Source organism: Streptomyces sp. ADI95-17 (assembly GCF_003846175.1).
GTDB lineage: Bacteria > Actinomycetota > Actinomycetes > Streptomycetales > Streptomycetaceae > Streptomyces > Streptomyces sanglieri.
Genome location: NZ_ML123049.1, coordinates 484,463 through 540,708, shown reverse-complemented (window position 1 = coordinate 540,708; position 56,246 = coordinate 484,463). Strand labels below are relative to the sequence as shown.

The following is a 56,246-nucleotide window of genomic DNA, read 5'->3' as shown; positions in this document are numbered from 1 at the left end:
CGCCAGCCGCCTCCCAGCTCTCCTTCAGCAGCGGGGCGATGTCCTTGACCCAGCCGGTGTCGGTGGTGAGGACGGTGAAGGAGAGGTTCTCGACGCCCGCGTCGGCGAGCAGCTTCTTGGCCTTCGCCACGTCGTGGGTGTAGACCGTGGCGGCCTTGTGGTAGTCGGGGTGGGTGGCGGGAACGTACCCGGTGGCGGCTGCGGCGTTGCCCACCATCGCCGTCGAGATGATCTTCTCGGTGTCCAGTGCGTAGTGCAGCGCCTGGCGCACGCGCTTGTCGGCGAACCGCTTGTCGGCGGTGTTGAACATCAGGAAGAGCAGGCCGAAGGACTGCACGGACTCGGTCTTCGAGGCGCCGGCGAGGCGCTTGACGTCGATGTAGGGGACGTCCTCGATGGCCTGGACCCGGCCGGACTCCATGGCGCTGACTCGGGCGGACTGGTCGGACATCAGCCGCCAGATCATCTTCTTCGCCTTGGCCGGGTGGGGGCCGTTGTACTTGTCGTACGCCTCGAAGACGATCTTGTCCTCGCGGGTCGCCTCGATGAACCGGTACGGTCCCGAGCCGACCGGCTTGGCGTCGAACGCCTTGGGGTCCGGCTCGACGATCTCCTTCGGGACGATCCGGGCCACGGCGATGCGGGACGGGAAGAGCGCGAAGGGGTACTTCAGCTTGAACTCGACCGTGCCGGCGTCGACGGCCTTCACCGCGTCGATGAAGGGCACGAACTGCGCCATGAGCGAGGCGTTCTTCGGCTCCAGGATGCGTTCGAAGCTGAACACCACGTCGTCGGCGGTGACCGGAGATCCGTCGTGGAAGGTCGCGCCCTTGCGGAGAGTCGCCCGGTAGGTGGTGGCGTTGATCTTCTTCGGCAGCTCGGTGGCAAGTGCGGGACGGGCCACGAGTGTTGCCGGATCGAGATCCACGAGGCCCTCGAAGATGTGCATATTGGCGGCGTACGGGGTGGCGCCCGAGGTGATCATCGGGTCGAAACCGGTGGACAGGGGGTACGAGAGACCGGCCTCGATCAGACCGCTGTCGCTGCCCTTGTCCGCCGAGCCGTCGGCGGTCGACGACGGACCGCCGCAGGCGGAAAGGCTCGCCGTGATGGCGGCTGCGGCACCGATGGTGCCGGTGTATCGCAGGAAGGTGCGGCGCTCGACACCGGCTGGTCTCAGCTCGGGCACGGGTCCTCCAGGGACGTCGAAGGTGGAACGTGAGGGGGATCTGGCGGGGAAACGGGGGGCGGGACGCAGGATCGCGGGGGATCAGGAACCCTGGGCATCAGACGTCAGATGTCTGATGCCTTGATAGCGTGGGAACGTAGCTGGACAATCGAGAGGGGTCAAGAGGTGGGGAGTTCACATATGTCCGGTGCGAAGCCCGGCCGGCAGTTGCTCCGGCAGGAAGTGGTCGAGGGCATCAAGCGCTACATCCTCGAAGAGCGCCTTCGCCCCGGGGATCCGCTGCCCACCGAGCCGGCCCTGTGCGAGGCGCTCGGCGCCAGCCGCTCCAGCGTCCGCGAGGCGGTCAAGATCCTCGCCGCGCTGGACATCGTGGAGGTGCGGCACGGGCACGGCACGTACGTGGGCAGGCTGAGCCTGTCGGCCCTGGTGGAGAGCCTGACCTTCCGCGGACTGCTCTCCCCCGACGACGACTTCCAGGTGATGGCCGACCTCGTCGACGTACGCGAGCTCTTCGAGCGCGGGATGGCCGACCGGATCGTCTCGCTGCTCAGCGAGGAGCAGCTCGACAAGCTGGACGGCCTGGTGACCACGATGCGCCGGACCGGCGCCCAGGACGGGCACGGCTTCGTCGAAGCGGACCGGGCGTTCCACGCGCTGCTGGTGGCACCGCTCGGCAATGAACTGATCGGCCAGCTCTCGATGGCCTTCTGGGACGTGTACACGATCGTCGCGCCGCACCTCGACGGATTCACGCACGCCGACGAGATGGCGACGATCGTGGCCCACCAGAACATCGTGGACGCCGCACGGGCCGGGGACATCACCGGTTTCATGAAGGCGCTGGGCGAGCACTACGCCCCGGTCAGGCGCCGGATCTGCGAGGCCCGCGCCCGCGACAGCGCCCTGGACTGACCCGCGGACCGGTGCCACCGGCCCCGGCCCGTGATCCGCCGGCCGGGCCCTTGACGGCCATCGCGATGACTGCCTAGGGTCCGTGTGCCGCCAGGACATCTGACGTCTTCTGTCTCGATGCCCGGCGTTCACACCCCGGTGTTCACACCCCGGCGCTCCCCAGGAGGGCACCTCCATGCCGTTGACGGACCTCTCGCTCGCGGACTGCCGCGCCTACCGGCCCGAACTGCCGGTTCCGGACGGCTTCGACGCCTTCTGGTCGAGCACCCTGAGCGAGGCGCCCGCCGCCGAAGGTCCGGTGCCGAAGCCGGTGTTCGCGCCCGTGGACACCGGGCTCACCCAGATCCATACGTACGATGTGACATTGCCCGGTTTCGCCGGACGTCCGGTCCACGGCTGGCTGCACCTGCCGGCCGGGGCCGCCGAACCCCTCGGCTGCGTGGTCGAGTTCCTCGGGTACGGGCGTGGGCGCGGCCTGGCGCACGAGAACACGCTCTGGGCGTCCGCCGGTCACGCACACCTGATCATGGACACCCGCGGCCAGGGCTGGTCGGCCGCGGGCGGTTCCACCGCCGATACGGACGCCGGGGCGGCCGGCACCGTACCCGGCTTCCTCACCCGCGGCATCGAGAGCCCCGAAACGTACTACTACCGGCGGGTGTTCACCGACGCGGTGCGCTGTGTCGAGGCGGTGCGCGAGCATCCGGCGATCGATCCGGACCGGATCGTCGTGACCGGGGTCAGCCAGGGCGGCGGGATCGCCCTGGCGGTGTCGGGGCTGGTGCCGGGGCTGGCCGGGGTGATGCCGGATGTGCCGTTCCTCTGCGACTTCCGGCGCGGCGCGGAGATTGCGGGCCGGCCGCCGTACACCGAGATCGCCGAGTATCTGAAGCTCCACCGCGACCGCACCGGGGCGGCGTTCACCACCCTGTCGTACTTCGACGCGGCGCTGCTCGCCACCCGTGCCACCGCTCCCGCGCTGTTCTCGATCGCGATGATGGACGAGATCTGTCCGCCCTCCACGTGCTTCACCGCGTACAACCACTACGCGGGGCCCAAGGACGTACGCGTCTACGAGTTCAACGGGCACGAGGGCGGCACGGCGTATCAGCAGCGGGAGCAACTGGCCTGGGTGCGTTCCCTGTTCGCAGGCCCGCCGTCGGGGCGGGCCGGCCACTCCTGACCGGAGGCACCTTCCGTGCGCAGACGATCCATGCTTCTCGCCGCCGGCGCGGCAGCCCTGAGCGCCCGGTTCGGCGGCCACGCCTTCGCCGCCGCTCCGGGCGGCGATCCGCTCCTGGACCACGACACCCCCGTGGACCTGGACGGCAGCGAGTACGTCGACCTGTCGAACAGGGTCGGCGAACTCGCCCCGCTCACCGCGGGGACCATCCTCGTCACCTTCCGTACCACGAGCCACAACGAGGCGATGACCCTGCTCAGCGCCTCCGATCCGACCGGGCCCTCCTCCGACATCACTCTGAACCTGAGCGGCGGCGCCCTTCGGTTCTCCGTGCGCGAGAAGGGTGCGGTGCTGGTCAATGTCATGACCAGGACACGCTACGACGACGGTCTGCTTCATACCGTCGCCGTCACCGTCGACTCCTCCGGCACCCGGCTCCACGCCGGCGGACGCACCGTGTTCGAGACGTCGAGGCACTTCTTCTTCGCCGATGTCTCCGGGCTGGACTCACTCGCTCTCGGCGGCAATCTCGACAGCGACCACCCAGGGGGCGAATGGTTCTGCACCGGCACCATCGAGCGGGCCGCGGTCTGGGACCGGGTGCTGGGCGAGGCCGAACTGGTCGCGCACAGCCCCCGTCCCGACCTCGCCGATCTGGGCCGGATCTCCACGGTCCTGAACAGCGACACGCCCGCCACCTGGGTCGTCACCGGTGACAGCATCACCCATGGCGCCCTGCACACCAACGGGTGGCGCAGCTATCCGGAGCACTGGACGGAACGGGTCCGCTGGGAGCTGGGCAAGCCGAAGAACCGTGACTTCGTGATCGATTCCGGCGTGAGCGGCGCCACCAGTGCCGAACTCGTCGCCCGGTTCGGGGAGCGGGTCACCGCCTTCTCGCCGCGGGTGGTGTCGATCATGATCGGTACGAACGACATCGCGACGTCCGGCCTCGGCCCGGAGGCCTACCGGGCCAACCTCGTCTCGCTCGTCGGCTCGGTGCGGGCGCTGCCCGGCTCGCCGGTGCCGGTGCTCCAGTCGCCCAACCCGGTCGATCCGGCGAAGTGGCCCGGCCGGGTGGGACTTTCGCGGTACGCGCAGGTGATGGGCGAGGTCGCGGCGGCGCAGAACGTGGTGTTCGTCGACCACTACGACGACTGGCTGAACGGCAACGGCGGCCAGGTCCCGCTGTCGCTGCTCAATGACGGGCTCCACCCGGACGAGCGGGGCCACCACCGCCTCGCACTGAAGATGATCAAGGACTTGCGGGTCTTCGACCCCGGCAGCCGGGTCTGCTCGCTGCGCGTCCCGTAGCGGCGCGCCCGAGTCCGCACCGGCCCGCACCCGGTCCCCGGCCCCGCCGGGCCCGGCCCGGCCTTGCGAGGGGCGCCGCCCCTCGCGAGAAGCACCTTCCCTTCCAAGAAGCACATCCCCCTTCCGAGAAGAGAGATCGTCCATGCAGCGAAAAGTCTCCGTCGCCCTGCTCAGCGCCGCCATGCTGGTGGTCACCGCGACCGGCAGCGCCCAGGCCGCCTCACCCGCCCCCGGTCAGCTGACCTCGCAGGACCTGACCGTCGACGGAGTGGGCTCGCCCCACTACCGCATCCCGGCGCTCACCACCTCGGTCAAGGGCACGGTGCTCGCGGCCTACGACGCCCGTCCCACCCTCGGCGACCTGCCGGGCAACATCTCCATCGTGCTGCGCCGCAGCACGGACAACGGTGTGACATGGCAGCCGCAGCAGGTGGTCCGCAAGGACGCCGCGCCCAAGGGCTACGGCGACCCGAGCCTGCTCGTGGACCGCACCACCGGCCGGATCTTCCTGTTCTACGCGGCCTCGGTGAACCAGGGCTTCTTCGGTTCGGGCACCGGCAACGACGAGAACGACCCCGATGTCCTCCAGGCCGACTACAGCTACTCCGACGACGACGGGGTGACCTGGACCCATCGCCGTATCACCAAGCAGATCAAGAACCCCGCCTGGGCGGGCATGTTCGCGGCCTCCGGCGAGGGCATCCAGCTGCGCCGGGGCCCGTACGAGGGCCGGCTGATCCAGCAGTACGCCGTCCGCGTCAACGGCGCCAACTACGCGGCCAGCGCCTACAGCGACGACCACGGCGAGACGTGGAAGATGGGCAATCCGGTCGGTCCCGGCGGTGACGAGAACAAGACCGTCGAGCTGTCCGACGGCAGGGTCATGCTCAACAACCGTTCGAAGCCGTACCGGACGATCGCGTACTCCACCGACGGCGGGGTCAACTACACCCCGTTCACCAAGGACACCCGGCTCACCGATCCGGCGAACAACGCCTCGGTGATGCGGTACGCACCCGATGCCGCGCCGTCCGACCCGCAGTCGTCCTGGCTGCTGTTCAGCAACACGGAGGACGCCTCCGCGCGGCGCAACCTCACGGTGAAGATGTCCTGCGACAACGGGAGGACCTGGCCGATCCGGAAGGTCGTCGACCCGGGCGCCGCGGCCTACTCGACACTGACCCGGCTCGCGGACGGCCGCCTCGGGCTCCTCTACGAGCGGGCCGACTACCAGCACATCACCTACTCGTCCTTCGACCTGAAGTGGCTCGGCGGCACCTGCGCCGACATCACGATCACCCCGCCCACGACACTGACGGCAGGCAGCGCCGCCGAGGTGACGGTGCGGGTGGTCAACCGGATGGACGTGCGCCGTGACCGGGGCACCATGGATCTCACGGTGCCCGGCGGATGGACGACGCGCCAGGTCGTCGTCCCGGCGCTCAACCCGGGCCAGGGGGCCGATGTGAAGGTCCCGGTGACGGTCGCCGCGGGCGCCTCGGGAGATGTCACGCTCACCGCCACGTACCGGGCGAACGGCAGGCAGGCGTCCGGCAGCGCGACGGTGACCGTGGCTCCGTAGCGCGCCGCACCTCCGGGAGGTGCCGCGTGTCCCCGTCCCGCGCCGGACCGGGTGCGACGATGAGGGCGTTCAGCACCTCCCGGAGCGTCAGAACAGGTGGTAACGCGGTGGCAGTGACAGGCTTACGCATCGGGGTGGTCGGCGGCAGCATCGCCGGCTGCGCGATGGCGATCGCGGGGGCGCGGGCGGGGGCGGACGTCACCGTCCACGAGCGCAGCGACGGCGAGTTGCAGGACCGGGGGTTCGGCATCGTCATCCCGCCGCCGCTCCACCGGGAGCTGGTCGCGGGCGGGTATCTGGGCGCGGACATGCCGACGACCCCGGTCGCCACCCGGGTCTGGCTGGCACGGGCACCGGGGCGGCGGTCGGCGCGTGAACTGGCCCGGCAGCAGGCCCCGGTGGCGCCGTGCAACTGGGGGCTGCTGTGGCGGGCGTTGCGCGCCAACGCCGGGAGCGGCGCCTACCACCGCGGGCGGCCCGTCGCCTCTGTCGGGCATACGGCCTCGGGCGGTGCCGTGATCCGTACCGCGGCCGGCGAGCGGGAGTACGACCTCGTCGTCGGGGCGGACGGGCACCGGTCAGTCACCCGCGAGCTGGTCGCACCCGAGGTGCGGCCGGTTCCCGCCGGGTATCTGGTCTGGCGGGGCACGATCCCGGCCGCCGCCCTGCGTGACCATCCGGCGCAACTGGAACTGCTGGAGAGCTCCTGGGTCACCCTGGGCTTCCCCGGCGGGCACGGTGTCTTCTATCTGATCCCGGGAGCGTCCACGGGTTCCCGGCTGCTGGCGTACGCCGTCTACGCCTCTCCCCCGCACGCCGGAACGGCGCCGGACGCCCCGGTCTCCGCCGCGTACGTGCGGGACATCGCCGAGGAGCACTTCCCCGCCGAGTGGGCCGACATCGTCGCCCGGGGCGAGCACACCTCCCAGGCGCTCCACCCGGTGGCCGACTTCGTGGTGCCCCGGGCGGCGGAACCCCCCTTCCTGCTGGCCGGCGACGCGGCGAGCGTGACCCGGCCGCACACCGCGAGCGGGGCGGTCAAGGCGCTCCAGGACGCGCTGTGTCTGGAGCGGTCGCTGCGCGCCTCCGCCTCGGCGGCCGAGGCCCTGCACCGGTACGCGGACGAGCGTTCCGCCGAGGGGGCCCGCCTGGTCGGCCTCGGCCGCAGGCTGGGGCGTGCGCTGGTCGAGAACGCGCCCGACTGGCCGGCGATGGGGCCCGCCGAGGTGGCGGCGCTGAGCCGTGCCGCGCTGGACGGCGACGACAGCTATCTGTACGGCAGCGTCCGGCGACAGCGGTGACGGCGGGTTCAGCGGCAGCGGCAAGAGGCGGGGTCAGCCGCAGCGGTAGATGGCGGGTTCAGCGGCCGGGCGGTGCGGACCGGGTCGCGTCGGCGGCCAGTTCGGCCATGTCCACGACCCGGTCGGCGGCCTCCGCGACGGCCGGGTCGTGCGTGGCGACGACCGTGACGCAGTCGTCCTGGCGGGTGCGTCCGGCGAGGAGCGCGGCCAGTTCACCGGCCTGCGAGCGGTCGACGGCCGCCGTCGGTTCGTCGATCAGCAGCAGCTTCGGGGAGAGGAAGAGCGCACGGGCCAGGGCGACCCGCTGGCGTTCGCCGCCGGAGAGCTGTTCGGGGCGGTGGCGCAGGCGGTGGCCGAGGCCCACCCGGGTCAGTGCCTCCTCGGCTCGGGTCCGGTGCGTGCGGGGGCGTCGGCCGCCGATGTACACGGCGGCGAGCAGCTGGTCGACGGCAGTCAGTCCGGAGAGCAGGTTGCCGCTCTGGAACATGTAGCCGATCCGCTCCCGGCGGGCCCTGGCGCGCTGGGCGTCGCTGAGCCCGGCGAGGTCCTCGCCGTCCAGCAGTACCTGCCCGGCGGTGGGCCGCAGCAACGCTCCCGCGACGGCGAGCAGCGTCGACTTGCCGGAGCCCGACGGGCCGACGAGGGCCGTCATGCGGCCGGGTTCGAAGGTGGCGTCGAGGCCGTCGAGGACGGTGGTACGGGCGTCGGCACTGCCGAACTCGACGGTGACACCGGTCAGTTCGAGGCTCATCGGTTGGCTCCCAGCATGGTCAGCGGGTCGGCTCGGGTGACCCGGCGCAGGGTCAGGACGGTGCCCGCGAGACCGACGGCGACGACGGTGCACATGGTGCCGGCGAGGGTGGTGGCGGGCAGGCTGAACGGCACCTGTTCACCGACCAGCAGCCCGACCGCTCCGGCGAGCACGGCGCCCGCCGCGGTGCCGAGGACGACTACCAGGGCCGCCTGGAGCACGGTGTGGGCGAGGAGCCGCCGACGGGAGGCGCCCAGTGCGCGCAGCAGGGCGAGTTCGGGCTGCCGCTGCACGGTCCACACGGCGAAGAAGGCGCCGACCACGAGCGGGGCGATCAGGTAGAGGAAGATCTGGATCGAGTTCATGGTGACGCGCTCGCCGGTGTAGCCGGGGGCCGCCTCGTACACCTTCTCCTTGGTGAGGGTGGTGGTGGAGTGCCGCGCGTCGAGGGTGGCGGCCGAGGTCTTGGCCGGCGGGGTGCGCAGGGCCAGGGCGCTGAACTGGTCGGGGATCGTGGCGGCGGCGGACGCCGGGGCGCCCGGGGTGCTGAAGCGGATGCGCTGCCAGGTCTTCAGCGGGACGTAGGCGACGGGCACATGGCCGTAGGCGGAGCGCTCGGTCAGCCCGACGACGCGCAGTTGGATGCCGAGCCGGTCGATGATCAGGGTGTCGCCGACGCGTACGCCCTCGTCGGCGAGTTCGGCGGACATCACGATGCTGTCCGGCTTCCCGTCCGTGAGGCCGTCGCCGTCGGTGACCGAGGGGTTGAGGAAGGAGCCGGGCTCGACGCCGAAGGCGGCGAGGTCGACCTCGGCGCCGCGGTTCGTCGTGCCGCGGGTGATGGCGACACCCAGCGGGGTCGTTTCGGTGTCCGCGTCCGCGCGCCAGGCGGCGGCGGTCTTCTCGTCGAGGAGACTGCGGGCGAACTGGTCGGACCGGGCGTCCGAGGAGAAGACCAGCTGCGCGGCCGGGAGGCGGCGCAGCGCGGAGATGGTGTCGTCACCCAGGCCGGTGGTGAAGCCGGAGACGATGCCGACGAGTGCGGCGACGAGCACCACGACGGACCCCATGAGCAGAAAGCGCCCTCGGGCGGCGCGCAGCTCCAGCAGAGCGAGGAACACGGTGGTTCCCTTCGATGGATCGATGTTAGGGACGGTGCGTCGCCAACATAGATGATGGGGACGCCGCGTCGCCAAGTGGGGTCGGAAGTGCGCCGGGCTTCTAGACTGGGCCGGTGCCCAGGATCAATGCCGCCACCGTCGCCGAGCACCACGCCCAGCAGCGGCTGGCCCTGGTGCGGGCGGCGCGTGAACTGCTGGAGGGCGGCGACGCCGAGGCCGTGACCTTCACCGCGGTCGCCAGGGCGACGGGCCTCGCCCGCAACAGCCTGTACAAGTACTTCCCCGGCCGCCCCGAACTGCTCGCCGCGGTCGTCGAGGACGCGATGCCCCGCTGGACGGACGCCATCCGTGCGGGCATGTCGGCGGCCGGCACGCCCGAGGAGAAGATCGCCGCCTATGTGTCGTCCCAGCTGGAGCTGGTGCGCGGCGGAGAGCACCGGATCGCCCGGGCACTGGCCGGCGTCCGGGACGAGGCGGTGGTGCGGGAGAGCGCGGTGCGGGCGCACCGGGAGCTGCTCACCCCGCTGATCGGCGCGCTGACCGAGCTGGGCGAGGAGGACCCGCGACGCACGGCGCTGCTCCTCCAGGGAATCGTCAACGCGGCGACAACGGCGATCGAGAACGGCGACGACTCCGGGGCAGTGACGGACCGGGCGGTACGGATGGCCGTCACCGCGATCACCGGGGCGACGCCGGGGCGGTGAGAAGCGGGCGGGCACGCCCGCCCACGGGGCCAGGAACGGTTGCGGGTCCGGCGAGGGCTCCCGGCCGGGCGCGCCCGGCTACCCGAGGGGCGACGGTTCGAGGCGGGTGCGGATGCCGTCGAAGTGGGTGCGCATGGCGCGGGCCGCTCGTTCGCCGTCGGCCGCGGCGACCGCCTCGACGATCTCGCGGTGCTGGGCGCAGGTGGCCACCGGGTCCTGATGGCCGTCGTCGAGGTCCTCTCGCACCCGGTCCATGGCCGCCCAGAACGCGTCGAGCACCTCGCTGAGCAGGTGGTTGTCGAGCGAGGCGTAGAGCGCGAGATGGAAGGCGCGGTCGGTGGAGCGTGCGACCCGGCCGCCGTCACGGGCCTCGCGCTCCATCTTCGCGACCAGACCGCGCAGCACGTCGAGGTCCTCGTCGGGGATGCCGGCCGTGACGGCGCCGACCAGACCGGCCTCCAGTGCCTCCCGGACCTTCATCAGCTCGAAGAGGCCCGGTTCGCCCTGCCGGTGACGGACCGCGGCGCGGAAGGCGAGCCCCTCGGCGAAGGGGGACAGCGAGAGCGAGCCGACGAAGGTCCCGAAGCCCCGGCGGATCTCCACGACGTTGACGGCCTGGAGTGCCTTGAGGGCCTCGCGCACCGAGACCCGGCCGGCCCCGAAGAGATCCATCAGCTCGGTCTCGGTGGGCAGTGCGTCGCCGGGGGCGAGCCTGCGTTCCAGGATCAGTTCCTTGACCCGGCGCTCTATGTCCTGAGCCATGGTGGGGCGCGACACAACGACCTCCCGAGGTGCGATTGCCCCTTGACCGTTCGCAGGAGCATCTGTTTAAGGTGAGCCGGACATAGGACATCTTACGTCTCACGTCTCGGTCCATGCAGCCGTTCCGGGCACGGACCGGCGCGTCGACCGAGCCTTCGCCCGAACCCCCGACCGAGCCTCGACCCAACTGGAGCCCGTCACCATGCCCCTGACCTCACCGTTGCACGGCGTCGTCCCGCCGGTCTGCACCCCGCTCGACCCCCGGGGGGAGGTCGACACCGCGTCCCTCGCCCGCCTCGTCGACCACCTCATCGACGGGGGTGTGCACGGGCTGTTCGCGCTCGGGTCCACCAGCGAGGTCGCCTACCTCACCGACGAGCAGCGCGCCACGGCACTGGCGACCGTGGTCGGGGCGACCGACGGCAGGGTTCCGGTGCTGGCCGGTGTCATCGACACCACGACCGCCCGCGTCGTCGAGCACGCCAGGTCGGCCGCCGGGCTCGGCGCGGACGCCCTGGTCGCGACCGCGCCGTTCTACACCCGCACCCACGGCAAGGAGATCGCCCAGCACTTCAGGCGGCTGCGCGCGGCGGTCGACCTGCCGCTGTTCGCGTACGACATCCCGGTCGCCGTGCACAGCAAGCTCTCCCCCGCGCTGGTGCGCGAGCTCGCCGAGGACGGCACGCTGGCCGGCCTCAAGGACAGCAGCGGCGACGAGGGCGGACTGCGCCGGCTGATCGTGGAGCTCGGCGGCCGCGAGGGCCGCGCGGACGGCCCGGCGCCCCGGTTCAGCATCCTCACCGGATCCGAACTCACCGTGGACGCAGCCCTGTTGGCCGGGGCCGACGGTGTGGTGCCCGGCATCGGCAATGTCGACCCGGCCGGATACGTACGGCTCTACGACGCCGCGCGGGCCGGGAACTGGGAGTCGGCCGCCGAGGAGCAGGAGCGGCTGGTGGAGCTGTTCGCCATGGTCGACGTCGGCCCGGAGGCGGACATGGGCCGCAGCTCCTCGGCGCTCGGCTCCTTCAAGGCGGCGCTCCGGCTGCTCGGCGTCATCGCCTGCGGTGACACGGCGTTCCCGCAGATCCAGCTCGGCGCCGAGTCCGTCGCCCTGGTCGCCGAGCGCCTGTGCGCCGCCGGTCTGCCGCCGGTCCGATGAACGACGACCGCTCCCGGCCGTCCGCCGGTGGCACCGGTCGCACGGTGGTCGGGCTCGACCTCGGCGGTACGAAGATCGCCGCCGCCCTGTTCGGCCCGGACGGCGCGGTCCTGGCCCGGCACACCCGGCCCACCCCGGCCCGGAACGGCGCGGCGGCCGTGCTGGACGCGCTCGCCGGGGCGGCCACGGCCGTCGATCCCGGGCGGCTGGCCACGGCGCTCGGCATCGCGGCGGCCGGGGTCGTCGACCCCCGTACCGGCATGGTCACCAGCGCCACCGACTCCATCCTCGGCTGGGCCGGCACCGCACTGGGCGCCGGCCTGGCGGACCGTACCGGATACCCGGTGGCCTGCGACAACGACGTACGCGCCACGGCCGGACCGGAGCTCGCGGCGCTGACCGCGCAGCACCCGGGGCGCGGCTCGCTGCTCTTCGTGGCCGTCGGTACGGGGGTGGGCGGCGCGGTCGCCGTGGACGGGCGGATGCTGCACGGCGCCTCCGGGCTCGCCGGGCACCTCGGCCATCTGTCCAGCCCCGAGGCCGCCGGACTGGCCTGCACCTGCGGCGCGACCGGGCATCTGGAGGTCATCGCCTCCGGGCCCGGCATCGCCGCCCACTACGAGCGGCTGACCGGCGCCCCCGTGGACCGGCTCGAAACCGTCGCCGCCCGCGCCGCCGAGGGCGACGCGGCGGCCGTCCGCGCCATCACCACCGGCGCCGCCGCCACCGGCCGGGTGCTCGGAGGGCTCGCCAACGCGCTGGGGCCCGACCGGGTCGTCGTCGGCGGCGGTGTGCCGCGGATCGGCCCGCTGTACGGGGACGCCCTGGCCGCCGCCCTCACCGCGGAGCTGATGCCGCCGCTGCGCGGGCTCGCGCCCCGGGCGCCGCGGTTCGGCGCCGACGCGGCGGTGCTCGGCGCCGCCGCCCTGACCACCACACTTCCCCTCCACCACCCGGGAGCCCTTCGATGACCGCTCAGGAACTGGCCGACGCCCTGCGGGGCAAGCTGATCGTGTCCTGCCAGGCACCCCCCGGCGACCCGATGCGGGAGACCGGCACGCTCGTCCGGCTCGCCCGGTCGGCCGTCGCCGGAGGCGGCGCCGCGATCCGCGCCAATGAGCCCGAGGTCGTCGCCGCGATCGCCGGGGCCGTGGATCTGCCGGTCATCGGCCTGTGGAAGGACGGCGACGTCGGCGTCTACATCACCCCGACCGTCCGGCACGCCCTGGCATTGGCCGAGGCCGGCGCCGATGTCGTCGCGGCCGACGCCACCGACCGGCCGCGCCCGGACGGCTCCACCTTCGCCGGGCTGGTCGCGGCGGTGCACGGGGCCGGTGCGCTGGTGATGGCCGATGTCTCCACGCTCGCCGAGGGCATCACGGCGGCCGCGCAGGGCGCGGACTTCGTCTCCACCACCCTCTCCGGCTACGTGCCGGGCCCGCCGGATCAGCCCGGCCCCGATCTCGGCCTGGTCACCGCGCTCGCCGCCGCGATCGACGTACCGGTGGTCGCCGAAGGCCGTATCAACACCCCCGAGGACGCCGCCGAAGCCCTGGCACGCGGCGCGCACAGCGTCGTCGTCGGCACCGCCATCACCGCACCCACCGCGCTGACCGCCCGCTTCGTGGCGGCCATCGCCCGGCCCTGACCTGCCCCCACCACGCGGGCCGGCCGCTCAACGACGAGCGCCGTCCCGCACCCTGGAGTCACCGTGCAGACCACATCACCCGCCAAGCTCCGCTGGTACCGAGAAGTGAGCGGCACCCAGTGGAAGTCGTTCCTCGCCGCCTGGATCGGCTATGTCCTCGACGGCTTCGACTTCGTGCTGATCACCCTCGTGCTCACCGAGATCAGTGACGACTTCGGGCTGAGCACGGTGCAGGCCGCCAGCCTGATCTCCGGCGCGTTCATCACCCGCTGGCTGGGCGGTGCGGTGCTCGGCGCCATCGGCGACCGGTACGGCCGCAAGCTCTCCATGGTCCTGAGCATCCTGCTCTACTCGCTGGGCACCTTCGCCTGCGGATTCGCCTGGAACTACCAGAGCCTGTTCGCCGCCCGGCTGGCCATCGGCATGGGCATGGCCGGTGAGTACAGCGCCAGCGCCACGTACGTCATGGAGAGCTGGCCGGCCAGGCTCCGCAGCCGGGCCAGCGGCTTCCTGATCTCCGGGTTCTCGGTCGGTTCGGTGCTCGCCGCACAGGTCTACAACTGGGTGGTGCCCTCGCTCGGCTGGCGGTGGATGTTCTACCTCGGGCTGATACCTATCGCCATCGCGCTGTGGATGCGGCGGGCGCTGCCGGAGGCAGAGGAATGGACGGAGAGCGTCGCGGAGCGGGAGGACAGGCCCAACCCGTTCCGGCCGCTGTTCTCGACCCGGGGCCGGGCCGTGGTCAATACGGTCCTGGTGGTCCTCGCCACCGTCTCGCTCTTCCTGGTCTTCACCCCGGGCGGGGCCGGGACTGTTCCGGTGCTCTCGGTGGTGGCCGGGCTGACGCTCGCCGCGTTCGCCGTGCAGCTGGGCGGGAAGCGCGGCTGGGTGCTCTATCTGTCGATGATCGTGACGCTGTTCTTCGCGTTCCTGTACTCGTGGCCGATCCAGGCGCTGCTGCCCACGTATCTGAAGACCGAACTCGGCTACTCCACCGACCAGGTCACCGACGTCCTGTACTTCGCGGGCTTCGGGACCATGGTCGGCTGCTGGACCGCGGGCTTCCTCGGCGACCGGATCGGGGCGAAGAAGGCGTACGCGCTGACCCTGCTCGCGTCGCTGGCGTTCGTCTACCCGGTCTTCGCCGTGCACGACAACCTGCTGCTGCCCGGCGTCCTGCTGTTCCTGCTCCAGGCGACCAGCTTCGGCATCTCCGGGCTGCTGCCCCGCTACATCGGCGGGCACTTCCCGACCGCGAGCAGGGGTGCCGCGCTCGGCTTCACGTACAACGTGGGGGCGCTGGGCGGTGCGGTGGCCCCGGTGCTGGGGGCGCATCTGGCGTCCGGGATGGATCTGGGGCAGGCGCTGGCCGTGCTGACCTTCGCGGGCACGGTGATCGTGGTGCTGCTGGTCGGGTTCGACGTACCGGCCCGGCTGAACCGGCTCACCGATCCGGACGCCGAGCGGGACCATCTCGCGGTGACGGCGGCGGAGCGGTGACAGTGGCGGGGCGGTGACTGCGGCGAGGCGGTGACAGTGGCGGGGCGGTGACAGTGGCGGGGCGGGACTCGGCCCCGCGTACGACGGCGGCAGGCTGACCTGCCCAGGGACGCGCGTGGGGCGGGCCGGAACAGTGGACGACACTGTTCCGGCCCGCCCGCGCTCACGGCCGTCCTACGGGTAGAAGTGGGTCAGCGACCGGGCCACACAGGCCGGCTTCTCGGACCCTTCGAGCTCGAAGGTGAACGCCCGCGCCATCTCCACACCGCCGCGCGCGACCTCCTTCACCCCGGCGACGGCGGCATGCAGCCGGACCCGGCTGCCGACCGGCACCGGAGCCGGGTAACGGACCCGGTCGAGCCCGTAGTTGAGGGCGCGGCCCACCCCCTCGACCCGGAGCAGCTCGGCGAACATCGGAATACCCCAGCTGAGCACCATGTACCCGTGGGCGATGGTCCGTCCGTACGGGCCGGACGCGGCGCGTTCGACGTCGGTGTGGATCCACTGGTGGTCCCCGGAGACGTCCGCGTAGGCGTCGATGAGTTCCTGGGTGATCTCCTTCCAGTCGGAGTGCCCGAGGTCGCGCCCGTCCAGCGCGAGGATCTCCGGGATGCCGTCAACGGTCAGCGGCATGGCGGCCGTCCTCTCGTCTCTTCTCGTGGGGCGGGGGTCAGACGGCGGCGGTCGCGGTGCGTGCCGCGGCGGCGACGGGCTCGGCGCCCTGCTCGTCGTGGTTGGGGCGCTTGAGCAGCAGGAGCATGCAGCCCAGGGTCAGCGCCACCTGGAAGATGGCGTAGGCGATGACGGCGGTGATCGAGCCGGTGCGGTTGAGCAGGAACTGGCCGATGATCGGGGTCGTGCCGCCGAGCAGCGTCCCGCAGAGCTGGTAGCACAGCGAGATGCCGGTGTAGCGCAGGTGGGCCGGGAAGCGGCTGGCGAGCATGCCGGCCAGGGCCGCGTAGTAGAGGCAGTGCGGGATGGTGGCGACGGCGACGCCGAGCATCGCGAGGCCGTAGTTCTCGGTGCGGATCAGCAGGAACATCACCGGCATCAGGATCAGCTCGGGCACCAGCATCACGGTCACCGCGCGGGACCAGCTCTTCATGCGGGTGGCGATCAGGGCACCGAAGGGCTGGACGATGATCTGGGTGATGTTGGCGACGAGGATGATCGTCAGGAACGAGCTGCGGTCGAAGCTGAGCGCCGAGGTGGCCCAGGACAGGGCGAACGTCGACTTGAAGTAGGTGGCCGACAGCCCGATCGTGCAGGCGCCGATGCCGAGGACGATCAGCATGGGCTGGGTGCGCAGGACCTCGGTCAGCGGAAGCTTGACGACCTCCTTCTTCTCGATGAGCTTCGCCATCGCCGGGGATTCGGCGACCTTCAGCCGGACGAAGAGCCCGACGATGACGAGGGCGGCCGAGAAGAGGAACGGCACCCGCCAGCCCCAGGAGACGAGCGCGGAGTCGGGCAGCCGGCTGATGGCGAGGAAGCTCAGGGTGGAGAGGGTGTTGCCCACCGGCGAGCCCTGCTGGGCGAACGCCCCGTACAGCACCGACTTGCCCTTCGGGGCGTGCTCGGAGGCGATCAGTACGGAACCGCCCCACTCACCGCCCAGGCCGATGCCCTGCACCATGCGGATGGCGACCAGCAGGATCGGCGCGGCTATGCCGATGGAGGCGTAGCTCGGCAGCAGACCGATCGCGGTGGTCGAGATGCCCATCATCAGCAGGGTGATGACCAGGGTCTTCTTGCGGCCCAGGCGGTCGCCGTAGTGGCCGAAGACGATCCCGCCGATGGGCCGGGCGAGGAAGCCGACCCAGAAGGTCGCAAAGGCGACCAGAGTTCCCACCGGGCCGTCCAGCTCGGGGAAGAACACCTTGTCGAAGACGAGCGCGGCCGCCGTCCCGTAGATGTAGAAGTCGAACCATTCGATGGTCGAACCGATGAAAGCACCGAATCCGGCACGGTTTGCGGCTCTTGTGCGCTCTCGTGCGCTGGCGGTGGACGCACTCATGGTGGCTCCCGTGAACGTCATTGATCGAACGGATGGCAGGGGACGAGAAGGCAGGGGACGAGAAGGGGCGTCGCCCGAGACGCCCGTCGCCGCGCGGGGCTGCGTGGAGCTGAGTGGGACCGCGCGGGGCTGTGTAGCGCTGCGCGGGGATGCCTGATGGTGCTCGGGGATGCGTGGGGACGCATCGGTGAAACCGGGGAGGGCCGCGGCGGTGGGGGTGATGGCGTTACGGTGCCAGCCGGGACCTAGAACGGTCCAATACCGAATTACTGGTGCAGTGAGACGTCACGCGTCTCACTGCACCTGTGACATCTCACTGACCGGATCTCAGGCAGCGATCCGCTCGAAGATCGCTGCAAGGCCCTGCCCGCCGCCGATGCACATGGTCTCCAGGCCGTACCGCGCCTCGCGGCGGTGCAGCTCACGGGTGAGCGTGGCGAGGATGCGGGCGCCTGTGGCGCCGACCGGGTGGCCGAGGGAGACGCCGGAGCCGTTGACGTTGATGCGCTGCTCGTGGTCCTTCTCGCCGAGGCCCAGCTCGCGGGTGCAGGCCAGCACCTGGGCGGCGAAGGCCTCGTTGAGCTCGATCAGGTCGAGGTCGGCGAGGGTGAGTCCGGCGCGGTCCAGAGCGGCCCGGGTCGCCGGGACGGGGCCGATGCCCATCGTGGCGGCGGGCACCCCGGCACGGGCGAAGGAGACCAGGCGGACCAGCGGGGTGAGGCCGAGCCGTTCGGCGGTGGCCGCGCTCGTGACCAGGCAGGCGGCGGCCGCGTCGTTCTGGCCGCTGGCGTTGCCCGCGGTGACGGTCGCCTCCGGGTCGGACTTCGCCATGATCGGGCGCAGCGCGGCGAGTTGTTCGGCGGTGGTGTCGGGGCGGGGGTGCTCGTCGGCGGTGACGACCGTCTCGCCCTTGCGGGTGCGTACGGTGACGGGGACGGTCTCGGCGGCGTACCGTCCCTCGGCCGCCGCCCGGCCGGCCCGCTGCTGGGAGCGCAGGGCGAGGGCGTCCTGGTCGGCGCGGCTGATGCCGTATTCGCGCCGGAGGTTCTCGGCGGTCTCGATCATGCCGCCCGGTACGGGGTGGTTGACGCCGCCCGCGGTGACCCTGCCCCGGGCCAGCGAGTCGTGGAGCTGGAGGCCGGGGCCCTTGATGCCCCAGCGGCCGTCGTGGGTGTAGTACGGGGCGGCGCTCATCACGTCGACTCCGCCGGCGATCACGACCTCGCTGAAGCCGGCCCGGATCTGCATCGCCGCGTCGAGCACGGCCTGGAGGCCCGAGCCGCAGCGGCGGTCGACCTGGGAACCGGTGACGGTCTGGGGCAGCCCGGCGTCGAGGGCGGCGACCCGGCCGATGGCGGGGGCCTCGGCGGACGGGTAGGAGTGGCCGAGGATCACCTCGTCGACGGCGGCGGGGTCGATACCGGTACGGGCCACGACCTCGGCGATGACGCGTGCGGCGAGTACGGCCGGCGTCTGCTGCGCGAACACCCCGCCGAACCGGCCGATGGGGGTACGCAGTGGTTCACAGATGACGACATCGAGCTGCTGGTCGGGCACGGCGTGACCTTTCGGTGGCGAGGGCGTTTGCCGCCGACCCTTGCACCCGGCGACTGAGTCGGTCCAATATCCAGTTCGCCCTGGTTCAAGACGTGGCGCGTCTCAATGCGGCGTCGGCCTGCGGTGGTTCACCCCTCGGCCGGGCCCGTCGGCGTGGGCAGGGCGTCCTCCGCCACGGCGAGTACCGCCCGCAGCGCGGCGGAAGGGTTGTCGGCCCGCCAGGCCAGCGCCGCCTGGAGCCGGATCGGCGGGCCGGAAAGGGGCCGGTAGACGAGTCCGTTCTGCTGGATGTGCTGGACGGAGGTGACGGTGAGCGTGACGCCGACGCCCGCGGCGACCAGCGCCAGGATGGTGTACGAGTCGGGCGCCTCCTGGACGACCCGGGGGTTGAATCCGGCGGCCTCGCAGGCCCCGACCATCGCGTCGCGCACCGTGGAGCCGGTGTTGGCGGGGAAGGAGACGAAGGGCTCCTCGGCCAGGACGTCGATGGGGACGCTCTCCAGCCGGGCGAGTCGGTGGTCGAAGGGCAGCGCGCAGACCAGCTCCTCCTCGTCGATCACCCGGTACGCCACTCCCGGCTGGGTCACCGGCAGCCGGACGAAGCCCAGGTCGAGCGAGCCGTCGGCGACCCGGTCCAGGGCGACATTGGCGTAGGTCTGGCCTCTCATGACCAGTTCGAGGGCGGGGTGGGCGGCGCGCACGGCCCTGGTGAGGTGCGGCAGCGTCTCGTGGCTGGAGGCGCCCGCGAAGCCGATGGTGACCCGGCCGTACTCGCCGCGGCCCGCCGCCTTCGCGGCGCGCACCGCGGTGTCCAGGTCGTCCAGGACGGTGCGGACCGGCTGGAGGAAGGACTCCCCCGCGCTGGTGAGCCGCACCGACCGGGTGTTGCGTTCGAAGAGCTGGACGCCCAGCTCCTTCTCCAGCTGGCGGATCTGCTGGCTCAGCGGCGGCTGGGCCATCTGCAGGCGCTTCGCCGCCCGTCCGAAGTGCAGCTCCTCGGCCACGGCGACGAACGCGGACAGATGACGCAGCTCCATGCGCGCTTCCCTTCGGTTTCGATCACCGGCCGTCGCCGGCCGGACCCACTGATCCGATTCATTAGTCAGACGTCTTGATGCGACCTTAATTTGGTATTGGACAGCAATCAATAGCCGCTGACACGGTGGGGCGACGCGTATACCAGGACGCGCAAGCAGAGCCGGAGGAGCACCGTGGCCACGACGGACCGGAAAGACAAGACGATGTCGATGAAGGCGGCGATAGCCGCCTTCGTCCACGACGGCGGCACCGTCTGTCTCGAAGGCTTCACCCATCTCGTCCCGACCGCCGCAGGTCACGAGATCATCCGTCAGGGCCGCCGGGACCTCACCGTGGTCCGGATGACCGCGGACATCGTGGTGGACCAGATGATCGCCGCGGGCTGTGTCTCGCGGCTGGTCTCCTCCTTCGTCGGAAACTCCTCCGCCGGATCGCTCGGCGAGCTGCGCCGCCGCATCGAGACCGGCGAGCCCGCGCCGCTCGCCTTCGAGGAGTACAGCCACTACGGGATGATCTGCCGCTACCTGGCCGGCGCGCAGCGACTGCCGTTCCACCCGTTGCGCAGTTACGGCGGAAGCGACCTGCCGTCCGTCAACAGCGGTCTGCGCAAGGTCACTTCGCCCTACCCCGGTCCGGACGGCGAGCCCGAGCAGATCTACGTCGTACCGCCGGTCAACCCGGACGTGACGATCATCCACGCCCAGCGCGCCGACCGCAGCGGCAACACCCAGATGTGGGGCCTGACCGGCATCCAGGCCGAGGCGGTGTACGCGGCCGAGAAGGCGATCGTCGTCGTGGAGGAGATCGTCGACGACGAGGTGATCCGCTCGGACCCGAACCGTACGCTCGTCCCCGCCCACGCGGTCGACGCGGTCGTCGTCTGCCCGCGCGGCGCCCACCCCTCCTTCGCGCAGGGGTACTACGACCGGGACAACGCCTTCTACCGCGCCTGGTCGCACATCAGCAAGGATCCGCAGCGGCTCCAGGACTGGCTGGCGGAATGGGTGCTGGGGACGGCCGACCACGCGGAGTACGTCGACAGGCTCGGCGAGGAGTTCTGGGCGGGCCTGGCGGTCGGCGAGGCGCTGAGCCTGCCCGTGAACTACGGGCGGCGGCTGTGAACGGGCGGACCGCACGGCCGACGGAAACGGAACGGGAGAGGGAACGCCCCATGACGACGACCACGACGACCACGACCACCACCGCACCGGACGCCATCACCTCCTCGGAGCTGCTCTCCGTCGTCGCCTCCCGCGAACTGGCCGCGCGCCGCACCGTGTTCGCCGGCATCGGACTGCCGACGCTCGCCACCGAGCTGGCCCATCTGACGGTCGCCCCGGAGATCGAGGTCGTATACGAGTCCGGGGTCTGCGGCGCGCACCCCTCGCACCTGCCGGAGACCATCGCCGACGCGGTCCTGATCACCGGCGCCGAGGCGGTGCTGTCGATGCCCGCGCTCTTCGGCTGCGTCCTGCAGGGCGGCCATATCGACGTGGGGTTCCTGGGCGCCGCGCAGATCGACCGGTGGGGCAACCTCAACACCTCCGTGATCGGTGACTGGGACAGCCCCTCGGTCCGGCTGCCCGGCTCCGGCGGCGGCATCGAGGTGATGGCCAACTCCCGCGAGGTCTTCGTGGTGATGCGCCGCCACAACCCACGCTCCTTCACCGGGAACCTGGACTTCTGCACCACGCCCGGCCCCGACCGGGCACTGGCCGAGGGCATCCGGCCACTGGGCGCCGGAGTCACCCGGGTCATCACCGAACTGGGCATCCTGGCCCGCGCGGGCGTCGGCGAGGAGCTCCGCCTGGTCGCCGTCCACCCCGGCGTCACCGTCGAACAGGTACGGGCGGCCACCGGCTGGGACCTGAAGGTGGCCGACACGGTCGACACGGTCCCGCCGCCGACCGCGGCCGAACTCCGGCTGCTGCGTGAGGACGTGGACCCGGGCCGCGTCTATCTTCGCTGAGACGGATCACGTGTCGCACCCGTTCGCTTGGACGGGGCATATGTCACACCCGTCGGCCTGGACAGGTCACATGTCACACCCGCCAACCCGGACGGATCACATGTCACACCCGCCAGCCTGGACAGGTCACATGTCACACCCGCCAGCCTGGACAGGTCACATGTCACACCCGCCAGCCCAGACAGGTCACATGTCACACCGCGAGAGGACCGCAACCGCCATGCGTATCAGGATCGTCGGCGCCGGGGCCATGGGCCGCGGCATCGCCCAGTGGGCGGCGACCGCCGGACACACCGTCGAGCTGTGCGATGTGCGCACGGAGGCCGTGACGGCCGCCGTGGACTTCGTACGGTCGATGCTCGAACGGGCCGTCCAGAAGGGCCGGATGTCCGCCGAGGACAGCGCCGCCACCCTGGAGCGGCTGGTCCCGCTCGACGACCCGTGGGCGCAGGGCCCGGACGTGGAGCTGGTCGTCGAGGCCGTGCGGGAGGACCTCGACACCAAGACGGAGGTGTTCGGCCGGCTGGAGAAGGCGCTGCCCGCGACGGCCGTCTTCGCGACCAACACCTCGTCCCTGTCGGTCACCCGGATCGCCGCGGCGCTGGAGGACCCGACGCGCCTGGCCGGGCTGCACTTCTTCAACCCGGTGCCGCTGATGAAGATCGTCGAGATCGTGCCCGGCGCCGCCACCCGCCCGGAGATCCCGCCGGCCCTCACCGCACTCGTCGAGAGCTGCGGCCATCGCGCGGTCACCGTCGCCGACACCCCCGGCTTCCTCGTCAACCACGCCGGGCGCGGGCTGGTGACCGAGGCGCTCGCGCTGCTGGAGGAGACGGCCGGCGATCCGGCGGACATCGACCGGATCGCCCGTGACGTACTGGGCCTGCGGATGGGCCCGTTCGAGCTGATGGACCTCACCGGCCTGGATGTGACGGCCGCGGTGATCGACTCGATCTGGCTGGGCTTCCGTCACGCGGACCGGCTCCGCCCCTCCTACCTCACCCCGAACCGGGTGGCGGCCGGGCTGCAGGGCCGCAAGACCGGGCGCGGTTGGTACGCGTACGGCCCCGAGGCCCCCGCCCCCGCTCCGGAGCCGCCGGTCACCGGCGACGCGGACCGCCCGGTGTTCGTGCACGGCACGGAGGGGCAGGAGCGGGACGCGGCCGCGCTGCGGACCGCGCTGACCGCCGCGGGCGCCGTCGTCGAGACCGGCGACGGGCCGTCCGCCGACGCCCTGGTGCTGGTTCCGGTCTGGGGCACCACGGTGGCCGCCGCGGTCGCCGGACACGGGCTGCCCGCGGGGCGCGCCTTCGGCGTGGACCCGCTGGCCGCGGCCGGCCGGCGCCGGGTGCTGGCCGTGACCCCGGCGACGGACCCGGCCGCCGCGCGTGACGCCCGCGCGGTGCTGGCCCGCGCGGCACAGGGCGAGGAGCCGTGGGCGGTGTCGGTGGTGCGGGACACGGCGGGCTCGGTCGCCCAGCGGCTGCTCGCCTCGATCGTTTCGGTCGCGGCAGGGATCGCGGAGCGCTCCATCGCCGCTCCCGCCGATATCGACCTGGCCGTCACCGCCGGGCTCGGCTACCCCGTCGGCCCGCTGGCCTGGGGCGACCGGATCGGCGCGGACCGGATGCTGGAGCTGCACCGGGCCCTGCACCGCACGACGGGCGATCCGCGCCATCGCCCGAGCCGCTGGGTCACCGAACGCGCCCAGCTCGGTCTCGCACTGACGGACCCGGGCACGTCGCCCGCCGACTGCGCGGCCGACGCCCCGTAGGCGCGGTGGCGAACGGGTGCTGCCGGGTTCCCCCGGCAGCACCCGCCCCGCGTACCGGCCATGTCCGTTTCGTACAAGACCCGCGCCGGGGTCCGGCATACGGTCGGAGCATGACTCCACGCATGGACGCGATCGGCATCGTCACGGCGGATCTGGCCGGATCGCTCACCTTCTACCGCCGGCTCGGCCTCGACATCCCAGCCGGAGCGGAATCCGCACCCCATGTCGAAGTGACACTCCCGGGCGGACAGCGGCTGCTGTGGGACACCGAGGAGGTCGTGCGCTCGTTCGACCCCGGATGGACCGCGCCGACCGGCGGGGACCGTCTCTCACTGGCCTTCCTGTGCGACAGCCCGGCGGAGGTGGACGCGGTGTACGACGACCTGACCGGCGCGGGGTACCGGGGGCATCTGAAGCCGTGGGACGCGGTGTGGGGGCAGCGTTACGCGACGGTCCTCGACCCGGACGGCTGCGCGGTGTCGTTGTTCGCCGCCAACGGCTGAGGCGACAGACCTCGACGGCTGGAACCTGGCCCCGGGCCTAGCGGGCCAGGTGGGCGGTCAGGGTGGTACCGGCCAGGTCGCGCATCTCCCGGGCGAGATGGGCCTGGTCGGTGCAGCCCGCCTCGACCGCCGCCTCGGCGTACGGCGTCCCGGACCGGGCGAGGGCCAGCGCGCGCTGCAGGCGCAGGACCCGGGCGAGCGTCTTCGGCCCGTAGCCGAAGGCCGCGAGCGAACGGCGGTGCAGCTGGCGGGCGCCCAGACCGGCCCGGTGTGCGGTGTCCGCGACGGACCATCCGGCGTCGAGCCGGCCGGCGACGTACCGCATCAGCGGGTCCGGCGGTGCGGTCCCGGCCGCCCGGCGCAGCGCGATGTCCTCCAGTGCGGCAGCCGGGTCGCGGGCCTCGGCGAGCTGCTCGGTGAGTACCCGCACCCGGTCTCCCGGCCACAGGTCCGAGAGTTCGACGCGGCGGTCGCGCAGTTCGTCCGCCGCCACCCCGAGCAGCGCGGGGGCCGTGCCGGGCGCGAACCGGATGCCGGCGCACCGTCCGCCGGCCGGGGCGGACGGCGTCGCGGCGCGGGTGTCGGGGCCCGCGACGAGCAGCCGTCCACCGATCCAGAGCAGGTCCATGCAGCCGTCGGGCAGCACCGGACGGACCGATCCCTCCGGCATGCTCAGCGTCCAGACGATCGCGCCCTCGAACCGCGACGTCCGCTCTTCGTACCTGTCGCCCATGCCTCACACGCTAATCTCGTCGGCGAACGGAATCAGCTTCCCGGGGACGGTCATGACGGCACTGATGGAGTTCACCACCGAGAGCGGCGCGACGGTCACGGTCGAGGTCGACCGGCACACGCAGGGCGCGCAGCTGGTGGCGCTGGGCGACGACAACACCCTGGCCAGAGCCGGGCGTACGTTCGACAGTGCGCTGACGGGGATCCGGTCGGCGGCGGAGTCCGCCCTGGCGGTGTTCCGGGACGGCGCCCTGAAGCCGGACGGGGTGGAGCTGGAATTCGGGGTGAAGATCACGGCGGAGGCCGGCGCGGTGATCGCCAAGAGCGCGGTCGAGGGGCATCTGACGGTCAAGCTGTCCTGGTCCCCCGGCGCGACACCGGCGGCGCCCGCTACTCCGCCGGTACCTGCGGCTCCGGCGGATCCGACCGTTCCGGCGCCCTCGCCCGCGGCGCCCGCACCTGTGCCCGCACCCGCGCCCGCGCCGTAGGAGCCGCTCAGTCGCCGGACTCCTCGTCCCGTTTCTCCGGGTCCGGCTTCTCCGGGTCCGGCTTTTCCAGCTCCTTGTCGCGGCTCGGTTGGAGCCTGGACTTCACGTCGTCCGGCGGCAGGAACTTCGACCAGCGCTCCGGGAACTCTGAGGGCATGTAGGGGCTGTCGCCGACGTCGCTCCCGTCGTCGTCATCGTCATCGTCGTCGTCCCAGTACTCCTGGTTCTCCGCCTGCGTCCGGGCGACCAGCTCCGCCGCCTGGGCCGCCCGTACCCGGTCGTTCGCCGCACGGGCGGCGGCGGTCGCCAGCGAGGGCCAGACCCGGTCGATGGCCGCGTTCACCGCCGCGCCGACCAGGACCGCGAACGCGGAGATGCCGATCCACAGCAGCACGGCGATCGGGGCCGCCAACGAGCCGTAGATCGTGGGGCCCTCGACCGTACTGGTGAGGTAGATCCGGAGCAGGAAGCTGCCGAGCACCCACATCGCCAGTGCGACCAGCGCGCCCGGCATGTCCTCGATCCACGGCGAACGGACCGGCACCGACACGTGGTAGAGCGTCGTCAGGAACGCGATCGACAGCAGGATCACCAGCGGCCAGTAAAGGACGCTTATGAGCTCGGTGCCCCAGGGTACGAACTCCACGACCCGGTCGGGGCCGACGACCAGCAGCGGGAGCACGACGGCGCCGAGCAGCAGCGCGACGACGTACAGCAGGAAGGCGAGCAGCCGCGTCTTGACGATGCCGCGCTGGCCGTCGAGGCCGTACATCACGGTGATCGTGTCGATGAAGACATTGACCGCGCGGGAGCCCGACCAGAGCGCGATCGCGAAGCCGATCGAGATGACGTCGGGCCGGGCGCCGGTGGAGACGTCCGCCAGCAGCGGCTTGGCGAAGTCGTTGACGCCCCGCTCGCTGAGCACGGTCTGCGCGGCGTTGAGGATGTTGCGCTCGATGGAGGCGACCGTGGTGGTGCTGGTCCACTCGTCGACGTATCCGAGCAGTCCGATCAGGCCGAGGAGCAGGGGTGGCAGGGACAGCAGGGTGAAGAACGCCGCCTCGGCGGCGAGCCCGAGAATGCGGTACTCCATGCACGAGTTGACGGTGTCCTTGAGCAACCGCCAGGCCATCTGCCGCTTGGATACGTTGCGGTAGAGGACTCGGGCCCGGTGGAGCCGGCCCGGTGGCCGCTCGGGTGTTTCATTTGCTGCCTGCACATCCTTACCGTATCGGCATGGCAGCCACCACCCACACCGTGTCCAACCAGGTACCGCCGCTGACCGGCTACGACGTCTTCGGCACCGACCGGGCACTCACCGAGGCCGTGCAACGTCACACGCCACCCGAACTACTGGCCGAAGTCCGGGGCGAACTAGGTGAGCTGGGCCGCGCCGCGGGCTCCGCCCAGGTACAGGAGTGGGGTGCGCAGGCGAACGCGAATCCGCCGGTGCTGCGTTCGCACGACCGGTACGGGCATCGGATCGACGAGGTCGAGTTCCATCCGGCCTGGCACCGGCTGCTCGGCCACGCGGTCGGCGCGGGCCTGACCGGTGCCTGGGGCCGGCCCGCCGGCCATCTGCGGCGGGCGGCCGGTCTTCTGGTGTGGACGCAGCCCGAGGCGGGGCACGGCTGCCCGCTGTCGATGACGCACGCGGCGGTGCCCGCGCTGCGCACCGATCCGGAGCTGGCCGCCGAGTGGGAGCCGCTGCTCACCTCTGCGGTGTACGAGCAGGGGCTGCGGCCCGCCGCGCGGAAGGCCGGTGCGCTCCTCGGGATGGGGATGACGGAGAAGCAGGGCGGCACGGACGTGCAGGCGAACACGACCCGGGCCGAGCCGCTGGCCGCGGCGGGCGAGTATCTGCTCACCGGGCACAAGTGGTTCTGTTCGGCGCCCATGTCCGACGGCTTCCTGGTGCTGGCGCAGGCGCCCGGCGGTCTGACGTGCTTTCTGCTGCCCCGGGTGCTGCCCGACGGCACCCGCAACCCGTTCGCGATCCAGCGGCTCAAGGACAAGCTGGGCAACCGGTCGAACGCCTCGGCCGAGGTCGAGTTCGACGGCAGCTGGGCGCGCCGGGTCGGTGAGGAGGGGCGCGGGGTGCGCACCATCATCGAGATGGTGGCGGCGACCCGGCTGGACTGTGTGGTCGGTTCCGCGGCGCTGATGCGGCAGGCGGTGGCGCAGGCGATCCACCACTGCACGTACCGCAGCGCGTTCGGCGGGGTGCTGGTCGAGAAGCCGCTGATGCGCAATGTGCTGGCCGATCTGGCGCTGGAGTCGGAGGCCGCGACGGTGCTGGCGATGCGGCTGGCGGCGGCGTACGACGACGGGTCGGAGAGCGAGCGGGCCTTCCTGCGGATCGCGGTGCCCGCGGCGAAGTACTGGGTGACCAAGCGGTGTACGCCGGTGGTGGGCGAGGCGCTGGAGTGTCTGGGCGGCAACGGTTACGTCGAGGAGTCCGGGCTGCCCCGGCTGCTGCGCGAGGCGCCGCTCAACTCCATCTGGGAGGGCGCCGGGAACGTACAGGCGCTGGATGTGCTCCGGGCGCTGCAGCGTGAGCCGATGGCGCTGAACGCGTTCCTCCAGGAGGTCGGCAGGGCGCGCGGGGCCGATCACCGGCTGGACCGGGCGATCAGGGACATGCTGACGGAGCTGGCCGATCTGGACGGGATCGAGGCGCGGGCCCGCCGTCTCGCGGAGCGGATGGCGCTGGTGCTCCAGGGGTCGCTGCTGGTGCGGTGGGCGCCGCCGGAGGTGGCCGACGCGTTCTGCGCGTCACGGCTGGGCGGGGATCGGGGCGCGGCCTTCGGGACGCTGCCGCACACGCTCGATCTGGCGTCGGTCGTCGAACGGGCGCGGCCCGTCGCACACTGAGAGCCGCCCCGTGGGCAGCATCGGAGGGTGGTGCTGCGCCGACACGGCACCACCCTCCATGCTGTGCACACCGGACGATGGAACACGGGCTCCGCCGCGCGGTGTTCCACCACTCTCGTACGGACCCGCCCCCTCTCGCCAGAGTTGCAAAGGGTTGCAACCATTGTGCGGAGTGCGCGGTACCGGGCCCCTCGCGGCGGCAGGATGGGGCCGTGGATCGTCGAGTCGGCCCTGGCATGTGGGGGGAAACGAGAGTGGAGACCAGCGCCTCCGGGGTGCCCCGGCCTGCTGTCCCGCAGACCGCGGGGGCCACCCGTGCGATTCACCGGGCCAGGGAGGCCGCGCTGGCCGGTGGCCGCCCGGCGGTCGCCCCGCGGGCCGAGATCGGTGCCTCGTGGGACCGGGTGCTGCGCAGCGGCATCGACCCGGACCAGTCGACCGAGAGCCTGCTGCTCGATGTGGACGAGATCGAGCACCGGCGCCGGAGCTCGACGCTGGGCGAGGTGATGCCGCTGCTGGACGACGGTCTGGTCGCCCTGGCGGACGCCGCCCAGCAGATCGTGGTGGTCACCGATGTGGAGTGCCGGGTGCTGTGGCGCCGGGGCAACGCGGGGGTGCTGCGCCGGGCGGACGACGTCTGTCTGGCGGAGGGCGCGGCCTGGGCGGAGGAGAGCACGGGGACGAACGCGATCGGTACGGCGCTGGTCTCCCGTGTCCCGGTGCAGGTCCATTCCTCGGAGCACTTCGTCCGCACGCTGCACAACTGGACGTGTGCGGCGGCCCCGGTCCGTGACCCGCGCGACGGGAAGATGATGGGCATCGTCGACATGAGCGGCCCCGCTTCCACGTTTCATCCGACGACGCTCGCCCTGGTCAGTTCGGTCGCCAGGCTGGCGGAGAGCGAGATCAGGAACCGGCATCTGCAGGCGATCGACCGGCTGCGCTCGGTGGCGGCGCCGCTGGTGTGCCGGCTGGGCGGCCGGGCCCTGGCGGTGGACACCCACGGCTGGCTGGCCGCGGTGACCGGGATGCCGCCGGTCGACCGGCTGCCGCTGCCCAAGTCGTTACGTCCGGGCCGGGTGTGGCTGCCGTCTCTCGGCATGTGCCGGGTCGAGCCGCTGCCGGGCGGCTGGCTGATCCAGGTCTCGGAGGGGCCTTCGGACGGGGCGCCGCAGCGGGTGGTGCTGGATCTGAGCCGGCCGCGCGGTCTCACGGTCAATGTGGTGGGTGCGGTGGGCACCTGGACGCAGCGGCTCTCGCCGCGCCACGCGGAGCTGCTGTACGCCCTGGCGCTGCATCCGGAGGGGCGTACGGCGTCCGAGCTGGCGCAGGACATCTTCGGCGACGCGACCCGGACGGTGACGGTGCGGGCGGAGATCTCCCGGATGCGCCGCCATCTCGCCCAGGTGCTCGCGCACCGCCCGTACCGCTTCGGTGAGGACGTCGAGGTGGAGGTGATCCACCCGGAACAGCCGGCCGATCTGCTGCCGCACTCGACGGCTCCGGTGGTGGTCAGGGCACGCACGCCCGGCTGAGGGCCGTCGCGTTCCGGATCCGGTCCCGTTCGGTCCGCGGGCTCGCTGTCCGTGGATCGGGACCGGCTTTGGCTCAGGCGGCGGGGCGTGGTTCCCTGGCAGCCATGAGCAACCCCGTACCCAGCGCTGCCGCCACCACCGAAGTGACCATATGGTCCCTGGAACAGACCTCCCCCGACGATCTGCGGCCCGCCGCGGCCCCGGAGGGCGATGTGCGGATCGTGCGGTCCGAGATTCCGCTTCCCGAGTTCAGCCGGTTCCTCTATACGGCGGTCGGCGGCGACATCCGGTGGACGGACCGGCTCGGTATGACGTACGCGCAGTGGCAGGAGGCCCTGGACCGGCAGGGGGCCGAGACCTGGGTGGCGTACGAGAACGGCACCCCGGCGGGTTACCTGGAGCTGGACCCGCAGGACGAGGGCGCGGTCGAGATCATGTACTTCGGGCTGATTCCGGCCTTCCGGGGGCGCCGGATCGGCGGTCATCTCCTCTCGTACGGGGTCGCCCGCGCCTGGGACCTGGCGGAGCGCTGGCCGGAGCGGACGCCGACGAAGCGGGTGTGGCTGCACACCTGCTCCAAGGACGGCCCGCACGCCATGGACAACTATCTGCGGCGCGGCTTCCGGCTCTTCGACACGAAGGTGGAGCTGGAGCCGGAGGTGGAGACGCCGGGTCCGTGGCCGGGCTCCGGGCGGTAGCACGGCGGAGGGCCACCCTCCGCCTTCGGTGACATGTAGGTGACATGCAGGGGGATTGCGGCCATTACGGGCAGGCCGGTCCGGGCCGCTCCAGTGACGAGCACCACACCATCTCGCATAGCGGGACACTCTCGTCCACATCTTGGATAGTGGTGGACTGGCCCGAGATTCGCGTGCCACGCTTCCGTCATGTCTGGAACTGGAATTGCCTTGGTGAGTCGACGCCACGTCGACCTCGGCCGCGTGTCCAGCGCCATCTGTCCGGCGAGCTGAGAGTCCCAGCACCGCCGCGATCCCCTTTTCTCTGCAAAACCCCTGCGCACCGCCGCGCCTCAGCGCGAGTGTGCAGTTCAGAGCCGCCCTCCTGCAGTCCCGAAGGACGTACCGTCATGGCCGCTACCCCGGAACAGCCTGCGACCACCACGCCCCGCCGCAAGGCCGGACGCCACCGTGGCGAAGGCCAGTGGGCCGTGGGGCACCACACTCCGCTCAACGGCAATGAGCAGTTCAAGAAGGACGACGACGGTCTCAATGTGCGGACACGCATTGAGACGATCTACTCCAAGCGCGGTTTCGACTCGATCGACCCCAATGATCTCCGCGGCCGGATGCGCTGGTGGGGTCTCTACACCCAGCGCAAGCCCGGGATCGATGGCGGCAAGACCGCGGTCCTGGAGCCGGAGGAGCTGGACGACAAGTACTTCATGCTGCGGGTCCGGATCGACGGCGGCCGGCTGACCACCGCACAGCTGCGGGTGATCGGCGAGATCTCGCAGGAGTACGCGCGCGGCACCGCGGACATCACCGACCGGCAGAACATCCAGCTGCACTGGATCCGCATCGAGGACGTCCCGGCGATCTGGGAGAAGCTGGAGGCCGTCGGGCTCTCCACCACCGAGGCGTGCGGCGACTGCCCCCGCGTGATCATCGGCTCCCCCGTGGCCGGCATCGCCTCCGACGAGATCATCGACGGCACGCCCGCCGTCGACGAGATCCACGACCGGTACATCGGCAACAAGGAATTCTCCAACCTGCCGCGCAAGTTCAAGACCGCGATCTCCGGCTCGCCGGTGCAGGACGTGGTCCACGAGATCAACGACATCGCGTTCGTCGGCGTGGTCCACCCCGAGCACGGTCCGGGCTTCGACGTCTGGGTCGGCGGCGGGCTCTCCACCAACCCGCGGCTCGCCGAGCGGCTGGGCGCGTGGGTGCCGCTGGACGAGGTTCCGGACGTCTGGGCCGGGGTCGTCGGCATCTTCCGCGACTACGGATACCGGCGGCTGCGCAACCGCGCCCGGCTGAAGTTCCTGATGGCCGACTGGGGCCCGGCGAAGTTCCGCCAGGTGCTGGAGGACGAGTACCTGAAGCGCCCGCTGACCGACGGCCCCGCGCCCGAGCAGCCCAGCAGCCGCTGGCGCGACCACGTGGGCGTGCACCAGCAGCAGGACGGCCGCTACTACGTCGGCTTCGCCCCCCGGGTCGGCCGGGTGGACGGCTCCACGCTCGCCAAGATCGCCGACCTCGCGGCGGCGCACGGCTCGGACCGGCTGCGCACCACCGTCGAGCAGAAGATGATCATCCTCGATGTGGCGCAGGACCAGGTGGACTCCCTGGTCTCCGGCCTGGAGGCGCTCGACTTCCAGGTGCGGCCCTCGCCGTTCCGGCGCGGCACGATGGCCTGCACCGGCATCGAGTTCTGCAAGCTGGCGATCGTCGAGACGAAGGCGCGCGGCGCCGCGCTGATCGACGAACTGGAGCGCCGCCTGCCGGAGTTCGACGAGCCGCTCACCATCAACATCAATGGCTGCCCCAACGCGTGCGCCCGCATCCAGACCGCCGACATCGGCCTCAAGGGCCAGCTGGTCCTGGACGACGACGGCAACCAGGTCGAGGGCTATCAGGTGCACCTGGGCGGCGCCCTGGGACTGGAGGCCGGGTTCGGCCGCAAGGTCCGTGGCCTGAAGGTCACTTCGGCCGAGCTGCCCGACTACGTGGAGCGGGTCCTGGGCCACTACCTGGCGGAGCGCGAGGACGGCGAGCGCTTCGCGACCTGGGCGGCGCGGGCCGGCGCGGAGTCGCTGTCGTGAGCGAACGCGCCGCACCGTTCTACTGCCCGTACTGCGGGGACGAGGACCTGCGTCCGCACGAGAGCGGCCACGGCGCCTGGGAATGTGCCTCCTGCAACCGCGCGTTCCAGCTCAAGTTCCTGGGTCTGCTGACCCGGGGACTGCAGCGCAACGACGTCGAAGGGGACGGGATATGACGGACACTCTGCAGACCGAGGACCTGGAGACCCTGGCCGCCCGGGCCGGCCGGGAGCTGGAGGACGCCTCCGCGACGGAGATCCTGAAGTGGGCCGCCGACACCTTCGGCGGAAAGTTCTGCGTCACCTCCTCCATGGAGGACGCGGTCGTCGCCCATCTCGCCTCGCGCGTCTTCCCCGGCGTGGACGTGGTCTTCCTCGACACCGGCTACCACTTCCCGGAGACGATCGGCACCCGTGACGCGGTCGAGGCGGTGATGGACGTCCGTGTCATCACCCTCACGCCCCGGCAGACGGTGGCCGAGCAGGACGCCGAGTACGGACCGAGGCTGCACGACCGCGACCCCGACCTGTGCTGCGCGCTGCGCAAGGTCGAGCCGCTCCAGGAGGGCCTGACCGGATACACGGCCTGGGCGACCGGGCTGCGCCGCGACGAGTCCCCCACCCGGGCGAACACCCCGGTCGTCGGCTGGGACGCGAAGCGGCAGAAGGTGAAGGTCTCGCCGATCGCCCGCTGGACGCAGGACGACGTCGACGCGTACGTCGCGGAGCACGGCGTACTCACCAACCCACTACTGATGGACGGTTACGCCTCCGTGGGCTGCGCGCCCTGCACCCGCCGGGTGCTGGAGGGCGAGGACGCGCGGGCCGGGCGCTGGGCCGGCCGGGGCAAGACCGAGTGCGGGCTGCACGGCTGATGACGACTGATCAGGAGACTTCGATGAGCGTGACGGAGACGGGAGCCACCATCTGGCTGACCGGTCTGCCGAGCGCGGGCAAGACCACCATCGCGTACGAACTCGCCGGGCGGCTGCGCGGCGAGGGCCACCGCGTGGAGGTGCTCGACGGCGACGAGATCCGGGAGTTCCTCTCCGCGGGGCTCGGCTTCTCCCGCGAGGACCGCCACACCAACGTCCAGCGGATCGGCTTCGTCGCCGAGCTGCTGGCGGCCAACGGCGTGAAGGTGCTGGTCCCGGTCATCGCCCCGTACGCGGACAGCCGGGACGCGGTACGCAAGCGGCACCAGAGCGAGGGCACCGCGTACCTGGAGGTGCATGTCGCGACCCCGGTCGAGGTGTGCTCCGAACGCGATGTGAAGGGGCTCTACGCCAGGCAGGCGGCGGGCGAGATCAGCGGGCTGACCGGGGTCGACGACCCGTACGAGGCTCCCGAGTCGCCCGACCTGCGGATCGAGTCGCACCGGCAGACCGTGCAGGAGTCCGCGGCGGAGCTGTACGCGCTGCTGAGCGAGAGGGGTGCGGCATGACGACCGTCGCGACCGTGCCGGAAGGCACCGACAATCCGTACGCACTCAGCCACCTGGACTCCCTGGAGTCCGAGGCCGTGCACATCTTCCGCGAGGTGGCCGGCGAGTTCGAGCGGCCGGTGATCCTGTTCTCCGGCGGCAAGGACTCCATCGTGATGCTGCATCTGGCGCTCAAGGCGTTCGCGCCCGCGCCGGTGCCGTTCACTCTGCTGCACGTGGACACCGGACACAACTTCCCCGAGGTGCTGGAGTACCGGGACCGCACGGTGGCCCGGCACGGGCTGCGGCTCCATGTCGCCTCCGTGCAGGAGTACATCGACGCCGGGAAGCTCCGCGAGCGGCCGGACGGCACCCGCAACCCGTTGCAGACCGTGCCGCTGACCGAGGCGATCCAGCAGCACCGCTTCGACGCCGTGTTCGGCGGCGGGCGCCGCGACGAGGAGAAGGCGCGCGCCAAGGAGCGGGTCTTCTCGCTGCGTGACGAGTTCTCCCAGTGGGATCCGCGCCGCCAGCGCCCCGAGCTGTGGCAGCTGTACAACGGCCGGCACGCCCCCGGTGAGCACGTCCGGGTGTTCCCGATCTCCAACTGGACCGAGCTGGACGTCTGGCAGTACATCGCCCGCGAGGGCATCGAGCTCCCGCAGATCTACTTCGCCCACGAGCGCGAGGTCTTCAACCGCAACGGCATGTGGCTCACCGCCGGCGACTGGGGCGGGCCCAAGGAACACGAGAGCGTCGAGACCCGGCAGGTGCGCTACCGCACGGTCGGCGACATGTCGTGCACCGGCGCCGTCGACTCGGACGCGACGACGCTGGACGACGTGATCACCGAGATCGCCGCCTCCCGGCTCACCGAGCGGGGCGCGACGCGTGCCGACGACAAGATGTCCGAGGCCGCGATGGAAGACCGCAAGCGCGAGGGGTACTTCTAAATGACCACGCACATCCAGCACGCGGAACAGTTGTCGACCACCACCCTGCTGCGGTTCGCCACCGCGGGGTCCGTCGACGACGGCAAGTCCACCCTCGTGGGACGTCTGCTGCACGATTCCAAGTCGGTCCTCACCGACCAGCTGGAGGCCGTCGAGCACGCCTCGCGCAGCCGGGGCCAGGAGGCGCCGGACCTGGCGCTGCTGACCGACGGGCTGCGGGCCGAGCGTGAGCAGGGCATCACCATCGATGTCGCCTACCGCTACTTCGCGACGCCGCGCCGCCGGTTCATCCTGGCCGACACCCCGGGGCATGTTCAGTACACCCGGAACATGGTGACCGGCGCCTCGACGGCCGAGCTGGCCGTCGTGCTGGTCGACGCCCGCAACGGGGTCGTCGAGCAGACCCGCCGGCACGCCGCCGTCGCGGCGCTGCTGCGGGTGCCGCACGTGGTGCTGGCCGTCAACAAGATGGACCTGGTCGACTACGCGGAGCCGGTGTTCGCCGCGATCGCCGAGGAGTTCACCGCGTACGCGGCGTCGCTGGGCGTCCCGGAGATCACCGCGATCCCGATCTCCGCGCTGGCCGGTGACAACGTCGTGGAGCCGTCCGCGCACATGGACTGGTACGGCGGGCCGACGGTCCTGGAGCACCTGGAGACGGTGCCGGTCAGCCATGACCTCACCGCCTGCCACGCCCGTTTCCCCGTCCAGTACGTGATCCGGCCGCAGACCGCCGAGCACCCCGACTACCGGGGCTACGCGGGCCAGATCGCCGCCGGCGCGTTCCGGGTGGGCGAGGCCGTCACCGTACTGCCCTCCGGCCGTACGTCGACGATCGCCGGGATCGACGCGCTCGGCGAGAGCGTGGACATCGCCTGGGCACCCCAGTCGGTGACCGTCCGGCTGGCCGACGACATCGACATCTCGCGCGGCGACCTGATCGCACCGGCCGACGACGCGCCGGCCGTCACGAAGGACGTCGAGGCGACCGTCTGCCACGTCGCCGACCAGCCGCTCTCCGTCGGCCAGCGGGTGCTGCTCAAGCACACCACCCGCACGGTCAAGGCGATCGTCAAGGACATCCCCTCGCGCCTCACGCTGGACGACCTCTCCCAGCACCCGGCGCCCGGACAGCTCGTCGCCAACGACATCGGCCGGGTCGTCGTCCGGACCGCGGAGCCGCTCGCGCTCGACGCGTACGCGGACTCCCGGCGCACCGGATCGTTTCTGCTGATCGACCCGGCGGACGGCACCACGCTGTCGGCCGGCATGGCGGGCGCCTCGTTCGCCGCCGCGGCCGGGGCCGAGCCCGGTGCGGCGGCCTCGGACGACGCGGAGTGGGACTTCTGATGAGCATCGACATCTTCTCCACGTTCGCGAAGGAGGGCGGCCGCATCGGCAGCGGCGCCCTCGGCAGCGGTCAGGGCGGGGTCGCGCGATGTGCGCGATGACGTACGCGCACCGCCTGCGCGCCCACTCGTACCACCCGCACCGCCAGTTCAGACGAAGACCTGCCGACTTCCCGGCCGCGTCCCCGTAAGCACCGAGGGACGCGAGCACCGGGCCAACGAGAGGAAGACCTCCCGTGCCTGCCCCCCGTTCCACGCTGCGCCGCAGTCTCGCCGCTGTCACCGCCCTGCCGCTGCTCGCCGTCGCGCTCACCGCCTGCGGCTACGGCTCCGAGGCGAAGCAGGACGACACCAGGGCGAACGCCGCCGTCGGCGGCAAGAAGCTCTCCACGGACACCGTGAAGATCGGCTACTTCCCCAACCTCACCCACGCCACGGCCCTGGTCGGCATCCAGGAAGGCATCATCGCCAAGGAGCTCGGCTCCACCACGGTCAAGCCGTCGACGTTCAACGCGGGTCCGTCCGAGATCGAGGCGCTCAACGCGGGCTCGATCGACATCGGCTTCATCGGCCCCTCCCCCGCCATCAACGGCTTCACCAAGTCCAAGGGCAAGAGCCTTCGGATCATCGGGGGTTCGGCGTCCGGCGGGGTGAAGCTGGTCGTCAACCCGAAGAAGATCAAGACCCTGGACGACCTCAAGGGCAAGAAGATCGCCACCCCGCAGCTCGGCAACACCCAGGACGTGGCCTTCCTCAACTGGATCTCCGAGAAGGGCTGGAAGGTCGACGCCAACAGCGGCAAGGGCGATGTCTCGGTGGTCCGCACGGACAACAAGGTGACGCCGGACGCCTACCGTTCGGGATCCATCGACGGTGCCTGGGTGCCCGAGCCGACCGCGTCCAAGCTGGTCGCCCAGGGCGCCAAGGAACTCCTCGACGAGTCGACGCTGTGGCCGGACAACAAGTTCGTGATCACCAACATCATCGTGTCGCAGAAGTTCCTCGCCGAGCACAAGGACGTCGTCGAGGCGGTGCTGCGCGGCACGGTCGCCACCAACGCCTGGATCAACGCCAACCCGGACAAGGCGAAGGCCTCCGCCAACACCGCGCTCAAGGAGCTCAGCGGCAAGGAACTGCCGGCCGAGATCCTCGACCCGGCGTGGAAGTCCGTCCAGTTCATCGACGACCCGCTGGCCGCCACGCTCGACGCCGAGGCCAAGCACGCGGTGAAGGCCGGGCTGCTGGAGCAGCCGGACCTGACGGGCATCTACGACCTGAAGCCGCTGAACGCGATCCTCAAGGCCGCGGGCAAGCCCGAGGTCGCCGACGCCGGTCTCGGCGTCAAGTAGCAGCGTCCGGCTCCCGAACAGGATTCCCAGGAGGTGACGACCATGGCGACCACCACGCTCACCAAGGCCGAGGACCGTACGGCGGTCGGGCACGCCGCCCGCATCGCCCACGTCTCGAAGTCCTTCGGCGGACCGGAGGGGCAGCAGCTCGTCCTGGACGACATCACACTCGATGTCGCTCCCGGCGAGTTCGTCACCCTCCTGGGTGCCTCCGGATGCGGCAAGTCGACCCTGCTCAACCTGGTGGCCGGACTGGACCGCCCGACCGCGGGGTCCATCGAGACCCCCGGCGGGCGGCCGGCCCTGATGTTCCAGGAGCACGCCCTGTTCCCGTGGCTGACCGCGGGCAAGAACATCGAACTCGCGCTGCGGCTGCGCGGCGTGCCCAAGTCCGACCGCCGTACCGAGGCGGAGCGGCTGCTCGAACTCGTACGGCTCGGCGGGGCGTACGGGAAGCGGGTGCATGAGCTCTCGGGCGGCATGCGGCAGCGGGTGGCGATGGCCCGCGCGCTCGCCCAGGACAGCCAACTGCTGCTGATGGACGAGCCGTTCGCCGCTCTCGACGCCATCACCCGGGACGTGCTGCACGACGAGCTGACCCGGATCTGGCGCGAGACGAACGTCTCGGTCCTCTTCGTCACGCACAACGTGCGCGAGGCGGTCCGGCTCGCCGAGCGGGTCGTCCTGCTCTCGTCGCGGCCGGGCCGGGTCGCCCGGGAGTGGACGGTCGACATCGACCAGCCGCGCCGCATCGAGGACACCGCGGTGGCCGAGCTGTCCGTGGAGATCACCGAAGAACTGCGTGGGGAGATCCGCCGACATGGCCAGCACTGAGACCGCCGCCAAGGACACCGCCCGGGACCTGGCGGGCCTGGAGGCGGGGCTGGACGCACTCGACGCGGTGCGGGTGAGCCGGACCCCGGTCCGCGAGGTGCTGGTGCGCAAGGTGCTGCCGCCGGTCGTGGCCGTGGTCCTGGTGCTCGTCGTCTGGCAGATCCTGATCTGGGCGAAGGTCACCGACGACTACAAGCTGCCGTCGCCGTCCCTGGTGTGGGGCGAGGTGACCGACGCCTGGGCGCAGGGCACCCTGCTCGGCTTCATCTGGACCAGTGTCTCGCGCGGGCTGCTGGGATTCCTGCTGGCGCTGGTCATCGGCACTCCGCTCGGACTGCTGGTGTCGCGCGTCAGGCTGGTGCGCGCCGCGATCGGCCCGGTGCTCTCCGGGCTCCAGTCGCTGCCCTCGGTGGCGTGGGTGCCGCCGGCGGTGATCTGGCTGGGCCTCAACGACCGGATGATGTTCGCGGTGATCCTGCTGGGCGCGGTCCCGTCGATCGCCAACGGCCTGGTCTCGGGCGTCGACCAGATCCCGCCGCTGCATCTGCGGGCCGGCCGGACGCTGGGCGCCACCGGGCTGCGCGGCACCTGGCACATCGTGCTGCCGGCCTCGCTGCCCGGCTATCTGGCGGGACTGAAGCAGGGCTGGGCGTTCTCCTGGCGTTCGCTGATGGCCGCCGAGATCATCGCCTCCTCGCCCGATCTGGGCGTGGGCCTGGGCCAGTTGCTGGAACAGGGCCGGGAGACCAGCAGCATGTCGATGGTGTTCCTCGCCATCATCCTGATCCTGACCGTCGGCATCGCGATCGACCTGCTGATCTTCAGTCCGCTGGAGCGGTGGGTGCTGCGCAGCCGCGGCCTCCTCGTCAAGAACTGAGTACGCCCATGACCGCTCCGGTACTCCTCGTCATCGCCCACGGCAGCCGCGATCCACGGCACGCGGCGACCGTGCACGCGCTCACCGCGCGGGTACGGTCGCTGCGGCCGGGGCTGCGCGTGGAGACGGGCTTCCTGGACTTCAACGCACCATCGGTGCCCAGGGTCCTTGAGCGGCTGGCCGCACAGGGGGCGCGGGAGGTCATCGCACTCCCCCTCCTGCTCACCCGGGCCTTCCACGCCAAGTCCGACATCCCGGCGGTGCTGCGCGCGGCCCGGACCGGACTTCCCCGGCTGCGGGTCCGGCAGGCCGAGGTGCTCGGTCCGTCACCGCTGCTGAACGCGGCGCTGGAACGGCGCCTGCGAGAAGCCGGGATCCGTCCCGGTGACCGAAGCTCGACCGGGCTCGTCCTGGCCTCGGCGGGCTCCACAGACCCGGAGGCGATCGCAGTGATCGCTGAAATCGCGCGGGAGCTGCGGCACACCGGTTGGTGTTCCGTGCGGCCTGCGTTCGCCTCCGCCGCATCTCCCGCGGGCTTCCCCCGTACCGAGGACGCGGTACGGGCCCTGCAGGCCGAAGGCGTGCGCCGGGTGGCGGTGGCGCCGTACGTCATCGCTCCCGGCCGGCTCCCGGACCGGATCGCCGAAGGGGCGTCGGGCGCGGACGTACTGGCCGATGTGCTGGGCCCCGCACCGGAGTTGGCCCGGCTGCTGCTGGCCCGCTACGACGGGGCCCGCTGCGCGGCCGCCCGGCCGGCGGCACTCACCGCCTGACCCGGCTCCCGCTCACCCCACGTCCAGACTGCCCGTACGGGTCCGCTTGATCTCGAAGAGGTCCGGACTCCCGGCGAGCACCCGGAAACTGTCGAAGAGCCGCCCGGCCTCCTCGCCGCGCGGCGCCGCCCGCAGGACGGGCCCGAACCACACCGCCCCGTCGACATGGATCGTGGGCGTACCGACGTACGCGTCCGCCTCCGGGTCCTTGCCCGCGTCATGGCTGCGCCGGAGCGCCTCGTCGTACGCCTCCGAGTGCGCGGCGCCGGCGAGCGAGGCGGGCAGCCCGAGCTCCGCGAGGGACTCGGCGATCACCTCGTCGAAGTCCTCGTTCTTCTGCCGGTGGATCCGTACGCCCATCGCGGTGTAGAGATCGCGCAGGACACCGTCGCCGTGGGCGTCCGCCGCGGCGACCGCGACGCGCACCGGGCCGATCGATCTGTCGACCAGGTCCCGGTACCAGTCGGGTAGTTCGTTGCCGGTGTTGTGCAGGTAGAGGCTCATGACACGGAAGCGGAGATCGATGTCGCGCTGCCGCTCGACCTCCAGCATCCAGCGGGAGGTGATCCAGGCGAACGGGCATGCCGGGTCGAAGTAGAAGTCGACGGTTGTGTTCATGCCCCGACCCTAACCAGGCATTGGCACCACCCTTCGGGCCATTCACCACTCGATCGGCTGGGCCACTTCGAGCGCCCGTCCGTGGTGGCGCCGCAGACCCCGCGTACTCGTCCCGGCCGGCCGGGTACCGGAGCACCGCCTCACCGGCGACACCGCCGAGACCCGGGCGGTCCCCGACTCGCCGGGCCGCCGGCGGTCGGCGGCCGCAAGCCCCTGGACGCCGGCACGCCGCTCCTCCACCGGCAGGACCGGCGACCGCCCCGGACCGTCCGTGCTCAGGCAGCTCCCGTCCAGTGCGGGTCGCGTCCGCTGTGGGCCAGCGCCCGCTCGAACACCGACGCCGACGCGGGCACCGTCACCTCGTCGGCGAAGCCGTCGTACTGCCGGTAGAGCGCGGCGGTGCTGTCGACGACGCCGAGCACATAGGCGGCCGCCTCGTCGGAGAGCCGGAACTCCTCCCCGACGGCACGGGCCACGTCCCACCCGTGCAGGGCGGTCTCCTCGATGAGCATCGCGGCGATCTCGGCGGCCGGCGAGGCCGATCCCCCGAGGTCGACCTCCCCGTCCCAGACGGCCGGGTCCGCCCAGGCGGCGACGGCGCGGTCCAGCTGCTCGGCGTACTGCTGCGCCCAGTCGGCGTCGGCGGTGAAGTCGCGTGTGGTGAGCTCCTCCGGAAGGTCCTTGCGCAGGGCCCGGTGCTCCAGGCCGTGGGAGGTGTACAGCACCCAGTGGTTGACGAGCCCGCGCACGTCCCAGTCACCACAGGGCGTGTTCGGCGCGTCGAGCTGCTCGGTGCTGATGGACCGGGCGATTCGGGCCGCCTCGGCGGCGACTTCGGTCATGTGCGCGTGCTCGTTCTTCATACCGCCCAGGCTATGACCGCCCTCGGCCCCCGGCTTGAAGAAAAGCGACACGCTCCGCCCCCGCCTCGTCCGCCCGGCCGGGGAGGTCACTGCGCGGCCGACGGGCCGGGGTGCGGGCGGGGACGGGACCCGCCCGCACGCGGGTCGGTGTGATCAGCGGCCGCGAGCGGGGGCCGTGTCCAGTGAGTTCGCTGCCAGGCCGGCACCAGCGACCGCAGGTGTTCGGTGCGCTGCTGCACACGCTCGAAGAACGCCTTCTCGTCGGCCTCCAGCTCGGCGACCAGCTCCTGGTGGAGCGTCCACGCGTCGGCACCGGTCTCGTACGAGCAGCCGGCGCACCGGCACCGGCCTGCCGGGGACGGTCCCGGCTGCCGATTGCACCAGGGGCAGTTCATCGGCATCCGTATATCCTGGTGGTTGGGTGTTTCCGCAGCCCCAGCAGGTCCACCAACCGCCGACGTTCTGACTCATCTGGTTGCCGCATTTGGCACACTTCATGGTGCCGTCCTCTCTCGCGGGTGGGTGTGGCAGAGACAGACGCAGTGCAGACGTTCCGTCATGCTGTCGGCTGTGGATATCGCCTGCCTGCCGGGACGGAGGCGGTGCGCGTCGGCCCGGTGGAGGTTGGCGGCCGGGTGGCGCCCGTGTTCGGTTCTCGGCCGGCGGATTCGCGCCCGCCGGCACGGGTCGGCCTCGTACACCTCGGTCGTCATCGTCTTCGCCATCGCGGGTACGCCCCTGTCGCAACCAGTGAGTCGGGTACGGACGACCGTAGGGATGGCGTGTGCGTGCACACCAGCCAACTGCGGTTATGCGCGCACACTTCCCTCGTTAGGGATGCTCGGCGCGCGTGATCTTGACGGACGCCGTCCACTGCGCGGCGGAGTTGTCCGAGGCGGGCTCAGGGCCTCAACACCCTCTTGAGTCAGGACGATTCGGGCATCTCCATGGTCAGCAGGTGCTCCGCGCCGCCTTCAAGGATCTGGGCCGTCCCGGTCGACCTGGGCAGCATGGCCTTCTCGTAGACGTGGATGGCGTCGTCGACGGTGACCGCGTCGGCCAGGGCCAGGGCCAGGTCGGCGGCGTCGAGCATGGCGAGGTTGACGCCGACGCCGAGCGGCGGCATCAGATGGGCGGCGTCACCGAGCAGGGTCACCGTGGGGTTGTGCTCCCAGGTGTGCGGGACGGGCAGGGCGAGGATCGGGCGGCTGACGTAGGGGCCGTCGTTGTCGGTGATCATCCGGCGCATGAGGGGCGACCAGTGGGCGAAGCGTTCCAGGAGCAGGGAGCGGATGCCGTCGGTGTCCTGGGGTGTCAGGCCGCTCGCCCGGATCCAGTCGGCCGGGACACGCTGAACGAGGTAGACGCGAATGTGGTTGCCGCCGTTGCGCTGGGCGAACATGCCGCGGTCGCCGTCGGCGGCGTGGGCGCCGCCCTGGCCTACCAGTTCCGCGATCTCGGGGTGCCGGTTGTCGACGTCGTCGAACCACGCCTCCTGGAAGCTCACCCCGCTGTATTGGGGGGTGGCCGGGGAAACCGCCGGGCGGACCCGGGAGAACGCGCCGTCGGCCCCCACGACCAGGTCGGTTTCGACGATGGTGCCGTCGGCGAAGTGCAGCCGCCGCGGCCCCTCGGCGGGCCCGCTGACGCGCTCCAGCGCCCGGCCCCACCGGACGGTGCCGGGCGCGAGGGAGTCCAGCAGCATCCCGCGCAGCAGTCCCCGGTCGATTTCCGGCTTGAACATCTCGTCGGGCGCCGGGACTTGGCGGGTCGTGATCGTGCCCGTCGGGTCGATGCGGCGCATCTCCTGGCCCTCGGGACGGGCCAGCGCGAAGAACTCGTCCAGCAGACCGGCCGCGCGCAGGGCGATCTGCCCGTTGTCGGCGTGCAGGTCCAACGTGCCGCCCTGGTCACGGGAGTCGGGGCCGGCGTCGCGGTCGTGGACGGTGACCGTGATGCCGTGCCGCTGGAGGATGCGGGCGCAGGTCAGCCCGCCGGGACCGGCCCCGATGATGCTGATCCGGGCACGGGAGGGGTTCGGAGAGGACATGGGAGTTCCTTTCACCGGTGAAGTGAGCGAGGAGTGCGGGAGAGCGGGGCGGCCTGGGCGGCGCCCCGAGGCGATCGGCGAGGTGTCGGCCGACGTCCGCAGCTCCCGCCGGCATGCGTGGCGCCCGCCGATGTCGCAGCACCCGTCGGCATGCGTGGCGCCCGCCGCTTCACCGTAACAGAAAGTTGACTGTGTAAAAAAGTGTAATTTGAAAACTTAGCCTCGTAAGCCACTAGGTTGCAGAATCCGCGACCGGCTAGGCTCCCCCCATGACCGAGCCCCCGACTGGCCGCCGCGAACGCAAGAAGGCGGCCACCCGGCAAGCGATCGCCGACGCCGCACTCCGCCTCTTCCTGGAGCGCGGCTACGACGCCGTGAGCATCCGGGACATCGCCGAAGCGGCCGACGTGTCGACCACCACGGTGTTCAAGCACTTCTCCGGAAAGGAAGCCCTCGTCTTCGACCAGGAGGAGAGCGTGGACGCACAGCTGGTCGCCGCGGTACGCCGACGCGACGCCGGCCACAGCGTTCTCGATGCCCTGCGCCAGCATGTGCTGGACACCTGGCTGCCGATCGCCGCGCATCCGCAGAGGGAGGAGTTCAACCACCTGGTGGACTCCACGCCGGCGCTGCGCGCGTACGCCGAGCGCATGTGGATCCGGCACACCGACACCCTCGGCGCGGCCATCGCCGACGAGCTCGGGGTGGAACACGGCAACCTCGCCTGCGTCACACTCGCCCGATTCGCTCTTGAGGTTCCTGTGCTCGTCCAGGGGCAGCGGGACCACCGGGCCGCGATCGAGGAAGTCTTCGACATTCTGGCCAACGGCTGGCGGCCGCCCGGCGGGCCGACCGCCGTTTAGCCCGTCGCCGGACCGGGGCGCTCCCGCGTCCCGGTCCGGCGCGGCAAAGCTTCAGCTGTTCGCCATCACGCCGTCCGTCCACCGCCATCCGGGCTCCGGGCCGCGCTCGTACCGTTCCGTCGGTCCGACCGATCTGCATCCTGGAGGGAACATGCGAGACCGCGTACGAATCGCCCGCCGCACAGCGGCGGTACTCGTCGCGCTGGTGGCGGCGGCTGGAGCCACCACCGTTCCGGCGGTGGCCGCGCCGGCCAGGATCACGCGGGCCGCGGCGGCGCCGGCGCCGACCGGGTTGGCGTACAGCTATGACGCGGCCACCGAGCAGGTGACCGTCCGGTGGGATCCGAGGGACCCTGCGGACACGGTGACGACCGGGTATCGCGAGGGGGGTTGCAGCGGGCCCTCGACTGCCGATGGGCCGTGCTTCGTCCGGGCCTCGGGACCGTTGCTGGACAGCAACTCGTTCACGTTCCGCTTGGCGGCCGGCCGGACGCTGTACTTCCGGGTGTACGCCGAGAACGCGGCCCACCTGACGACCGGCTCGGCGATCCTCACCGTCACCACCTGAGCCGGACGGGGCACGCTCCTGGCGGACGGAGCACGCTCCTAGGATGGGGGGATGTCCTCCATGTCACGGCCACTCGACGAAACATTCCTGCTCGGCGGCGAGGTGCCCGTACGCCGGCTCGGCTACGGCACCGCGCAGCTGACCGGACCCGGATACTGGGGGCCGCGCGGCGAGCGGGAGGATGCCGTGGCCGTGTTGCGGGCGGCCGTCGAGCAGGGCGTCACGCTCTTCGACACCGCCGACAACTACGGGCCGGGGCTGGCCGAGGAGCTCGTCGCCGAGGCGCTCCACCCGTACCGCGACGGTCTGGTGATCGCGACCAAGGGCGGGGTGGTGCGCACGAGCGACGCCGCCTGGCACATCGCGGGGCGGCCGGAGCAGTTGCGGGCGATGTGCGAGGCCAGTCTGCGGCGGCTGCGGACGGACCGGATCGACCTCTACCAACTGCACCGGCTGGACCCGGACGTACCCATGGCCGACCAGTTGGGCACGCTGGACGAGCTGCGGCAGGAAGGTAAGATCCGGCACATCGGTCTGGACACCCTCACCGCCGACCAGTTGGAGCAGGCTCTCTCCCTGACCGGGATCGCCTCGGTGCAGAACCGGTTCAATCTCCTCGACCGTTCCTCGGACGCGGTGCTGAAGGTGTGCGAGGCCCACGGCCTGGCTTTTCTGCCCTGGTTCCCGCTGGCCAACGGCGCTCTGACCGGCGATGCCGCAGCGGCTCTCGCCGGGATCGCCGATCGGCACGGTGCCACCCGCGGGCAGATCGCCCTCGCCTGGCTGCTGCACCGGTCCCCCGTGCTGTGCCCGACCCCGGGCACCGGTTCGACCGTTCATCTGACGGAGAACCTGGGGGCCCGGGAGATCCGGCTGTCCGCCGAGGACCTGAGCAGCCTGGAGGCGCTCGCACCCGCATGAAGAGGAGTACCCGCACGTGACCACCGTTCCTGTCACCTCCGCCGCCCCTGTCACCTCCGCCCTCCCCGTCCCGGCCGCCGCTCCCGCACCGGGGCCGGGTGTCGACGGAGCCGCCGTCCCGGTGATCCTGGCCGACGGCGTCTCGCTCGTACGGGAAGGCAAGGTGCTGCTCGACTCGGTCTCGCTGACCGTACGGAGCGGTGAACACTGGGCGCTGCTCGGCGCCAACGGTGCCGGGAAGAGCACGCTGCTGGGACTGCTCGGCGCGGTGAACCATCCCACCCGGGGGTCGGTGGAGGTGCTGGGGCGTACCCTCGGCCGGGTCGATCTGCGGGAGCTGCGGTCGCTGCTCGGGCATGTCAATCCGCGTCATCCGCTGCGTTCCCCGCTGTCGGTGCACGAGGTGGTGCTGACCGGTCTGACCAACTCGGTCGAGCCGGTGCCGCGCCGGTCGGTGAGCGAGGAGCAGCGGGACCGGGCGGAACGGTTGCTGAAGATGCTGGGCATGGGCGGCAAGTCGGGGTCGCGCTGGCCCGCGCTGTCGCAGGGTGAGCGGGGTCGTACGCTCATCGCCCGCGCCCTGATGCCGCAGCCCCGGCTGCTGCTGCTCGACGAGCCGGCCACCGGTCTGGATCTCGCCGCGCGCGAGCAGTTGCTCGACAGCCTGGACGTGCTGCGCGAGGAGCATCCGGAGCTGGCGACGGTCCTGGTCACCCATCATCTGGAGGAGCTGCCCGCCTCCACCACGCATGCGCTGCTGCTGCGGGGCGGCCGCTGCCTGGCCTCGGGTCCGGCGGACGAGGTACTGACCACGGACCGGGTCAGCGACTGTTTCGGCCATCCGGTGAAGATCTCCCGCACGGACGGCCGGTGGGCGGCCCGGGCGCAGCGCATCGCCCGGACCTGACCGCCGGCCGCCGGGCGCTAAACGCTGGTGCCGGTGTCCGGACCGGCGTCCGGACCGGCGTCCGCCGCGGAGCCGAACGGAGTCGCCTGGTGGTAGTACAGCTCCCAGCCCGATTCGGTCAGCCGCCACACCGAGCTGCGGTGGGCCAGGTGCCCCTTCGTCTCGGTGTCATAGGTGAGGTGGACGAGGTCGTCGGCGAGCTGGATCCCGCTCATCCTGCACGCGGTCATCTGGCCGGCGCGGGGGGCGTCCGCCGCGGTGAGTGAGGCGATCATGGTGTCCCGGTCCCAGACCCGGCCGGACGAGTCGATCTCGCGGTAGTCGGGGTGCAGCACCTGGGAGAGGAGGTCGGCGGAAGCGCGCACGACCGGGTCCAGGAGGCGCAGCTCGCCCTCGACCGCCGCTGCCACGCCGGGGGACGGATCGGTCATGCCGGGGCTCCGTCGTGCGCGGGTCTGCCGTGTGCCGGTCCGTCCTGTGCCGCTCCCGGAGGCGCTGTCATCTGCACCAGCTTCTCCACCGTGTTCCAGTTGCGCGAGGTGGCGACGAGCCCCTTGGTCACGGAGGTCCGGGACAGTGCCTCGGCGAGCTTCGAGCGGCCCAGTCCCTCGGGGGCGTAGAGGTAGAGCGCGCGGTCGCCGAGGCCGAACGCCTCGGGGTGGAAGGCCGCCGGGTCGATCCGGGCGAAGCGGCCGGCGTCGACCGGCCGGTCGTAGTACGTGATGTGGAGCTGTCTGCCTTCGAGTTCGGCGGCCGGGAACGGACAGGCCGCCGCAACTGCGGCCAGGTAGGCGCCGTCCCGGACCAGGCAGGGGACGGGGAAGCCGAACCGCTTCTCGATCGCCTGCTCCAGCTCGGCGGCGAGTGCGTTCTCGTCGTCGCAAGTGCTGCTGAAGACGGCGTTGCCGCTCTGCAGATGGGTGCGGACGTCCCCGTGTCCCAGTTCGGTGAGCAGTGAACGCAGTTCGGCCATCGGAACCCTCTTGTGGCCGCTCACATTGATCCCGCGCAACAGCGCCGCGTACATCGTCATGGGCACACCATAGGACGATCTCTTCGCACGGAGCGGCCGCCGCGCCCCGTGGGGGAGAGCGCGGCGGCCGCCGATTCCGTTGTGCCGGGCATCATTCACCCGGTCACGGCTGCGAGGTCGGTTACTCGACGACCTTCAGCAGCTTGTTGGGGGTGCCCTCGGTCGCGTTGGAGATCGCGTCGGGGGTGGCCCCGTCGGTCAGCGCGGTGGCGACCTCCTCCGGCGTGGCGTCCGGGTGGCCGGCGAGGTAGACGGCGGCGGCACCGACGACGTGCGGGGTCGCCATGGACGTACCGGAGATGGTGTTGGAGGCGTCGTCGCTGTCGTTCCAGGACGAGGTGATGTCCGAGCCCGGAGCGTAGATGTCCACGATCGAGCCGTAGTTGGAGAACGACGACTGCTCGTCGTCCACCGTGGACGAGGCGACCGTGATGGCCTCCGGGACACGGGCCGGGGAGCTCTCGCTCGCGTCGGAGGACTCGTTTCCGGCGGCCACCGCGAAGGTGACTCCGGAGGCGATGGCCTTCTGGACCGCGGCGTCGAGCGCCTCGTCCGCGCCGCCGCCGAGGCTCATGTTGGCGACGGAGGGACCCTCGTGGTTCTCGGTGACCCAGTCGATGCCGGCGACGACCTGCTCGGTGGTGCCCGAGCCGGAGTCGTCGAGCACCCGGACGGCGACGATCTTGGCCTTCTTGGCCACACCGTAGGTCGCACCGGCGATGGTGCCCGCCACGTGGGTGCCGTGGCCGTTGCCGTCGTCGGCGCTGTCGTCGTTGTCCACGGCGTCGTAGCCCGAGCTGGCCCGGCCCTCGAACTCGTTGTGCGTGGTGCGCACACCGGTGTCGATGACGTACGCGGTGACACCCTCGCCCGCGCTGTCCGGGTAGGTGTACGCGTTGTCGCCGGCCGTCTCGGTCTGGTCGATCCGGTCCAGGCCCCACGACGGCGGGTTGTCCTGGGTCTCGTCGATGTGGAACTTCTTGTTCTGGACGACCTTGGACACGGCCGGGTCGGCCGCCAGGCGCTTGGCCTCGGTGAGCGAAAGGCCGCTGGCGGAGAAGCCGTTGATGGCGGAGCTGTAGTTGCGCTTCAGCTTGCCGCCGTACTCCTTGGCGAGCTCCGACTTGTCGGCCTTCTCGTTCAGCATGACGATGTAGCTGCCCGAGACGGCGTTCGCCGCGTCGGCACCGTAGACGGTGCCCATCGCGGGGGCGGGGGTGGCGCCGGCGAGCGAGGTGTTGAGCAGGGTGACTCCGGCGGCCGCGGCCACCGCGGTTATCGCTGCGGTCAGCTTGGCCCGGCGTGCGCGCTTGTGAATTGCCATGAAGAGGGGTCTCCTCGTCATTCTTTGTGGGGGGATTGACCCCCGGCCGGAAGATCTCCGGGGGTTGGCTCGAAACCCTCGCCGATTGACGCGCCCAGATCAAGACCTTCATGCGGCTGTGACTTACACAACAAAGTTTCGTAATAAGAAACCGGCCAGCCGTGCCCAAGTCGGGCACCGTCGCCGCAACATCCGCCCCACGGACCGGGGTTACGGCTCGACCGGCACACTTCGCACACGGGAAGACGAACCCCGCCCGGCCGTACGGCCGGGCGGGGGGACGGCTGGATTCCACCCTCGTGTTCACAGAGCCCTCACGAGGTCACCAAATTGAGTTCGGACTCGGGTACGGGGAGCCGGTCGCGGATCCTCAGGGGCGGACGACCCGGACGTCGGCGACGCCCATCAGGCCGGCGAGCGGCACCTTCGCCGCGGTCTGCTCCGGACTTACCGTCAGACCGTCGCCGCGCAGCATGTCGAGGAGCATCTCGGCGAGCGGCATCACCATGTGCCGGCCCCAACAGCGTTCGGAGGCATGTCCGAAGGGGAGGTAGCCGGGCTGGTCGTCGGGGTCGAGGCTGTCCCAGCGCTCGGGGCGGAACTCGTCGGGGTCGTCCCAGAGCGCGGGGTCTCGGTGGCTCAGCAGCGGCAGGAGCAGGATGTCGTCGGCCGCGCCGATCCGGGAGTCGAGGGCCGGGTACTCGGGTGACGCCCTGCGCAGGATGTTCCAGGAGGGCGGCAGCAGCCGCATCGCCTCGTAGAGGATGTTCCGGTTCGAGGTGTCGTCGTCGAAGGGCGATCCGAGCCAGAGCGCGTTGGCGACGAGCGTCGAGACGGTGAAGCAGACCGGGGCCGCCGCCCGCCGGTAGAGCCCCATCGCGTAGCGGCGGTCGCTGTAGCTCCCGGCCTCGGCGGTCAGCCCCGCGATGGCGGAGACGGATGCGCCGGGGCGGAGCCGGCCGGGCAGCGCCGCCCCCGCGGCGATGACCGTCCAGGTGAGTTTGGGCGTCAGCTCCAGCGCGCGGTCCATGAGGATGCGCAGCCGGTACGGGTCGCCCTCCAGCACCAGATCGCGCAGGAACACATGGCCCACATGCGGCCATTCACCGGAGAGGTCGACCGCCCCGACAGGCTTCTTCAGTGCCGTCCGGACGTCCCGGCCGATGGCCTGCATGACCGTGGACGCCTCGGTGCGCGGGATGGACCGCCCGTGCAGGGGCTTGAACGTGGGGCGCTCGACCTCGGTGGCCGGCCTGGCGGCGAGGATCCGGTCGGTCAGCTCGGCCCCGGCCACACCGACGGTGCCGGGGTCGAGGCGGAAGACGTCCTCGCCCCGGTGATCTCTCAGGAGCGCCTGGAGTCTCGGCGCGAAGACGACGTCCCGGGCGCGGCTGCCGGTACCGGACATGTACATCGGTGGTCTCCAAGAAGCGGGAAGGGCCCGCGCCCGGCGGGCCGATGAGGCCTGGCCGGACACGGGCCCGAATCGACTGACCGTGTCCCTCGGAACGAAGGACCGCCTGTCGGCCTAGTACCAGTGGTACCAGGCGTACGCCTTCAGGCTCTTCTCCGGCGTCATCTTGTCCTTGAGCAAGAAAAGGAACTTCATAACAGCACCTCCATCTTTTACTCTGAATTTGCATTCCGACGGGCATGACTTGAGCCGTTCGTGACACCAACACCCTGCCTCTGACAGGGAATTCAGTGCCGCTCACCGCCGAAAGGAGTGAAGCTCAGTACGAAACGAATTGTCAATGACCTCTTTCCCTCGGAAAGCGGCAGAGCGTTCAGTTTTCGGCAACATCCCGCCGGTACGAGGGTTCCTGACGGAACGCCAGGTCACCAGGGAGGACGTGCACTCTATACCCGTACGGGACACGCGAGCACAAGGGCCTGAAGAGGCTGATTCAGGCCGTTGAATGTCTGAATCGCCGACGTCGAAGAATGCAGGTAATCCGGACCGACGCCTGCGAGCTATTTCCCGGACACTTTCGGTTACTCACAGAAAGAAACGTACCGGTCGGTAATCGTTGGTCCGACCCGGCCGAGTACCGCTTGGCCCATGAAACCGAATCGGCGGGAAGCACGAAGCACTCCCCGCCGACGTCGGCGGGGAGTGCTTCGGGGCGGGGTGCGCTTCGGGGCGGGATGCCTCAGCGCTGGTAGCGGGCCAGGACCCGGTTCCCGTCGTCGACCAGACGCTTCCTCAGCTCGTCACCCCCGATGGCCCCGCTGTAGTACTCCTGGAGGGCGGGCGTGGCGACCTTGTCCTTCCACTCCGGGTAGCCGCGCACCGACTGGGCGGGCGCCGGGCGGAGCGTCTTCGCGACGGCCACACCGGTCGCCCAGCCGTTCTCGGCGGTGTGCAGGGACGGGTCGGCGAGCGCCGCGGTGCCGGTCGGGAGCATCCAGTCCCCCTTGGCCAGCCGCACCATGTTCGGCGGCCGCAGCAGGAAGTCGATGAACTGCGCGGCTTCCTTCTTGTGCGGGCTGGCCTCCGAGAGGGACAGGGTCTGCGGACTGACCCCCTGGGCGAGGCCCGCGCTGCCCGCGGGAGCCGGCAGGACCGTCCACTCGAAGCCCTCGGGGGCCTGCTCGACCACCTGCTGACGGTAGGAGAAGCCCAGCGGAACCATCGCGTACTTGCCGCCGAAGAACCCGGGAAGGGTGTCGGAGCCGCCCATGCCGAGCGCGGTGCGCGCGGCGCTGTGGTCGGTGTTGACCTGGTCGTGGATGGTGTCGGGGACGATCCGGTCGCCCTCGCCCGCGCGGATGGTCACCTTGCCGTCGGCGGCGCGGTGGAAGAGCTTGCCGCCGGCGGAGAGCCCCAGGTTCAGCGTGACGGAGACCGGTTCCTTGAGCGGCCAGGCGATGCCGTAGCGCCCCTTGCCCGTCAGTTCCCGGGTGACCTGCCGGAACTCGGGCCAGCTCCAGGGGTGTTCGGGCGTCGGGATCCGGACCCCGGACGCCGCGAGGATCCTGGTGTTGGCGATCAGGACGCGCGGCTCCTGGAGGAACGGCACTCCGTAGACGCCGTCGCCGAAGGTGGTGGTGGACCAGCTCTGCCGCGGGATGTCCGAGGTCAGCCGGTCGGGGAGGAGCGTCCGCAGATCGGCCAGGTAGCCGCCGTACGCGAAGTCGGCCAGGTCGTCGGAGGCGTCATGGATGATGTCCGGCGCCTCGTCGCCCTCGAAGGCGGTGAGCAGCTGGTCGTGGACGGTGTCCCAACTGCCCGGGATGTAGGTGACATGGATGTCCGGATGGGCCTCGTTCCACTCCTTCACCAGCTGCTTGTTGGCGTCGACGGACTCCTTCTGCCAGGCCAGCGACTGGAAGCTGAGCTCGATCCGCCCGCTGTCGCCACCGCCGTCGTCCGTCCCCGCGCAGCCGGTGAGCAGCAGGGCGAGTGCGGTGGCCGCCGCGGCGGCCGTCCGCCGCAGGGATGCCCGCATCAGTTCTTCACCGCCCCGGCCAGCATGCCGCCCGTGATCCGCCGCTGGATGATCGCGAAGATGACCAGCGAGGGCAGGGTGGCGAGGAAGGCGGCGGCGGCGAGCGGCCCGAGGTCGGCCGCGCCCTCCGCGCCGATGAAGTGGGTCAGTACGACCGGCAAGGTCTGCTTCTCCGGTGTCTTGAGCAGGACGAGCGCGAAGAAGAGCTCGTTCCACGCGGTGATGAAGGCGAAGAGCGCGGTGGCGACGATGCCGGGGGCCAGCAGGGGGGCGGTGACCGAGACGAGCGTCCGCAGCCGTCCCGCCCCGTCGACCGAGGCGGCCTCCTCCAGCTCCGCGGGCACGGCCCGTACGTAGCCGACCAGCATCCAGAGCGCGAAGGGCAGCGCCCAGACGACGTACACCATGATCAGCCCCCACAGGGTGTTGATCAGATGGAGGTTCTTCAGGATCAGGAAGAGCGGGATGATCAGCAGGACGAGCGGGAACGCCTGGCTGATCACCACCCACCCGGTGGCCGCCGTCGAGAGCCGGGAGCGGCGGCGGGCCATCACGTAGGCCATGGGCGTGGCGACGAGGACCGCGATGAAGGCGGCGCAGAGCGCGGCGATCAGCGAGTTGGCTGCGGCCTGGAGCAGCGGCTGTTCGTCGAACGCGGTGCGGAAGTTGTCGAGCGTCGGGTTCTCGGGGATCCAGGTGGGGTGCAGGGAGCCCAGTTCGCGGGCCGGTTTGAAGGCGGTGGAGACCAGCCACAGGAACGGGAACGCCAAGAAGACGAGGTAGCCGAGCAGTGCGGCGTACTGTCCGGCGCGTGCGGCTCTGCCGGTGCGCATGCTCATCGGTCCTCGCCTCCCCTGATCCGGCCGGCCAGATACACCGCGAGGATCACGGAGATCACCGCGACCATCACACAGCCCATGGCCGCCGCGTACCCGAACTGTCCGTAGTGGAAGGCCTCCTCGTACGCGAAGAGCATCGGCAGCCGGGTGCGGCCGCCGGGTCCGCCGTTGGTCAGTACGTAGACCAGGGCGAAGGAGTTGAAGTTCCAGATGAAGTTGAGCGCGGTGATGGAGAGCGCGACGGGCCTGAGCACCGGCCAGGTGACGGTACGGAAGCGGCGCCAGGCACCGGCTCCGTCCAGGGCGGCCGCCTCGTGGAGTTCGTGCGGGGTGTTCTGCAGCCCGGCGAGCAGGGCGACGGTGGTCTGGGGCATGCCCGACCAGACGCCCACGACGATCACGGCGGGCAGGGCGGTGGCGAGTCCGGTGAGCCAGTCCCGGCCGTCGCCCAGGCCGAGATCGCGGATGGTCTCGTTGAGGATGCCCGCGTCCGGGTTGTAGACGAGCCGCCACATGAGGCCCACCACCACCTCGGGCATCGCCCACGGGATGATCGCCAGGGCCCGGGCCAGCCAGCGCAGCCGCAGATTCTGGTTGAGCAGCAGGGCGAGACCGAGGGCCAGTACGAACTGCGGGACGGTGACGCCGAACGCCCAGACCAGACCGATCCGGAACGAGTCCCAGAAGAGGGTGTCGTGGAGCAGGTCCTGGAAGTTCAGTCCGCCCACCCACTGGGTGGAGCGGGTGCGGCCGGACTGGGCGTCGGTGAAGGCCAGCGCGATGCCGTAGAGCAGGGGGCCGACGCTCAGGACCAGGATCGGGATCAGCGCGGGCAGCACCAGGAACCAGGTACCGGCGCTCCGGTTGACCGGCCGGGACCGTTTGTCCTGCGGGCTTCCGGGCGGACCGTCCCTCCCGGAACGTACGGTTGCACTCGCCAATGTCACGAATCCGCCCCCTTGTGTCATTACATCGGATTCATACCGTTCTGGCCGCTCAGACGGCCTCCGTCATCGTGCTGACGGGTCATCGGTTCGTCAAGCAGGCCTGCACGGATGCGAAAATCGGAGTCATGAACGAGATGCGTGCGCGTGAGGTGCTGACCGCAGCCGGGCTGTCCGGCGGTGCGGAGCTGCTCGCGATGGGCGAGAACGCGGTGTTCGCCGTCGGCGACCTGGTGGTCAAGGTCGGCCGGGACGCCGTGCGGAACCCGGAACTGCGGGACCGGGCGGAGCGCGAGGTGGCCGTCGCCCGGTGGCTGGCCGCCTCGGGCGTCCCCGCCGTACGGGCCGCCGAGCCCGCGGCGCGCCTGGTCGAGGGCCACCCCGTGACCCTCTGGCACCGGCTGCCCGATCCCGTGCGCCCCACCGAGCCGCGGGACCTGGCACCGCTGCTCGCCCAGGTGCACGCGCTGCCCGCCCCGGACGGCCTCGCGCTGCCGCCCCGTGAACTGCTGGGCGGGGTCGAACGCTGGCTGCGGCTCGCGGGCGATGCGATCGACCCGGCCGACGCCGACTATCTGCGCGAGCGCCGCGACGGCTTCGCGGCGGCCGCCGCCGCGCTGGTCCCCCATCTGCCGCCGGGGCCGATCCACGGTGACGCGCTGCCCCGTAACGTCCATGTCGGTCCGGACGGTCCGGTGCTGGTCGATCTGGAGACCTTCTCCGCGGATCTGCGCGAGCACGATCTGGTGGTGCTGGCGCTGTCCCGGGACCGGTACGGCCTGGCGCCCGAGGCGTACGACGCCTTCACCGCCGCCTACGGCTGGGACGTGCGGGAGTGGGAGGGCTGCGCGGTGCTCCGCGGGGCCCGGGAGACGGCCAGCTGTGCGTGGGTGTCCCAGCACGCACCGGCCAACCCGAAGGCGCTCGCGGAATTCCGCCGCCGGGTGGCCTCGCTCCGGGACGGCGACACGGCGGTGCGGTGGTATCCGTTCTGAGAGCCGTCCCCCCGAATCCGGCTGCGGGGGCCGGGACCCGGCCGGGCAGGAGTGCGGGCGGGCCGGGGCCGGCCCGGTCCGTACATCCCCGGGCCGTCAGCCGGCGGTGACTCCGGCCGGCTCCCGCAGCGGCCAGTGGCCGTCGATCACCGCGTCGGCCGTGCCCTTGCGGCGCAGGAACTGCTGGAAGTCCGCCGCCCATTGCGCGTACCACTCCACCTGGCGCTCGTGCAGCTCGGCGGCGGTCAGCTCGGCCACCGAGCCGTGCCGCTCGGCTATGGCGTGCGCCACCCGGACCGCGGCCAGCGCGTCCGCCCCCGCGTCATGGGCCCCGCCGTGTACCACGCCGTACTCGACGCAGACCGCCTCCAGGTTGCGCTTGCCCTTGCGGTAGCGGTCGACGGCCCGGTCGATGGTGTACGGGTCGATGACCGGGCCGATCCCGGCCCCGTCGAGCCGGTCGCTCAGCGACGGCAGCCCGTGCCGCCGCAACTCCGCCGTGAGCAGCGTCAGGTCGAAGGCCGCGTTGTACGCGACGATGGGGACGCCCTGGCGCCAGTAGCCCGTGAGGGCCTCGGCGATCTCGTCGGCCACCTCGCGCACCGGCCGGCCCTCCGCCGCCGCCCGCTCGCTGCTGATGCCGTGGATCGCCGAGGCCTGCGCGGGGATCCGGATGCCCGGATCCGCCAGCCAGGCGCGCTGGCGCACCGGCTCCCCGTCCCTGTCGCGGACGCCGACGATCGCGGCGGTCACGATCCGGGCCTCCAGCGGCTCGGTGCCCGTCGTCTCCAGGTCGAAGCCGACCAGCGGCTCCCGGTGCCAGCTCATCCCGTACCTCCTTCGTGGTGCTCTCCCCCAGGTGACGACCACCCTCGCACGCACCACTGACAACGCGGTGGCGGCCCCTCAGG

At 71.4% G+C, this 56,246-nt stretch carries 57 protein-coding genes (2 of these 57 running past the window's edge); 34 read left to right on the top strand and 23 right to left on the bottom strand.

The annotated features are described in order from the left end of the window. Positions 1–1,189: the 5' portion of an ABC transporter substrate-binding protein gene (locus tag EES42_RS29180; RefSeq protein WP_124721261.1), read on the bottom strand. The gene continues 407 nt to the left of window position 1, outside the view; 1,189 of the gene's 1,596 nt are visible here — the first part of the coding sequence; it begins with the start codon at positions 1,187–1,189; its stop codon lies off the left edge, out of view. 180 nt (positions 1,190–1,369) lie between these two features. Here EES42_RS29180 and EES42_RS29175 point away from each other — a divergent pair, with 180 nt between their 5' ends. The 5 genes from EES42_RS29175 (at position 1,370) to EES42_RS29155 (ending at position 7,481) form a co-directional block, all read left to right on the top strand. Beyond that, a complete protein-coding gene (locus tag EES42_RS29175; protein WP_124721260.1) occupies positions 1,370–2,101 on the top strand; it encodes a FadR/GntR family transcriptional regulator in 732 nt (243 codons plus the stop codon). Between the two features lie 175 nt (positions 2,102–2,276). Beyond that, entirely contained in the window at positions 2,277–3,284 is a 1,008-nt protein-coding gene (locus tag EES42_RS29170) for an acetylxylan esterase (protein ID WP_124721259.1), read from the top strand. Positions 3,285–3,299: 15 nt separating this feature from the next. Then, positions 3,300–4,598, top strand: a complete 1,299-nt coding sequence (locus EES42_RS29165; protein ID WP_241196643.1) for a GDSL-type esterase/lipase family protein — start codon at positions 3,300–3,302, stop codon at positions 4,596–4,598. A 142-nt stretch (positions 4,599–4,740) separates the two neighbouring features. Next, entirely contained in the window at positions 4,741–6,180 is a 1,440-nt protein-coding gene (locus EES42_RS29160; protein ID WP_124721258.1) for a sialidase family protein, read from the top strand. Between the two features lie 107 nt (positions 6,181–6,287). Further along, entirely contained in the window at positions 6,288–7,481 is a 1,194-nt protein-coding gene (locus EES42_RS29155) for an FAD-dependent monooxygenase (RefSeq protein ID WP_241196642.1), read from the top strand. A gap of 58 nt (positions 7,482–7,539) precedes the next feature. Here EES42_RS29155 and EES42_RS29150 read toward each other — a convergent pair whose 3' ends face one another. Next, complete coding sequence (locus EES42_RS29150; protein WP_124721256.1) at positions 7,540–8,232, bottom strand: ABC transporter ATP-binding protein; 693 nt, start codon at positions 8,230–8,232, stop codon at positions 7,540–7,542. After that, on the bottom strand, positions 8,229–9,353 hold the full coding sequence (locus EES42_RS29145) for an ABC transporter permease (protein ID WP_124721255.1): 1,125 nt from the start codon (positions 9,351–9,353) through the stop codon (positions 8,229–8,231). Before EES42_RS29145 ends, EES42_RS29150 begins: the two co-directional genes overlap by 4 nt. Positions 9,354–9,466: 113 nt before the next feature. On the opposite strand from EES42_RS29145, the gene EES42_RS29140 reads away from it, so the two are divergent. Continuing rightward, on the top strand, positions 9,467–10,057 hold the full coding sequence (locus tag EES42_RS29140) for a TetR/AcrR family transcriptional regulator (RefSeq protein WP_124721254.1): 591 nt from the start codon (positions 9,467–9,469) through the stop codon (positions 10,055–10,057). 78 nt (positions 10,058–10,135) lie between these two features. Here the strand turns inward: EES42_RS29140 and EES42_RS29135 are convergent, their stop codons facing one another. After that, a complete protein-coding gene (locus EES42_RS29135; RefSeq protein ID WP_124721253.1) occupies positions 10,136–10,834 on the bottom strand; it encodes a FadR/GntR family transcriptional regulator in 699 nt (232 codons plus the stop codon). Between the two features lie 187 nt (positions 10,835–11,021). On the opposite strand from EES42_RS29135, the gene EES42_RS29130 reads away from it, so the two are divergent. The 4 genes from EES42_RS29130 (at position 11,022) to EES42_RS29115 (ending at position 15,129) form a co-directional block, all read left to right on the top strand. Then, positions 11,022–11,981, top strand: a complete 960-nt coding sequence (locus EES42_RS29130) for a dihydrodipicolinate synthase family protein (protein ID WP_124721252.1) — start codon at positions 11,022–11,024, stop codon at positions 11,979–11,981. Continuing rightward, the gene (locus EES42_RS29125; protein ID WP_124721251.1) at positions 11,978–12,952 is read left to right on the top strand and encodes an ROK family protein; all 975 of its coding nucleotides are present in this window, start codon (positions 11,978–11,980) and stop codon (positions 12,950–12,952) included. Before EES42_RS29130 ends, EES42_RS29125 begins: the two co-directional genes overlap by 4 nt. Beyond that, positions 12,949–13,629 carry an N-acetylmannosamine-6-phosphate 2-epimerase gene (locus tag EES42_RS29120; protein WP_124721250.1) on the top strand — a complete coding sequence of 227 codons (681 nt, stop codon included), beginning with the start codon at positions 12,949–12,951 and terminating at the stop codon, positions 13,627–13,629. Before EES42_RS29125 ends, EES42_RS29120 begins: the two co-directional genes overlap by 4 nt. Before the next feature lie 63 nt (positions 13,630–13,692). Then, on the top strand, positions 13,693–15,129 hold the full coding sequence (locus EES42_RS29115) for a sialate:H+ symport family MFS transporter (protein WP_124721249.1): 1,437 nt from the start codon (positions 13,693–13,695) through the stop codon (positions 15,127–15,129). 174 nt (positions 15,130–15,303) lie between these two features. Here EES42_RS29115 and EES42_RS29110 read toward each other — a convergent pair whose 3' ends face one another. From EES42_RS29110 to EES42_RS29095, 4 genes are all read right to left on the bottom strand, one after another. Continuing rightward, positions 15,304–15,762 (bottom strand): MaoC family dehydratase, encoded by a 459-nt coding sequence (locus tag EES42_RS29110; RefSeq protein ID WP_124721248.1) that lies wholly within the window; start codon positions 15,760–15,762, stop codon positions 15,304–15,306. 37 nt (positions 15,763–15,799) lie between these two features. Beyond that, positions 15,800–17,146: an MFS transporter gene (locus EES42_RS29105; protein WP_124721247.1), complete on the bottom strand. Its 1,347-nt coding sequence runs from the start codon at positions 17,144–17,146 to the stop codon at positions 15,800–15,802. Positions 17,147–17,473: 327 nt separating this feature from the next. Then, a complete protein-coding gene (locus EES42_RS29100) occupies positions 17,474–18,703 on the bottom strand; it encodes an acetyl-CoA C-acetyltransferase (protein ID WP_124721246.1) in 1,230 nt (409 codons plus the stop codon). A gap of 128 nt (positions 18,704–18,831) precedes the next feature. Further along, the gene (locus EES42_RS29095; protein WP_124721245.1) at positions 18,832–19,740 is read right to left on the bottom strand and encodes a LysR family transcriptional regulator; all 909 of its coding nucleotides are present in this window, start codon (positions 19,738–19,740) and stop codon (positions 18,832–18,834) included. A 204-nt stretch (positions 19,741–19,944) separates the two neighbouring features. On the opposite strand from EES42_RS29095, the gene EES42_RS29090 reads away from it, so the two are divergent. The 4 genes from EES42_RS29090 to EES42_RS29075 all read left to right on the top strand — a co-directional run bounded on the left by EES42_RS29090 (position 19,945) and on the right by EES42_RS29075 (position 23,987). Beyond that, a complete protein-coding gene (locus EES42_RS29090; protein ID WP_124721565.1) occupies positions 19,945–20,862 on the top strand; it encodes a CoA transferase subunit A in 918 nt (305 codons plus the stop codon). A gap of 50 nt (positions 20,863–20,912) precedes the next feature. Continuing rightward, positions 20,913–21,710, top strand: a complete 798-nt coding sequence (locus tag EES42_RS29085; RefSeq protein WP_124721244.1) for a CoA-transferase subunit beta — start codon at positions 20,913–20,915, stop codon at positions 21,708–21,710. Between the two features lie 220 nt (positions 21,711–21,930). After that, positions 21,931–23,484 (top strand): 3-hydroxyacyl-CoA dehydrogenase, encoded by a 1,554-nt coding sequence (locus EES42_RS29080; protein WP_124721243.1) that lies wholly within the window; start codon positions 21,931–21,933, stop codon positions 23,482–23,484. A 110-nt stretch (positions 23,485–23,594) separates the two neighbouring features. Further along, the gene (locus EES42_RS29075; protein ID WP_124721242.1) at positions 23,595–23,987 is read left to right on the top strand and encodes a VOC family protein; all 393 of its coding nucleotides are present in this window, start codon (positions 23,595–23,597) and stop codon (positions 23,985–23,987) included. Positions 23,988–24,024: 37 nt separating this feature from the next. Here EES42_RS29075 and EES42_RS29070 read toward each other — a convergent pair whose 3' ends face one another. Next, a complete protein-coding gene (locus EES42_RS29070) occupies positions 24,025–24,720 on the bottom strand; it encodes a DUF6597 domain-containing transcriptional factor (protein ID WP_124721241.1) in 696 nt (231 codons plus the stop codon). Between the two features lie 52 nt (positions 24,721–24,772). Here EES42_RS29070 and EES42_RS29065 point away from each other — a divergent pair, with 52 nt between their 5' ends. Then, on the top strand, positions 24,773–25,207 hold the full coding sequence (locus EES42_RS29065) for a CU044_2847 family protein (protein ID WP_241196680.1): 435 nt from the start codon (positions 24,773–24,775) through the stop codon (positions 25,205–25,207). A gap of 7 nt (positions 25,208–25,214) precedes the next feature. On the opposite strand, the gene EES42_RS29060 is transcribed toward EES42_RS29065, so the two are convergent. Further along, a complete protein-coding gene (locus EES42_RS29060) occupies positions 25,215–26,426 on the bottom strand; it encodes a YihY/virulence factor BrkB family protein (protein WP_241196641.1) in 1,212 nt (403 codons plus the stop codon). A gap of 17 nt (positions 26,427–26,443) precedes the next feature. On the opposite strand from EES42_RS29060, the gene EES42_RS29055 reads away from it, so the two are divergent. From EES42_RS29055 to EES42_RS28995, 14 genes are all read left to right on the top strand, one after another. Continuing rightward, positions 26,444–28,081: an acyl-CoA dehydrogenase family protein gene (locus tag EES42_RS29055; protein ID WP_124721240.1), complete on the top strand. Its 1,638-nt coding sequence runs from the start codon at positions 26,444–26,446 to the stop codon at positions 28,079–28,081. Between the two features lie 254 nt (positions 28,082–28,335). Then, positions 28,336–29,616, top strand: a complete 1,281-nt coding sequence (locus tag EES42_RS29050) for a GAF domain-containing protein (RefSeq protein ID WP_241196640.1) — start codon at positions 28,336–28,338, stop codon at positions 29,614–29,616. Between the two features lie 104 nt (positions 29,617–29,720). Next, a complete protein-coding gene (locus tag EES42_RS29045) occupies positions 29,721–30,314 on the top strand; it encodes a GNAT family N-acetyltransferase (RefSeq protein ID WP_124721239.1) in 594 nt (197 codons plus the stop codon). A 189-nt stretch (positions 30,315–30,503) separates the two neighbouring features. Continuing rightward, a complete protein-coding gene (locus tag EES42_RS47635) occupies positions 30,504–30,587 on the top strand; it encodes a putative leader peptide (RefSeq protein WP_311203059.1) in 84 nt (27 codons plus the stop codon). Between the two features lie 116 nt (positions 30,588–30,703). Further along, positions 30,704–32,401: a nitrite/sulfite reductase gene (locus tag EES42_RS29040; RefSeq protein ID WP_124721238.1), complete on the top strand. Its 1,698-nt coding sequence runs from the start codon at positions 30,704–30,706 to the stop codon at positions 32,399–32,401. Continuing rightward, positions 32,398–32,577, top strand: coding sequence for a hypothetical protein (locus EES42_RS29035; RefSeq protein ID WP_124721237.1), 180 nt, complete (start codon positions 32,398–32,400; stop codon positions 32,575–32,577). The genes EES42_RS29040 and EES42_RS29035 overlap by 4 nt, the downstream gene beginning before the upstream one ends. Continuing rightward, complete coding sequence (locus EES42_RS29030; protein ID WP_124721236.1) at positions 32,574–33,275, top strand: phosphoadenylyl-sulfate reductase; 702 nt, start codon at positions 32,574–32,576, stop codon at positions 33,273–33,275. Before EES42_RS29035 ends, EES42_RS29030 begins: the two co-directional genes overlap by 4 nt. Beyond that, entirely contained in the window at positions 33,275–33,844 is a 570-nt protein-coding gene (gene cysC / locus EES42_RS29025) for an adenylyl-sulfate kinase (protein ID WP_124721235.1), read from the top strand. Before EES42_RS29030 ends, cysC begins: the two co-directional genes overlap by 1 nt. Continuing rightward, positions 33,841–34,776 carry a sulfate adenylyltransferase subunit CysD gene (gene cysD, locus EES42_RS29020; protein ID WP_124721234.1) on the top strand — a complete coding sequence of 312 codons (936 nt, stop codon included), beginning with the start codon at positions 33,841–33,843 and terminating at the stop codon, positions 34,774–34,776. The genes cysC and cysD overlap by 4 nt, the downstream gene beginning before the upstream one ends. Then, positions 34,777–36,126 carry a sulfate adenylyltransferase subunit 1 gene (locus EES42_RS29015; protein WP_124721233.1) on the top strand — a complete coding sequence of 450 codons (1,350 nt, stop codon included), beginning with the start codon at positions 34,777–34,779 and terminating at the stop codon, positions 36,124–36,126. Positions 36,127–36,361: 235 nt separating this feature from the next. Next, positions 36,362–37,474, top strand: a complete 1,113-nt coding sequence (locus EES42_RS29010) for an aliphatic sulfonate ABC transporter substrate-binding protein (RefSeq protein WP_124721232.1) — start codon at positions 36,362–36,364, stop codon at positions 37,472–37,474. A 42-nt stretch (positions 37,475–37,516) separates the two neighbouring features. Further along, positions 37,517–38,308: an ABC transporter ATP-binding protein gene (locus EES42_RS29005; RefSeq protein ID WP_124721231.1), complete on the top strand. Its 792-nt coding sequence runs from the start codon at positions 37,517–37,519 to the stop codon at positions 38,306–38,308. Then, on the top strand, positions 38,295–39,185 hold the full coding sequence (locus EES42_RS29000) for an ABC transporter permease (RefSeq protein WP_124721230.1): 891 nt from the start codon (positions 38,295–38,297) through the stop codon (positions 39,183–39,185). Before EES42_RS29005 ends, EES42_RS29000 begins: the two co-directional genes overlap by 14 nt. An 8-nt stretch (positions 39,186–39,193) precedes the next feature. Next, positions 39,194–39,958, top strand: coding sequence for a sirohydrochlorin chelatase (locus EES42_RS28995; protein WP_124721229.1), 765 nt, complete (start codon positions 39,194–39,196; stop codon positions 39,956–39,958). Positions 39,959–39,970: 12 nt separating this feature from the next. Here the strand turns inward: EES42_RS28995 and EES42_RS28990 are convergent, their stop codons facing one another. From EES42_RS28990 to EES42_RS28975, 4 genes are all read right to left on the bottom strand, one after another. Continuing rightward, positions 39,971–40,576 (bottom strand): mycothiol-dependent nitroreductase Rv2466c family protein, encoded by a 606-nt coding sequence (locus tag EES42_RS28990; RefSeq protein WP_124721228.1) that lies wholly within the window; start codon positions 40,574–40,576, stop codon positions 39,971–39,973. A 275-nt stretch (positions 40,577–40,851) separates the two neighbouring features. Beyond that, a complete protein-coding gene (locus tag EES42_RS28985; protein ID WP_124721227.1) occupies positions 40,852–41,439 on the bottom strand; it encodes a TIGR03086 family metal-binding protein in 588 nt (195 codons plus the stop codon). A gap of 86 nt (positions 41,440–41,525) precedes the next feature. Further along, positions 41,526–41,840 carry a helix-turn-helix domain-containing protein gene (locus EES42_RS28980; RefSeq protein ID WP_124721226.1) on the bottom strand — a complete coding sequence of 105 codons (315 nt, stop codon included), beginning with the start codon at positions 41,838–41,840 and terminating at the stop codon, positions 41,526–41,528. Between the two features lie 524 nt (positions 41,841–42,364). After that, positions 42,365–43,489: an FAD-dependent oxidoreductase gene (locus EES42_RS28975; RefSeq protein ID WP_124721225.1), complete on the bottom strand. Its 1,125-nt coding sequence runs from the start codon at positions 43,487–43,489 to the stop codon at positions 42,365–42,367. Between the two features lie 269 nt (positions 43,490–43,758). Between EES42_RS28975 and EES42_RS28970 the strand changes: the two genes are divergently transcribed. From EES42_RS28970 to EES42_RS28955, 4 genes are all read left to right on the top strand, one after another. Then, the gene (locus EES42_RS28970) at positions 43,759–44,352 is read left to right on the top strand and encodes a TetR/AcrR family transcriptional regulator (RefSeq protein WP_124721224.1); all 594 of its coding nucleotides are present in this window, start codon (positions 43,759–43,761) and stop codon (positions 44,350–44,352) included. Between the two features lie 151 nt (positions 44,353–44,503). Beyond that, entirely contained in the window at positions 44,504–44,920 is a 417-nt protein-coding gene (locus tag EES42_RS28965; protein ID WP_124721223.1) for a fibronectin type III domain-containing protein, read from the top strand. Positions 44,921–44,971: 51 nt separating this feature from the next. Beyond that, entirely contained in the window at positions 44,972–45,841 is an 870-nt protein-coding gene (locus tag EES42_RS28960) for an aldo/keto reductase (protein ID WP_124721222.1), read from the top strand. 121 nt (positions 45,842–45,962) lie between these two features. Beyond that, on the top strand, positions 45,963–46,748 hold the full coding sequence (locus EES42_RS28955) for an ABC transporter ATP-binding protein (protein WP_124721562.1): 786 nt from the start codon (positions 45,963–45,965) through the stop codon (positions 46,746–46,748). Between the two features lie 17 nt (positions 46,749–46,765). Here the strand turns inward: EES42_RS28955 and EES42_RS28950 are convergent, their stop codons facing one another. The 7 genes from EES42_RS28950 to EES42_RS28920 form a co-directional block, all read right to left on the bottom strand. Further along, positions 46,766–47,179, bottom strand: a complete 414-nt coding sequence (locus EES42_RS28950; protein WP_124721221.1) for a nuclear transport factor 2 family protein — start codon at positions 47,177–47,179, stop codon at positions 46,766–46,768. Further along, on the bottom strand, positions 47,176–47,781 hold the full coding sequence (locus EES42_RS28945) for a DUF1697 domain-containing protein (RefSeq protein WP_241196638.1): 606 nt from the start codon (positions 47,779–47,781) through the stop codon (positions 47,176–47,178). The genes EES42_RS28950 and EES42_RS28945 overlap by 4 nt, the downstream gene beginning before the upstream one ends. 121 nt (positions 47,782–47,902) lie before the next feature. Next, entirely contained in the window at positions 47,903–49,105 is a 1,203-nt protein-coding gene (locus EES42_RS28940) for a S8 family peptidase (protein ID WP_124721220.1), read from the bottom strand. A gap of 370 nt (positions 49,106–49,475) precedes the next feature. Then, entirely contained in the window at positions 49,476–50,519 is a 1,044-nt protein-coding gene (locus EES42_RS28935) for a cytochrome P450 (protein WP_124721219.1), read from the bottom strand. A 739-nt stretch (positions 50,520–51,258) separates the two neighbouring features. Next, positions 51,259–52,557 (bottom strand): ABC transporter substrate-binding protein, encoded by a 1,299-nt coding sequence (locus EES42_RS28930; RefSeq protein ID WP_124721218.1) that lies wholly within the window; start codon positions 52,555–52,557, stop codon positions 51,259–51,261. Further along, entirely contained in the window at positions 52,557–53,396 is an 840-nt protein-coding gene (locus tag EES42_RS28925) for a carbohydrate ABC transporter permease (protein WP_124721217.1), read from the bottom strand. The genes EES42_RS28930 and EES42_RS28925 overlap by 1 nt, the downstream gene beginning before the upstream one ends. Continuing rightward, positions 53,393–54,364 (bottom strand): carbohydrate ABC transporter permease, encoded by a 972-nt coding sequence (locus tag EES42_RS28920; protein WP_206433629.1) that lies wholly within the window; start codon positions 54,362–54,364, stop codon positions 53,393–53,395. Before EES42_RS28920 ends, EES42_RS28925 begins: the two co-directional genes overlap by 4 nt. A 104-nt stretch (positions 54,365–54,468) precedes the next feature. Here EES42_RS28920 and EES42_RS28915 point away from each other — a divergent pair, with 104 nt between their 5' ends. Then, positions 54,469–55,335, top strand: a complete 867-nt coding sequence (locus EES42_RS28915; protein WP_124721216.1) for a phosphotransferase enzyme family protein — start codon at positions 54,469–54,471, stop codon at positions 55,333–55,335. A gap of 96 nt (positions 55,336–55,431) precedes the next feature. Here the strand turns inward: EES42_RS28915 and EES42_RS28910 are convergent, their stop codons facing one another. Both EES42_RS28910 and EES42_RS28905 read right to left on the bottom strand, forming a co-directional pair. Further along, positions 55,432–56,163 (bottom strand): 3'-5' exonuclease, encoded by a 732-nt coding sequence (locus tag EES42_RS28910; RefSeq protein WP_124721215.1) that lies wholly within the window; start codon positions 56,161–56,163, stop codon positions 55,432–55,434. A gap of 78 nt (positions 56,164–56,241) precedes the next feature. Further along, positions 56,242–56,246, bottom strand: the final stretch of a protein-coding gene (locus EES42_RS28905) for an SAV2148 family HEPN domain-containing protein (RefSeq protein ID WP_124721214.1). The gene runs 1,228 nt beyond the window's last position; only the last 5 of its 1,233 coding nucleotides appear in the window; its start codon lies off the right edge, out of view — the gene reads right to left on this strand; the stop codon is at positions 56,242–56,244.

Coding starts and splice junctions, on each gene's coding strand:
- EES42_RS28980 (WP_124721226.1), bottom strand. CDS start 41,840: ATGCCGATGAACTGCCCCTGGTGCAATCGGCAGCCGGGACCGTCCCCG.
- EES42_RS29080 (WP_124721243.1), top strand. CDS start 21,931: ATGCGTATCAGGATCGTCGGCGCCGGGGCCATGGGCCGCGGCATCGCC.
- EES42_RS29070 (WP_124721241.1), bottom strand. CDS start 24,720: ATGGGCGACAGGTACGAAGAGCGGACGTCGCGGTTCGAGGGCGCGATC.
- EES42_RS28935 (WP_124721219.1), bottom strand. CDS start 50,519: ATGTACATGTCCGGTACCGGCAGCCGCGCCCGGGACGTCGTCTTCGCG.
- EES42_RS29085 (WP_124721244.1), top strand. CDS start 20,913: ATGACGACGACCACGACGACCACGACCACCACCGCACCGGACGCCATC.
- EES42_RS28995 (WP_124721229.1), top strand. CDS start 39,194: ATGACCGCTCCGGTACTCCTCGTCATCGCCCACGGCAGCCGCGATCCA.
- EES42_RS29120 (WP_124721250.1), top strand. CDS start 12,949: ATGACCGCTCAGGAACTGGCCGACGCCCTGCGGGGCAAGCTGATCGTG.
- cysC (WP_124721235.1), top strand. CDS start 33,275: ATGACGACTGATCAGGAGACTTCGATGAGCGTGACGGAGACGGGAGCC.
- EES42_RS29065 (WP_241196680.1), top strand. CDS start 24,773: ATGACGGCACTGATGGAGTTCACCACCGAGAGCGGCGCGACGGTCACG.
- EES42_RS29105 (WP_124721247.1), bottom strand. CDS start 17,146: ATGAGTGCGTCCACCGCCAGCGCACGAGAGCGCACAAGAGCCGCAAAC.
- EES42_RS29000 (WP_124721230.1), top strand. CDS start 38,295: ATGGCCAGCACTGAGACCGCCGCCAAGGACACCGCCCGGGACCTGGCG.
- EES42_RS29045 (WP_124721239.1), top strand. CDS start 29,721: ATGAGCAACCCCGTACCCAGCGCTGCCGCCACCACCGAAGTGACCATA.
- EES42_RS29040 (WP_124721238.1), top strand. CDS start 30,704: ATGGCCGCTACCCCGGAACAGCCTGCGACCACCACGCCCCGCCGCAAG.
- EES42_RS29005 (WP_124721231.1), top strand. CDS start 37,517: ATGGCGACCACCACGCTCACCAAGGCCGAGGACCGTACGGCGGTCGGG.
- EES42_RS28960 (WP_124721222.1), top strand. CDS start 44,972: ATGTCCTCCATGTCACGGCCACTCGACGAAACATTCCTGCTCGGCGGC.
- EES42_RS28925 (WP_124721217.1), bottom strand. CDS start 53,396: ATGAGCATGCGCACCGGCAGAGCCGCACGCGCCGGACAGTACGCCGCA.
- EES42_RS29055 (WP_124721240.1), top strand. CDS start 26,444: ATGGCAGCCACCACCCACACCGTGTCCAACCAGGTACCGCCGCTGACC.
- EES42_RS28975 (WP_124721225.1), bottom strand. CDS start 43,489: ATGTCCTCTCCGAACCCCTCCCGTGCCCGGATCAGCATCATCGGGGCC.
- cysD (WP_124721234.1), top strand. CDS start 33,841: ATGACGACCGTCGCGACCGTGCCGGAAGGCACCGACAATCCGTACGCA.
- EES42_RS28930 (WP_124721218.1), bottom strand. CDS start 52,557: ATGCGGGCATCCCTGCGGCGGACGGCCGCCGCGGCGGCCACCGCACTC.
- EES42_RS29030 (WP_124721236.1), top strand. CDS start 32,574: ATGACGGACACTCTGCAGACCGAGGACCTGGAGACCCTGGCCGCCCGG.
- EES42_RS47635 (WP_311203059.1), top strand. CDS start 30,504: ATGTCTGGAACTGGAATTGCCTTGGTGAGTCGACGCCACGTCGACCTC.
- EES42_RS29160 (WP_124721258.1), top strand. CDS start 4,741: ATGCAGCGAAAAGTCTCCGTCGCCCTGCTCAGCGCCGCCATGCTGGTG.
- EES42_RS29015 (WP_124721233.1), top strand. CDS start 34,777: ATGACCACGCACATCCAGCACGCGGAACAGTTGTCGACCACCACCCTG.
- EES42_RS29095 (WP_124721245.1), bottom strand. CDS start 19,740: ATGGAGCTGCGTCATCTGTCCGCGTTCGTCGCCGTGGCCGAGGAGCTG.
- EES42_RS29170 (WP_124721259.1), top strand. CDS start 2,277: ATGCCGTTGACGGACCTCTCGCTCGCGGACTGCCGCGCCTACCGGCCC.
- EES42_RS29125 (WP_124721251.1), top strand. CDS start 11,978: ATGAACGACGACCGCTCCCGGCCGTCCGCCGGTGGCACCGGTCGCACG.
- EES42_RS29110 (WP_124721248.1), bottom strand. CDS start 15,762: ATGCCGCTGACCGTTGACGGCATCCCGGAGATCCTCGCGCTGGACGGG.
- EES42_RS29090 (WP_124721565.1), top strand. CDS start 19,945: ATGTCGATGAAGGCGGCGATAGCCGCCTTCGTCCACGACGGCGGCACC.
- EES42_RS28940 (WP_124721220.1), bottom strand. CDS start 49,105: ATGGCAATTCACAAGCGCGCACGCCGGGCCAAGCTGACCGCAGCGATA.
- EES42_RS29130 (WP_124721252.1), top strand. CDS start 11,022: ATGCCCCTGACCTCACCGTTGCACGGCGTCGTCCCGCCGGTCTGCACC.
- EES42_RS28990 (WP_124721228.1), bottom strand. CDS start 40,576: ATGAACACAACCGTCGACTTCTACTTCGACCCGGCATGCCCGTTCGCC.
- EES42_RS28910 (WP_124721215.1), bottom strand. CDS start 56,163: ATGAGCTGGCACCGGGAGCCGCTGGTCGGCTTCGACCTGGAGACGACG.
- EES42_RS28945 (WP_241196638.1), bottom strand. CDS start 47,781: ATGACGATGTACGCGGCGCTGTTGCGCGGGATCAATGTGAGCGGCCAC.
- EES42_RS29150 (WP_124721256.1), bottom strand. CDS start 8,232: ATGAGCCTCGAACTGACCGGTGTCACCGTCGAGTTCGGCAGTGCCGAC.
- EES42_RS28915 (WP_124721216.1), top strand. CDS start 54,469: ATGAACGAGATGCGTGCGCGTGAGGTGCTGACCGCAGCCGGGCTGTCC.
- EES42_RS28950 (WP_124721221.1), bottom strand. CDS start 47,179: ATGACCGATCCGTCCCCCGGCGTGGCAGCGGCGGTCGAGGGCGAGCTG.
- EES42_RS29175 (WP_124721260.1), top strand. CDS start 1,370: ATGTCCGGTGCGAAGCCCGGCCGGCAGTTGCTCCGGCAGGAAGTGGTC.
- EES42_RS28920 (WP_206433629.1), bottom strand. CDS start 54,364: ATGACACAAGGGGGCGGATTCGTGACATTGGCGAGTGCAACCGTACGT.
- EES42_RS28970 (WP_124721224.1), top strand. CDS start 43,759: ATGACCGAGCCCCCGACTGGCCGCCGCGAACGCAAGAAGGCGGCCACC.
- EES42_RS28985 (WP_124721227.1), bottom strand. CDS start 41,439: ATGAAGAACGAGCACGCGCACATGACCGAAGTCGCCGCCGAGGCGGCC.
- EES42_RS28965 (WP_124721223.1), top strand. CDS start 44,504: ATGCGAGACCGCGTACGAATCGCCCGCCGCACAGCGGCGGTACTCGTC.
- EES42_RS29075 (WP_124721242.1), top strand. CDS start 23,595: ATGACTCCACGCATGGACGCGATCGGCATCGTCACGGCGGATCTGGCC.